At 72.0% G+C, this 44,323-nt stretch carries 43 protein-coding genes and 1 pseudogene; 29 read left to right on the plus strand and 15 right to left on the minus strand.

The genetic code is table 11. The features are described 5' to 3' along the window. Both AOK03_RS43450 and AOK03_RS43455 read right to left on the minus strand, forming a co-directional pair. A partial coding sequence (locus AOK03_RS43450) for an MFS transporter (protein ID WP_055566086.1) occupies window positions 1-1,459 on the minus strand: 1,459 nt, incomplete at its 3' end. After that, window positions 1,456-2,067 (minus strand): TetR/AcrR family transcriptional regulator, encoded by a 612-nt coding sequence (locus AOK03_RS43455; RefSeq protein WP_055566049.1) that lies wholly within the window; start codon window positions 2,065-2,067, stop codon window positions 1,456-1,458. The genes AOK03_RS43450 and AOK03_RS43455, both read right to left, overlap by 4 nt. 127 nt (window positions 2,068-2,194) lie before the next feature. Between AOK03_RS43455 and AOK03_RS16640 the strand changes: the two genes are divergently transcribed. Further along, complete coding sequence (locus tag AOK03_RS16640) at window positions 2,195-4,414, plus strand: NADP-dependent isocitrate dehydrogenase (RefSeq protein WP_055566050.1); 2,220 nt, start codon at window positions 2,195-2,197, stop codon at window positions 4,412-4,414. Window positions 4,415-4,485: 71 nt separating this feature from the next. On the opposite strand, the gene AOK03_RS16645 is transcribed toward AOK03_RS16640, so the two are convergent. From AOK03_RS16645 to AOK03_RS16655, 3 genes are read right to left on the minus strand one after another with little or no spacing between them, the layout of a single operon-like run. Next, window positions 4,486-5,292 carry an ABC transporter permease gene (locus AOK03_RS16645; RefSeq protein WP_055566051.1) on the minus strand — a complete coding sequence of 269 codons (807 nt, stop codon included), beginning with the start codon at window positions 5,290-5,292 and terminating at the stop codon, window positions 4,486-4,488. After that, complete coding sequence (locus AOK03_RS16650) at window positions 5,289-6,872, minus strand: ABC-2 transporter permease (protein WP_055566052.1); 1,584 nt, start codon at window positions 6,870-6,872, stop codon at window positions 5,289-5,291. Before AOK03_RS16650 ends, AOK03_RS16645 begins: the two co-directional genes overlap by 4 nt. After that, window positions 6,869-7,849, minus strand: a complete 981-nt coding sequence (locus AOK03_RS16655; protein WP_079074768.1) for an ABC transporter ATP-binding protein — start codon at window positions 7,847-7,849, stop codon at window positions 6,869-6,871. The genes AOK03_RS16650 and AOK03_RS16655 overlap by 4 nt, the downstream gene beginning before the upstream one ends. Window positions 7,850-8,033: 184 nt before the next feature. Here AOK03_RS16655 and AOK03_RS16660 point away from each other — a divergent pair, with 184 nt between their 5' ends. After that, entirely contained in the window at window positions 8,034-9,218 is a 1,185-nt protein-coding gene (locus tag AOK03_RS16660) for a sensor histidine kinase (protein ID WP_055566053.1), read from the plus strand. Then, window positions 9,215-9,904: a response regulator gene (locus tag AOK03_RS16665; RefSeq protein WP_055566054.1), complete on the plus strand. Its 690-nt coding sequence runs from the start codon at window positions 9,215-9,217 to the stop codon at window positions 9,902-9,904. Before AOK03_RS16660 ends, AOK03_RS16665 begins: the two co-directional genes overlap by 4 nt. 28 nt (window positions 9,905-9,932) lie before the next feature. Here the strand turns inward: AOK03_RS16665 and AOK03_RS16670 are convergent, their stop codons facing one another. Next, a complete protein-coding gene (locus AOK03_RS16670; protein WP_079074769.1) occupies window positions 9,933-10,751 on the minus strand; it encodes a LysR family substrate-binding domain-containing protein in 819 nt (272 codons plus the stop codon). A gap of 57 nt (window positions 10,752-10,808) precedes the next feature. Here AOK03_RS16670 and AOK03_RS16675 point away from each other — a divergent pair, with 57 nt between their 5' ends. From AOK03_RS16675 to AOK03_RS16685, 3 genes are all read left to right on the plus strand, one after another. Further along, complete coding sequence (locus tag AOK03_RS16675; protein WP_055566056.1) at window positions 10,809-11,225, plus strand: DUF5997 family protein; 417 nt, start codon at window positions 10,809-10,811, stop codon at window positions 11,223-11,225. A 54-nt stretch (window positions 11,226-11,279) separates the two neighbouring features. Next, a complete protein-coding gene (locus tag AOK03_RS16680; protein ID WP_079074770.1) occupies window positions 11,280-12,080 on the plus strand; it encodes an alpha/beta fold hydrolase in 801 nt (266 codons plus the stop codon). A gap of 69 nt (window positions 12,081-12,149) precedes the next feature. Next, a complete protein-coding gene (locus AOK03_RS16685; RefSeq protein WP_055566088.1) occupies window positions 12,150-13,427 on the plus strand; it encodes a low temperature requirement protein A in 1,278 nt (425 codons plus the stop codon). Between the two features lie 18 nt (window positions 13,428-13,445). Here AOK03_RS16685 and AOK03_RS16690 read toward each other — a convergent pair whose 3' ends face one another. Beyond that, entirely contained in the window at window positions 13,446-14,369 is a 924-nt protein-coding gene (locus AOK03_RS16690) for an RNA polymerase sigma-70 factor (RefSeq protein ID WP_055566057.1), read from the minus strand. 31 nt (window positions 14,370-14,400) lie between these two features. Next, window positions 14,401-14,874, minus strand: a complete 474-nt coding sequence (locus tag AOK03_RS16695) for a carboxymuconolactone decarboxylase family protein (RefSeq protein ID WP_055566058.1) — start codon at window positions 14,872-14,874, stop codon at window positions 14,401-14,403. 227 nt (window positions 14,875-15,101) lie between these two features. Between AOK03_RS16695 and AOK03_RS16700 the strand changes: the two genes are divergently transcribed. Continuing rightward, entirely contained in the window at window positions 15,102-16,151 is a 1,050-nt protein-coding gene (locus AOK03_RS16700) for an aldo/keto reductase (protein WP_055566059.1), read from the plus strand. Window positions 16,152-16,181: 30 nt separating this feature from the next. On the opposite strand, the gene AOK03_RS16705 is transcribed toward AOK03_RS16700, so the two are convergent. Then, window positions 16,182-17,171, minus strand: a complete 990-nt coding sequence (locus tag AOK03_RS16705) for a hypothetical protein (RefSeq protein WP_244177638.1) — start codon at window positions 17,169-17,171, stop codon at window positions 16,182-16,184. 112 nt (window positions 17,172-17,283) lie between these two features. Then, window positions 17,284-17,889, minus strand: coding sequence for a dihydrofolate reductase family protein (locus AOK03_RS16710; protein ID WP_055566060.1), 606 nt, complete (start codon window positions 17,887-17,889; stop codon window positions 17,284-17,286). 165 nt (window positions 17,890-18,054) lie between these two features. On the opposite strand from AOK03_RS16710, the gene argC reads away from it, so the two are divergent. The 6 genes from argC to AOK03_RS42625 are packed head-to-tail and all read left to right on the plus strand — an operon-like array spanning window position 18,055 to window position 23,595. Next, window positions 18,055-19,095: an N-acetyl-gamma-glutamyl-phosphate reductase gene (argC, locus tag AOK03_RS16715; protein WP_055566061.1), complete on the plus strand. Its 1,041-nt coding sequence runs from the start codon at window positions 18,055-18,057 to the stop codon at window positions 19,093-19,095. After that, on the plus strand, window positions 19,092-20,246 hold the full coding sequence (argJ, locus tag AOK03_RS16720; protein WP_055566062.1) for a bifunctional glutamate N-acetyltransferase/amino-acid acetyltransferase ArgJ: 1,155 nt from the start codon (window positions 19,092-19,094) through the stop codon (window positions 20,244-20,246). The genes argC and argJ overlap by 4 nt, the downstream gene beginning before the upstream one ends. Further along, window positions 20,243-21,196 (plus strand): acetylglutamate kinase, encoded by a 954-nt coding sequence (gene argB / locus AOK03_RS16725; RefSeq protein ID WP_055566063.1) that lies wholly within the window; start codon window positions 20,243-20,245, stop codon window positions 21,194-21,196. Before argJ ends, argB begins: the two co-directional genes overlap by 4 nt. After that, on the plus strand, window positions 21,193-22,398 hold the full coding sequence (locus AOK03_RS16730; RefSeq protein ID WP_055566064.1) for an acetylornithine transaminase: 1,206 nt from the start codon (window positions 21,193-21,195) through the stop codon (window positions 22,396-22,398). The genes argB and AOK03_RS16730 overlap by 4 nt, the downstream gene beginning before the upstream one ends. A 7-nt stretch (window positions 22,399-22,405) precedes the next feature. Continuing rightward, entirely contained in the window at window positions 22,406-22,951 is a 546-nt protein-coding gene (locus AOK03_RS16735) for an arginine repressor (protein WP_055566065.1), read from the plus strand. Window positions 22,952-22,998: 47 nt separating this feature from the next. Further along, window positions 22,999-23,595, plus strand: a complete 597-nt coding sequence (locus AOK03_RS42625; RefSeq protein WP_157868976.1) for a hypothetical protein — start codon at window positions 22,999-23,001, stop codon at window positions 23,593-23,595. Between the two features lie 18 nt (window positions 23,596-23,613). On the opposite strand, the gene AOK03_RS16745 is transcribed toward AOK03_RS42625, so the two are convergent. Beyond that, entirely contained in the window at window positions 23,614-24,624 is a 1,011-nt protein-coding gene (locus tag AOK03_RS16745) for a bile acid:sodium symporter family protein (RefSeq protein WP_055566090.1), read from the minus strand. A gap of 57 nt (window positions 24,625-24,681) precedes the next feature. Further along, on the minus strand, window positions 24,682-25,281 hold the full coding sequence (locus AOK03_RS16750) for a pyridoxamine 5'-phosphate oxidase family protein (protein ID WP_055566067.1): 600 nt from the start codon (window positions 25,279-25,281) through the stop codon (window positions 24,682-24,684). A 166-nt stretch (window positions 25,282-25,447) separates the two neighbouring features. Between AOK03_RS16750 and AOK03_RS16755 the strand changes: the two genes are divergently transcribed. The 5 genes from AOK03_RS16755 to AOK03_RS16775 all read left to right on the plus strand — a co-directional run bounded on the left by AOK03_RS16755 (window position 25,448) and on the right by AOK03_RS16775 (window position 31,369). After that, window positions 25,448-26,644 (plus strand): argininosuccinate synthase, encoded by a 1,197-nt coding sequence (locus AOK03_RS16755; protein ID WP_055566068.1) that lies wholly within the window; start codon window positions 25,448-25,450, stop codon window positions 26,642-26,644. A gap of 57 nt (window positions 26,645-26,701) precedes the next feature. Next, entirely contained in the window at window positions 26,702-28,132 is a 1,431-nt protein-coding gene (gene argH / locus AOK03_RS16760; RefSeq protein ID WP_055566069.1) for an argininosuccinate lyase, read from the plus strand. A gap of 103 nt (window positions 28,133-28,235) precedes the next feature. After that, a complete protein-coding gene (locus AOK03_RS16765; RefSeq protein ID WP_055566070.1) occupies window positions 28,236-29,210 on the plus strand; it encodes an aldo/keto reductase in 975 nt (324 codons plus the stop codon). A gap of 69 nt (window positions 29,211-29,279) precedes the next feature. Continuing rightward, on the plus strand, window positions 29,280-29,831 hold the full coding sequence (locus AOK03_RS16770; RefSeq protein WP_244177639.1) for a TetR/AcrR family transcriptional regulator: 552 nt from the start codon (window positions 29,280-29,282) through the stop codon (window positions 29,829-29,831). Beyond that, window positions 29,828-31,369 carry an MFS transporter gene (locus AOK03_RS16775; protein WP_055566072.1) on the plus strand — a complete coding sequence of 514 codons (1,542 nt, stop codon included), beginning with the start codon at window positions 29,828-29,830 and terminating at the stop codon, window positions 31,367-31,369. Before AOK03_RS16770 ends, AOK03_RS16775 begins: the two co-directional genes overlap by 4 nt. Window positions 31,370-31,627: 258 nt before the next feature. Here AOK03_RS16775 and AOK03_RS16780 read toward each other — a convergent pair whose 3' ends face one another. Then, complete coding sequence (locus AOK03_RS16780; protein ID WP_223828252.1) at window positions 31,628-32,248, minus strand: lysophospholipid acyltransferase family protein; 621 nt, start codon at window positions 32,246-32,248, stop codon at window positions 31,628-31,630. A gap of 435 nt (window positions 32,249-32,683) precedes the next feature. On the opposite strand from AOK03_RS16780, the gene AOK03_RS16785 reads away from it, so the two are divergent. From AOK03_RS16785 to AOK03_RS16795, 3 genes are all read left to right on the plus strand, one after another. Then, window positions 32,684-33,865 carry a glycerophosphodiester phosphodiesterase gene (locus tag AOK03_RS16785; RefSeq protein ID WP_055566074.1) on the plus strand — a complete coding sequence of 394 codons (1,182 nt, stop codon included), beginning with the start codon at window positions 32,684-32,686 and terminating at the stop codon, window positions 33,863-33,865. A 74-nt stretch (window positions 33,866-33,939) separates the two neighbouring features. Then, window positions 33,940-34,467, plus strand: coding sequence for a sigma-70 family RNA polymerase sigma factor (locus AOK03_RS16790; RefSeq protein ID WP_055566075.1), 528 nt, complete (start codon window positions 33,940-33,942; stop codon window positions 34,465-34,467). A gap of 37 nt (window positions 34,468-34,504) precedes the next feature. After that, on the plus strand, window positions 34,505-35,017 hold the full coding sequence (locus tag AOK03_RS16795) for a GNAT family N-acetyltransferase (protein WP_055566076.1): 513 nt from the start codon (window positions 34,505-34,507) through the stop codon (window positions 35,015-35,017). Between the two features lie 27 nt (window positions 35,018-35,044). Here the strand turns inward: AOK03_RS16795 and AOK03_RS16800 are convergent, their stop codons facing one another. Together AOK03_RS16800 and AOK03_RS16805 are read right to left on the minus strand one after the other, a co-directional pair. Beyond that, window positions 35,045-35,479 carry a hypothetical protein gene (locus tag AOK03_RS16800; RefSeq protein WP_055566077.1) on the minus strand — a complete coding sequence of 145 codons (435 nt, stop codon included), beginning with the start codon at window positions 35,477-35,479 and terminating at the stop codon, window positions 35,045-35,047. Between the two features lies 1 nt (window position 35,480). Beyond that, complete coding sequence (locus AOK03_RS16805; RefSeq protein WP_055566078.1) at window positions 35,481-35,840, minus strand: hypothetical protein; 360 nt, start codon at window positions 35,838-35,840, stop codon at window positions 35,481-35,483. Window positions 35,841-35,932: 92 nt separating this feature from the next. Between AOK03_RS16805 and AOK03_RS16810 the strand changes: the two genes are divergently transcribed. The 8 genes and pseudogenes from AOK03_RS16810 to AOK03_RS16845 all read left to right on the plus strand — a co-directional run. Further along, window positions 35,933-36,580, plus strand: coding sequence for an HAD family hydrolase (locus AOK03_RS16810; protein ID WP_055566079.1), 648 nt, complete (start codon window positions 35,933-35,935; stop codon window positions 36,578-36,580). Window positions 36,581-37,000: 420 nt separating this feature from the next. Continuing rightward, on the plus strand, window positions 37,001-38,059 hold the full coding sequence (locus AOK03_RS16815) for a methionine ABC transporter ATP-binding protein (protein WP_055566080.1): 1,059 nt from the start codon (window positions 37,001-37,003) through the stop codon (window positions 38,057-38,059). Next, entirely contained in the window at window positions 38,056-38,802 is a 747-nt protein-coding gene (locus tag AOK03_RS16820) for a methionine ABC transporter permease (RefSeq protein WP_055566081.1), read from the plus strand. The genes AOK03_RS16815 and AOK03_RS16820 overlap by 4 nt, the downstream gene beginning before the upstream one ends. 69 nt (window positions 38,803-38,871) lie before the next feature. Further along, window positions 38,872-39,711 (plus strand): MetQ/NlpA family ABC transporter substrate-binding protein, encoded by an 840-nt coding sequence (locus tag AOK03_RS16825; RefSeq protein ID WP_055566082.1) that lies wholly within the window; start codon window positions 38,872-38,874, stop codon window positions 39,709-39,711. Between the two features lie 2 nt (window positions 39,712-39,713). After that, window positions 39,714-40,529: a MetQ/NlpA family ABC transporter substrate-binding protein gene (locus AOK03_RS16830; RefSeq protein ID WP_055566083.1), complete on the plus strand. Its 816-nt coding sequence runs from the start codon at window positions 39,714-39,716 to the stop codon at window positions 40,527-40,529. 141 nt (window positions 40,530-40,670) lie between these two features. Next, on the plus strand, window positions 40,671-41,354 hold the full coding sequence (locus AOK03_RS16835; protein ID WP_055566084.1) for a GNAT family N-acetyltransferase: 684 nt from the start codon (window positions 40,671-40,673) through the stop codon (window positions 41,352-41,354). Between the two features lie 110 nt (window positions 41,355-41,464). Continuing rightward, window positions 41,465-42,679, plus strand: a complete 1,215-nt coding sequence (gene cbiE / locus AOK03_RS16840; protein WP_055566085.1) for a precorrin-6y C5,15-methyltransferase (decarboxylating) subunit CbiE — start codon at window positions 41,465-41,467, stop codon at window positions 42,677-42,679. Window positions 42,680-43,035: 356 nt separating this feature from the next. Beyond that, a pseudogene (locus AOK03_RS16845) lies at window positions 43,036-44,323 on the plus strand (nicotinate-nucleotide--dimethylbenzimidazole phosphoribosyltransferase); the annotation flags it as partial.

Raw genomic sequence — 44,323 nt, forward strand, 5'->3', positions numbered from 1 at the left:
GCGTGTCGGCGCGGGGCCGCGAGTGGCCGGGGGACGGTGCGGTCCGGCGCGGGAGTCGCGTCGCGGCCAGCGCGCCGAGTGCCGCCACCGCCGCCAGCGCCGTCAGCGTCGGGGGCATCGCCGCGAGGAACTCCGCCGCGGGCCACTGGGACCGGCCGTCCCGCGGGCCCGTCGCGGGTGAGGCGAACGTGGTCATCAAGGTGGTCGCCACGGCGATGCCCACCGTGGGGCCCACGTTCATCGCCGTCTGCTGGAGGCCGCCGGCGACCCCGGCGTCGGCCATCGGAGCCTGGCGCACGACGACGGCCGTCGCGGCGACCATCACCGTCCCGAACCCCGCCCCGACGAGCAGGAACGCGCCGCCGGTCGCCACCGGGCCCGACGCCGCGTCCAGGCGGGACAGGGCCAGTACGCCGAGGGCGAGCACCGTCATCGCCGCCGTGATCGTCCGCCGCGGCCCGTGCCGCCGCAGCACCACGGCCGAGAGCGGCGCGCTCACGACCATCAGCACGGCGAGCGGCAGTGCCCTCAGGGCACTGTCCAGCGGATCGAGGTCCAGCACGTCCTGGAGGTAGTACGTGCCGACGAAGAGCGCCCCGAACATCGCCGCGGACGCCGCCGTCAGGATGGCGAGCGCCGTCCCGACCCCGGCCGAGCGGAGCAGGCGGGGCGGCACCAGGGGGCTCGCGGCGCGCCGTTCGTGGCGTACGAACGCGGCGCACGCGACGGCCGCCGCCGAGAGGCCCGCCACGGCGGCCGGTGTCCAGCCGTGCTCCGGCACGGTGACGAGGGTGTGCACGAGGCAGGCCAGCGTCGCCGCGAGCAGGCCGGCGCCGGGCAGATCGAGCCCCGGTGCGGGCGCCTTCGGGCGCGCCGCCGGAACGCGCACCACCAGCGCCAGTACGCCGATCAGGAGCGCGGGCACCACGCTGAGGAAGAACACCGAGCGCCAGCCCAGCCGGGCGGCGAGCGCGCCGCCGACGAGCGGACCGGTGGCCGCCGCGAGGCCGATCGCGCCCATCCGCAGGGCGATCGGCATCCCGAGCCGGTCCGGCGGGAACGCGGCCCGCAGCATCCCGAGCGTCGCGGGCTGCAGCAACGCCCCGAAGACGCCCTGGGCCACGCGCAGCGCGATCACCCAGCCGATGCCGGACGCGAGGCCGACGCCCGCGGAGGCGGCCGCGAAGCCGAGCGTCCCGACGGCGAAGAGCCGCCTGTGCCCGTACCGGTCGCCGAGCCGCCCCGCGAAGACGAGCAGGCTCGCCACGGCGATCAGATAGCCGGTGCTCGTCCACTGCACCTGGGCGAACGAGGCGTCCAGATCGCGCTGCAGGGCGGGCTGGACGACGGTCAGCGCGGTGCCGTCGAGGGCGACGACCATGGCGCCGACGACACTGCAGGCGAGGGTGAGGTTCCGCGGCAAGCCCTGCGGGGGGTTCCGTCGGATCGCCGGAGTCATGACGCCTCCGGTCCGAGGTGCGCCGCCAGCGCCGCGTCGAGCAGCGCCCCCACGTCGTCCGCGCCCGTCGCCAGGCGCAGGCTGCCCCACCCCCACAGCTGCGCGATGCCGTGCAGGTTCGCCCACAGGGCGCCCGCGACGACCCGGGCCCCCGCGCCGGAGCCCGGACGGGCCTCGGCGACGAGGCCGACCAGCACGTCGAAGAGGGGCAGGCTGGTCTCCCGCAGGCCGAGCTGATTGCTCTCCAGGAGGTCGTGGCGGAACATCAGCTCGAACATCCCGCGGTGCGCCACGGCGAAGTCGAGGTAGGCCCGGCTCAGCGCCCTGAGCTGCGCACGAGCGTCCGGGACCGCGTCGGCACCGGCTCCCTCCTCGCGGCCCCCGACCACCGCCTTCTCCGCCTCGGCCGCCAGCTCCGCGAAGCCCCGCCGCGCGATGGCGGAGAGCAGCGACACATGTGTGGGGAAGTGGCGCCGGGGTGCCCCGTGGGAGACGCCCGCCCTGCGCGCGATCTCCCGCAGGGTCAGCGCCTGCACCCCCCGCGTCGCCACCAGCTCGACGCCCACGTCCACCAGCCGGGCCCGCAGCCCGGCGTCCTGTTCGGTCATAGACACTGTCTACTACATCGCGTAGACACTGTCTACGAAGAACGGACCGGAAGGCACTGTCCGTAAGGGGGTGGGTAGGAGATATCTTGATGTCGAGCAATGTTGCAGACGCGGAGCGGAGCACCCGGTGACTGACTCGACCATCATCTACACCCACACTGACGAGGCCCCGGCCCTGGCGACCCATTCGTTCTTGCCGGTGGTCCAGGCCTACGCCTCGACGGCCGGTGTCGGCGTGGAGACCCGCGACATCTCGCTCGCGGGGCGCATCATCGCGAGCTTCCCCGAGCGTCTGGAGGAGAGCCAGCGCATCTCCGACGCCCTCGCCGAGCTCGGCGAGCTGGCCAAGACGCCCGGGGCCAACATCATCAAGCTGCCGAACATCTCGGCCTCGATCCCGCAGCTCAAGGCCGCGATCGCCGAGCTGCAGGGCCAGGGCTACGCGCTCCCCGACTACCCGGACGACCCGAAGACCGACGAGGAGCGCGACGTCCGCGCCCGCTACGACAAGGTCAAGGGCAGCGCCGTCAACCCGGTCCTGCGCGAGGGCAACTCCGACCGCCGCGCCCCCGCGTCGGTCAAGAACTACGCCAAGGCGCACCCGCACCGCATGGGCGCCTGGACGGCCGACTCGAAGACGAACGTCGCCACCATGGGCGAGAACGACTTCCGGTCCACCGAGAAGTCCGCGGTGATCGCCGAGGCCGGTTCGCTGCGCATCGAGCTCACCGGTGACGACGGCTCCACCACCGTCCTGCGCGAGTCGGTACCGGTCCTCGCGGGCGAGGTCGTCGACGCCTCCGTCATGCGCGTCGCCGCGCTGCGCGAGTTCCTCAAGGAGCAGGTCGCCCGCGCCAAGGCCGAGGGCATCCTCTTCTCCGTGCACCTCAAGGCCACGATGATGAAGGTCTCCGACCCGATCGTCTTCGGCCACGTGGTCCGCGCCTTCTTCCCGAAGACCTTCGCGGCGCACGGCGAGACCCTCGCCGCCGCGGGCCTGACCCCGAACGACGGCCTCGGCGGCATCTTCAAGGGTCTGGAGTCGCTGCCCGAGGGTGCGGAGATCAAGGCGTCCTTCGAGGCCGAGCTGGCCGAGGGCCCGGAGCTGGCCATGGTCGACTCCGACAAGGGCATCTCCAACCTGCACGTCCCGAGCGACGTCATCGTCGACGCCTCCATGCCGGCCATGATCCGCACCTCCGGCCACATGTGGGGCCCGGACGGCGAGGAGCACGACACCCTGGCCGTCCTGCCGGACAGCAGCTACTCCGGCGTCTACCAGGTGGTCCTGGACGACTGCCGCGCCAACGGCGCCTTCGACCCGTCGACGATGGGCTCCGTCCCGAACGTCGGCCTGATGGCGCAGAAGGCCGAGGAGTACGGCAGCCACGACAAGACCTTCGAGGTCCAGACCACGGGCAACGTGCGGGTCCTCGACGGCGCTGGCAACGTCGTCCTGGAGCAGACCGTCGCCGCCGGTGACATCTTCCGCATGTGCCAGACCAAGGACCTGCCGATCCAGGACTGGGTGAAGCTCGCCGTCACCCGTGCCCGCGCCACCGGCAACCCGGCCGTCTTCTGGCTGGACGACACCCGCGCCCACGACGCCGTGCTCATCGGCAAGGTCGAGCAGTACCTCGCCGACCACGACACCGAGGGCCTGGACATCCGGATCATGGCTCCGGTCGAGGCGACCGCGTTCTCCCTGGAGCGCATCCGCCGCGGCGAGGACACGATCTCCGTCACGGGCAACGTCCTGCGCGACTACCTGACCGACCTCTTCCCGATCCTGGAGCTGGGCACCAGCGCCAAGATGCTGTCGGTCGTCCCGCTGATGAACGGCGGCGGCCTCTTCGAGACGGGCGCCGGCGGCTCCGCCCCGAAGCACGTCCAGCAGTTGGTCAAGGAGAACTACCTGCGCTGGGACAGCCTGGGCGAGTTCCTCGCCCTCGCGGTCAGCTTCGAGCACCTCGCCACGAAGACGGGCAACGCGCGCGCCCAGGTGCTCGCCGACACCCTCGACCGCGCCACCGGCTCGTTCCTGAACGAGAACAAGTCGCCGTCGCGTCGCCTCGGCGGCATCGACAACCGCGGCAGCCACTTCTACCTCGCCCTGTACTGGGCGCAGGAGCTGGCCAAGCAGACCGACGACGCGCAGCTCGCCGAGGCCTTCGCGGCCCTGGCCAAGACGCTGGGCGAGCAGGAGCAGACCATCGTCGACGAGCTCATCGCGGTGCAGGGCTCGCCGGCCGACATCGGCGGCTACTACCAGCCGGACGCGGCCAAGGCCGCCAAGGTCATGCGCCCGTCCGCGACGCTCAACCAGGCGCTCTCCATCCTGGGCTGACGCCTTCGCAGAGCATCACGAGGGGCCTCCCGCCTTGGCGGGAGGCCCCTCCCCGTTTCCGCACCGGACGCTCAGGCGTCGCGCGCACGCAGCACCAGCGCGCCCACCAGCAACGCCCCCGCCGCATAGCCGCCGAGCACCCCGATCCCCGCCCACGGCCCGATCGGCAGCCGATCGAGGCCGACGGTCGCACGGATCGCCAGCCCGGCCGTCGACGGGGTCAGCTCCTCGGCCCGCTCCCGCCAGTCGGGGTCGGCCAGCAGCCCGGCCAGCACCGGAAGGCCGTAGAAGAGGGCGAGGGCCGTGGTCGCCGCGGCCGCCGTGTCGCGCAGGGCGGTGGCCGTGCCGAGCCCGACCAGCGCGGCGAGCGACAGATAGAGGACCGATCCCAGGGCCGCCCGCAGAGTCGGCCCCGCCATGAGCCCCGGCACCGCGAACCCGTCGGCGGCCAGGAGCGCACGCCCCGCGAGCAGCGAACCGTACGCCCCGAGGGCGCCCGCCCCCGCGGTCAGCGCGCCCACCACCACAGCCTTGGCGGCCAGTACCCGCACCCGTCGCGGCTGGGCGGCCAGCGTCGTGCGGATGGTCCCGGTGCCGTACTCGCCGCTCATCGCGAGGACCGCGAGGACGACGACGGCGCCCTGCCCCACCCACACGCCCGTCAGGCTGAGCCGGACGGTGTCCTCGTGGCACTCGGCGGGCACCGGACAGTCCCCGGTGGACAGCGAGGCGGTGGTGAGGACGCCCGCCGCGACGGTCAGCACCACCGTGGCGAGCAGCAGCCACCAGGTGCTGGGCAGCGTACGGAGCTTCGTCCACTCCGCGTGCAGGGTGCCCAGGCCCCGGCCGCGGTTCCCTCGTCCCGTCCAGGGTGTCATGCGTCCCGCCTCCGCAGCCGCCACACCGCGGCGCCGAGCACCACGACGGCGTAGGCGGCGAGGGTCGCGAGGCCGGTCCAGGGGCCCTGCGGGTAACAGCCCTCCTCCGGCAGGCAGACGGTCGCCACCTGTCCGTAGCGCGGGAGGGTGTTCTGGATCGCGAACCCGGCGACGGGCGTGAGGCGTTGCACCGCGTGGGCGAGATCGAGCGGCAGTGTGCTGAGCAGGATCAGCGGCAGGACGAACACCACCACGACGACGGTGATCGCGGCCGCCGTGCTGCGCAGCAGCGCGCCGAGGCCCAGGGCGAGCACGGCGATCAGGGCGAGCACGGCGGCGGTGCCGATGACGGCACGCAGCATGGGGCCGTCGCCGAGGGCGATGTCGCCGAAAATCGGCGGCTTGTTGTCGCCGCGCAGCCGGGGTGCGCTGACCAGGTACGCGGTGAACGCCGCGACGAGCCCAGCGGCGAACGACACCGCGCCGATCACCACGGCCTTGGCGACGAGCACCCGGCCGCGTCGCGGGCTGAGCGCGAAGGTGGTGCGGATCATGCCCCGGCGGTACTCGGCGGTGACGAAGAGCACGCCGAGCGCGGCGATCAGGACCAGGCCCAACTGGGCGCCGTCCAGGACCATCACGGCCAGGTCGTTGGGCGGCGGCGCCGGGCCGATGTCGCCGGAGCCGCTGAGCGTGAAGGCGCTGCCGGTGCTCTCCCTGCCCTTCTCGTTCCCTCTGCCGTCCGTGCTCCGCAGCTCGCCCGAGGCGCGGGCCGGGTCCCCGCCGACGTCCGTGTGCTGCCAGGCCGCGGGGGCCGCGCGCCCGTCGAGCCGCACCTGTGCGAAGCGTGCCGTGGACGCCGAGGGGCGCTGGTCGACGGACGCGCTGCCGAACTCCCGCTCGCGCGACTGGATGTCGGGGGAGGCCACGAAGAAACCGGCCGCCACGGCGTCCGGGGCGCGCCCGGTGCTGTCCGGGCCGTCCAGGTCGACCGTGCCGACCTGCTGCCATGCGCGGCCGTCGGTGGACTCGTATCCGGTGACCTTCGCGCCGTCGCGGGTCAGGCGCAGCAGCCGGGAGTCGCCGGGCGAGGCGGCCGAGCCCGCCACGTCGCGGGTGAACCCGCTCTGCAGACGCACTCCGTGACGTGCGGTGAGCATGAGGGCGGCGTAGTCCGCCCCCGGCCGGGTGCTCTCCTTGACCAGCACTCCGGCCTTGGCCCACTCGGGCGTCGCGCCGGACCCCGTGGCGGCGGGCACGGACACCCGGGCCGTGATGCTGCCGTCGCCGGTGAGCGTGCGGTGGGCGAAGGAGAAGGCGTCCCGCACGGGTCGGCCGTCGGCGTCGGTGGGGCCCGGCGGGCCGCCGCCGCGGGCGGTCTCGGCCGTCGAACTGAGCGCCGAGAACAGGGAGACCAGGACGGTCACCAGAACCGCGCCGAGGAGGGTGACGCCCCAGCGGCGCACCGTGCGCCACTTGGTCCACTCGGCGTGCAGCAGCTGAGGGAACCCGTCGCGCACGGGGCGCCCGGCGCGGCCCACGGGCGCGGCCCCGGGGCGGCGTGACGTGGTGGTGGTCATCGCGCACCTTCCTCTTCCTCGAATTCCTCGAAGGAGGGGACGGCCGCGGCGGAGGGCCGCTGTTCCGCGTCCGCCGCGAACTGCACGGCGTCCCGGGTGAGTTCCATGTACGCCTCCTCCAGCGTCGCCCGGTGCGCGGCGATACCCGAGAACGCCACGCCCGCCCCGCCGAGCAGCGCCACGACGCGCTCCGCGTCGAGCCCCGACACGGCGAGGACGTCCCGGCCGGTGGCCGCGACGCCCGCGCCCGCCGCCGCGAGGACCGTCATCGCCCGGGTCCGTTCGTCGGTGCGCACCTCCACCCGGTCGTCCGACGCGGCGTCGAGCAGCTCGCGTACGCTCGTGTCGGCGATCACCCGGCCCCGGCCGATCACGATCAAGTGGTCCGCGGTGTCCTCCAGTTCGCTCATGAGGTGACTGGAGACGAGCACCGCCCGCCGCTCGGCGGCCAGCACCTTCAGGAACGTGCGGATCCACCGGATGCCCTCCGGATCCAGGCCGTTGACGGGCTCGTCGAAGAGCAGCACCGGCGGGTCGCCGAGCAGCGCCGCCGCGATGCCCAGCCGCTGCCGCATGCCCAGCGAGTAGCCGCCGACCCGCCGCCGCGCGACCCCGCCGAGCCCCGCCAGCTCCAGCACCTCGTCCACCCGCCGCACCGGGATCCGGTGCGAGTGCGCCATCCACAGCAGATGGTCCCGCCCCCGCCTGCTGGGGTGCACGGCGCCCGCGTCGAGCAGTGCGCCGACTTCGAGGAGCGGGGTGCGCAGCGCCGCGTAGGGACGCCCCCCGATCAGCGCGACGCCCCCGTCGGCGGTGTCCAGGCCGAGGAGGATCCGCAGCGTCGTCGACTTACCCGCGCCGTTGGGCCCCACGAACCCGGTCACCTGTCCCGGCTCCACGCGGAACGAGAGCCCGTCCACCGCCGTCACCGCCCCGAACCGCTTGCGCAGCTCCCGTACTTCGATGGTCGCCTCCATGCGCCCCTGCTCCTTCCCCCGGTGTCATCCGTACGAAGCGAGGCTAGGGACGCCGAGGGCGCGGGTCGTCACGCGCCGGAGCGTCTTCGTATCCCTCACACGAGGGACTCCACCGTGCCCGCCGCCGGTGACAATGACTCCCGTGAAGTCGCCGACTGCCGTAACTGCCGTACGGGGCAAGCGGATGTGGCCGCCCGGAGGGTCGCCCGAGGCGCCGGTGGTGGCCGCCGCGGTCCTCGCGCTCGCCGCCGCGGGCGAGGTGCTGCTGCGCGCGGACGGCCGCGTCCCGCTGCCGCTGGCACTGTCCCTCGCGCTGGCGGCCACGGCGCCGGTGGCGGTCCTCGCCGCGCCGCGGCGCCCGTCGGCAGGCAGCAGGGGCGTGGCGGCGGCGGCGTCGGCCGCGGCCGCGGCAGGACTGCTCGCGCTCACCCCGTTCCACGTCCTGACGGCGGCCGGACTGGCCGTGGTCCTCTTCGCCCTCCACCGGGCGGGCCTGCACGGCCCGAAGGTCCTCGCCGTGCTGCTGCCGCTGCCCTTCGTCGGTTACGCGATCACGGGGGCAGGGTTCCTCGCCGCGCTGATCGCCGCGGGCGCCGCCGCGGCGTCCGGGACCGGGCTCGCCCGCCGGGCCAGGGACACGGCGCTCGCCCACGACGCCACCGAACGCGCCATCGCCGACACCCTGCTCGCCCACGCGGCCCGCGGCGAACGCGCCAGGATCGCCAGGGAGCTGCACGACGTGGTCGCCCACCACATCTCGATGATCGCCGTCCAGGCCGAGACCGCCCGGCTCACCACCCCGGGCCTGCCCGCCGCCGGAGCCGAGCGCTTCCTGGCCATCGGTGACACCGCACGCACCGCCCTCACCGAGATGCGCCGGCTGCTCGGCGTGCTGCGCGAGGACGCGGGCCCGGCCGCCGCCGCACCGGAACGCCGACCGCAGCCCGGCATCGAACAGCTCGGGGAGCTCGTCGACGAGGCGAGGGACGCGTCGGGCGGCGCGCTGCGCCTGATCGTCGAGGGCCCGATGCGGCCCCTGGACGCGGGCGTCGAGCTCACCGCGTACCGCATCGTCCAGGAAGCTCTCACCAACGCCCGCAGGCATGCGCCCGGGGCCGCGATCGACGTCGAACTCCGTTACGGGCCCGGTAAGTTGCGCCTGCGCGTGCGCGACAACGGACCGAGCCCGCACTCGTCGACGGACCACGACGACGGCCACGGCCTGCTCGGCATGCGTGAACGCGCCGCGATGGTGGGCGGCACGCTGCGGGCGGGCCCGGCGTCCGGGGGCGGCTTCCTGATCGAGGCGACGTTCCCCGTGCCGCCCGGGGAGCCCCGCGCCCGAGAGTCCCGGGAGCAGGCCGCGTGAGCAGCCGCCCGCACGGGCCCGCGCCCTTGCGCATCGTCATCGCCGACGACCACGAGGTCGTGCGCGTCGGCTACGCCGGACTGCTCGCCACACAGCCCGACTTCGCCGTCGTCGGCACGGCGGCGGACGGCGCGGCGGCGGTCCGCCTCTGCCGGGAGCTGCGGCCCGACCTGGTCCTGATGGACGTACGGATGCCGGTGATGGACGGCATCGAGGCGACCGGCCGGCTGGCGGGGACGGACACCCGCGTCCTCATCCTCACCACCTTCGACCTCGACGAGCACGTGTACGACGCGCTGGGTGCCGGGGCCGCGGGCTTCCTGCTCAAGGACGTCACCGCGGAGCACCTCTTCGACGCGGTCCGCGTGGTCGCCGCGGGCGAGGGGCTGCTCGCGCCGACGGTCACCCGCCGTCTCATCGCCGAGTTCGCCCGCATCCGCCCCACCCGCACGGGCAGGCCCACGCCGCGCCTGGACTCCCTGACACCCCGCGAGACCGAGGTGCTCGGACTCGTCGCGGAAGGCCTCTCCAACCCGGAGATCGCCGCACGCCTGCACGTCGGCGAGGAGACCGTGAAGACCCACGTGAGCCGCGTCCTCGCCAAGCTGGGACTGCGGGACCGGACGCAGGCGGTGGTGGCGGCGTACGAGTCGGGGTTGGTGGTGCCGGGGATGTCGGACGGGTGAGTCGCGCCGCCCCGAGGCGTCCCGGGCCCTAGGAGCGGCGGCGGGGCTTGCCGCGCTTGGCGGCCGCGGAGCCGCGCCCGCCCTTGCCCGTCGACCTGCCCGCGCCCGTCGGCTTCCCGGCGGACTTGGCACCGCCCTTGCCGGTTCCGGCCGGCTTCCGCTTCGCCTGGAGCGCCGCCTTGGCCCTGGCCACGTCCTTGTCCGTGCCGTTGCCCTTGCCCTTCGGCGGGGTCTGGGCCCGGCCCCGGGAACTGTTGACCGTCCGGCCACGGACGATCCCGATGAAGTCCTCGACCAGATCCGTGGTCTCGGCCTCCGGCCACGACAGGGCGACGCGCGACTCCGGAGCGCCCGTTACCGGGCGGTAGGTGAGGTCCTTGCGGTGGTACAGGCGGGCGAGGGACTGCGGCACGACGAGGAGCCCCACTCCCGCCGCGACCAGCTCGACCGCGTCCTCGGTCGTCGCGGGACGCTCGTACGCGGGCAGTCCGGGCCGCCGCTCCCACTCCAGCGTCTCGTCCAGCGGGTGGAACACGACCTCGTCGGCGAGATCGTCGAGGGACACCTCGTCGACCGCGGCCACGACGTGGTCCTTCGGGATCACGACGACCGTCGTCTCGGTGTAGAGAGGGATCGCGCTGAGGTCCGTACGGTCGATCGGCAACCGCACGAAACCGGCGTCGGCGCCGCCCGCGCGCAGTACGCCGGGCACCTCGGCCGCGGACACGGTGAGGAGGGTCAGCGGGACGTCGGGCAGCCGCTCGTTCCAGATACGCACCCATTTGGCGGGCGTCACCCCTGGGACGTAGGCGAGCTGGAACGAAGGGGATACTTCCGAGCCTGTCACCTCGCCAGGCTACCCGGCGTGGTCGGGAGTAGCGCACACGCTCGATACCCTGGACCCATGACGTCGCACCAGACCACCCAGACCATGAAGCCCGCGACCGCGGCGAAGAAGCTGGGTGTGTACCTCCAGGCCACGCCCGCCGAATTCCAGGAGGGCGTCGTCTCGCGCAGCGAGCTCAACGCGCTGCAGGCCGACCCGCCCGAGTGGCTCCAGGAGCTGCGCCGCAACGGCCCGCACCCCCGTCCCGTCGTCGCGGCCAAGCTCGGCGTCTCCATCGCGGGCCTCGCGCGCGGCGGAGTGACCGAGCCGCTCACCACGGAGCAGATCGACGCGCTGAAGGCGGAGCAGCCCGGCTGGCTGCGCCAGGAGCGCGCCACGCAGGCCGACGTGCGCAAGGACGCGGTGCGCATCAAGGAGAAGCACGCGGAGCAGGCCGAGAAGCGGGCGGCACGCGGCGAGGACCCGCGCGGATGAGCCGGTCTCGGGGCTGATCGCGGGTTGACCGCGGCTGATCAGGGGGGATCCGGCATGGCCACGGACACGGCAGACACAACCAGCGCGACAGACGCGGTGCGCGCAACGGACGCGACGCGCGCGGCCGAAGCGCCACCCATCGTCTTCGTGCACGGAACCCGCTTCAGCGCGGGGCAGTGGAGCCCCCAACTGACCGCGCTGCGGGACGACTTCCCCGTCGCCGCGGTCGACCTGCCCGGCCACGGGGCCCGCTCCGCGCAGCCCTGGAGCCTCGCCGCGGCGACGGAGATCATCGCGTCCGCCGTGGACTCGCTCGACCGCGGACCGGCCCTGGTCGTCGGCCACTCCCTCGGCGGGTACGCCGCGCTGGAGTTCGCCCGCCGCCACCCGGACCGGCTGCGCGGGCTCGTCCTCGCGGGGGCCAGCGCGTCGACGCGCGGCGCGTGGGCCACGCCGTACCGGGTGGTCGCCCGGCTCGTCACCCGGCTGCCCGCCGACCGGCTGGCCCGGTGGAACGACCGCGCGCTCCGGCGGCTGTACCCGCCGCGGACGGTGGCGGAGACCATCCGCTCCGGCTACGCGTTCCACACGCTGCCGGACGCCTGGGGCGAGGTCATCGGCCGCTTCGACGCGAGCGCGATGCGGCACGTGGCGGCGCCCGTCCTCATCCTCAACGGCGAGAAGGACACCGTCTTCCGGTCCGGCGCGGCGGAATTCGCCCGCGCCCATCCTCAGGCCCGCATCGAGCTGATCCCCGGGGCACGCCACCTCGCCAACTTCGACGAGCCGGACGCCTTCACCTGCGCGGTGCGCCGCTTCGCGGGCCGACTGCCGGGCTCACCCGAGGCCGCCTGAGTTCTCCCGCAGGTAGTCACGCGGCATCCCGCACTGCGGGCGCACCCGTCCTGCGTCATCATGCTGTTCATGAGCGACTCCGAACGCGCGGCTGCCCAAAGGAGCGGTCTGGCGCACCGGCTGCTGCCGATGAGCGGCCGCGACCCGGAGGAGCACGGCCGGGTGTCCACGCCGCTGGAGCTGCTGTACGACCTGACCTTCGTGGTCGCGGTCGGCACCGCGGCCTCCCGGTTCGCCGAGATGGTCGCCGAGGGCCACGCCGTGCAGGCGATCACCGCGTTCGCCCTGGCGATGTTCGCGATCAGCGTCGCCTGGATCAGCTTCAGCTGGTTCGCCTCCGCGTTCGGCACCGACGACTGGCTGTACCGGGCGCTGACGATGGTGCAGATGGTCGGCGTCGTCGTGTTCTCGCTCGGCCTGCCCGCGATGTTCCACTCCCTCGACGAGGGCGGCCACCTCGAACTGCGCGCGATGGTCATCGGATACGTGGTGATGCGGATCGCGATGGTGCTGCAGTGGTGGCGGGCCGCCCGGGGTTCCCCCGCGTTCCGCGATGTGGGGATGGCGAACATCAGGTGGACCGTGATCGCCCAGGTCGGCTGGGTCGTGGTCGGGTTCGTGCACCTGCCGCTCGCCGTCCTGTTCGCCGCCTTCGTCGTGCTCGCGGTCCTGGAGCTGGTGCTGCCCGTCCTCACCCAGGGCGGCGCGGGCGGCACGCCCTGGCACCCGCACCACGTCGCGGAGCGGTACGGCCTGTTCGCCATCATCACGCTCGGCGAGGGCGTCGTCGGCACCGTCGCCTCCTCGGGCGACCTCCTCGGCGGCGCGGACGGGACGTCCTGGACCGGGAACGCGGTCGCCGTCGTCGTCGCCGGTGTCGGGCTGACCTTCGGCATGTGGTGGGTGTACTTCGCCACGCCGTTCGGCGACATCCTGGTCCACCGCCGTCGCCGCGGATACCTCTTCGGCTACGGACACATCCCGCTCTTCATCGGCATCGCGGGCGCGGGGGCCGGGCTGCACGTGGCGGGCCTGCAGCTGGAGCACCACGCGAAGATCGGCGAGACCGCCGTCGTGCTCGCCCTGGCCCTGCCCGTCGGCCTCTACCTGCTGATGGTCTACCTGCTGCACACGCTGCTGCTGTCCGCGGCGGACCGCTTCCACCTGCTGCTGATCTCCCTCACCCTCGTGGTCCTTGCCGCGGCGGTCCTCTTGTCCCTCGCAGGCGTCGCGGTCGCGGTGTGCCTGCTCGTGGTGATGCTCGCCCCGTTCGTCACCGTGATCGGCTACGAGACGGTCGGCCACCGCCACCAGGGGCAGATGCTGGCGGACCTCCGCGCGGGCTGACGCCCTCCCGGACAGGGCCTAGTCCGGGAGGCGGTGCGCCTGTCGCGTCGCGCGGTCGATGGCCCAGATGTCCGCAGGCTCGCCCAGGTGCCGCAGCTTGTCGGGGTTGACCACCAGGCGGATCATCCGGATCCGGCCGTCGGCCACGTCCAGCCCCAGCGTGTGGATGACCTTGCCGTCGCGGTCGCGGAAGACCGCACCGGGCCGGCTGTTGATCTCGTGCGTCTCGTACGTCACGCCGATCCCGGCCATCCGCGGGTAGGCCATCGCCAGCACCCGGGTCACCCGGTCCACGCCCGTGAGGGGTTTGGTCAGCTGCGGGCCGTTGCCGCCGCTGTCGCCGATCATCGACACCTCGGCGGAGAGCAGCGCCTGCAGCCCGGCCACATTGCCCTCGCTGAGCGCGTCGAAGAACCGCGACGCCAGCTCGTCCCGCTCCTTGCGGGCCGCCTCGAACCGGGGCTGCCCCGCCCGCATGTGCCGCCGCGCCCGCACGAGGAGCTGCCGGCAGGCCGCCGCCGACCGCTCCACCGCCGCGGCGACCTCGTCGAACTCGAAGCCGAACACGTCCCGCAGCACGAACACGGCCCGCTCCAGCGGACTGAGTCGCTCCAGCAGGACGAGGGCCGCCATCGACACCGACTCGGCCAGCTCCACCGAGCGCGCCGGATCCTGGTACGGATCGTTGAGCAGCGGCTCGGGGAACCACGGCCCCACGTACTGCTCCCGACGCACCCGCGCCGAACGCAGCACGTCGATCGAGATCCGGGTGACCGTGGCGGACAGAAAGGCCTTGGTCGAGGCGGGCGAGGTCGTCGAGCCGTCGTAGCGCAGCCATGTCTCCTGCACCGCGTCCTCCGCCTCGCCCACGCCGCCCAGGATCCGATAGGCGATGGAGAACAGCAGCGGCCGCAGCTCCTCGAACTCCTCGACCTTGCTCACATGGCCCCCCGGTCCTCGATGTCCCGCTCGATCAGTGGATCTGCCCCGGCTCGTAGTCGCCCGCGGGCTGCCGAGTGATGACGTTCAGCCGGTTCACCATATTCATGAAAGCGATGTGGACCACCAGCGCGGTGAGCTGCTCCTCGTCGTAGTGCTTGGCGGCACGCTCCCACACCGCGTCGTCGACCCCGCCCGCCGCGTCCCCGACCCGGGTGCCCTCCTCGGCCAGTTCGAGCGCGGCACGCTCGGCCTCGGTGAAGACCGTGGCCTCCCGCCACGCGGCCACCAGGTGCAGCCGCAACGGGGTCTCGCCCGCGTGGGCGGCCTCCTTGGTGTGCATGTCGATGCAGCCGGCGCAGCCGTTGATCTGACTGACCCTGAGCGCCACCAGCTCCTGTGTCGCCGACGGCAGGGTCGAGTCCTGCAGCGTCCTGGCCCCCGAGATGAAGTGCTTGATCGCCTTGGCGGCGCCGGGCTGGGCCATGTAGTTCAGTCGCGCGTCCATCGGGTGCTCCTTGGGGTTCGTCCGTCGCTACACCCCCGAGACGAGACAGCCCTGCGCCCTGTGACATGACGGAATGTGACCTGCGTCTCGGCCCGGTGGGCCGACGGCTGTCCGCGCGCCGTCCTTCGCCCCTCCCGCCCCTCTTGCTCCGCGCCGCCCTTGCCTTGGAGCGCACTCCACCTCGTATGGTCACGGCGTCCAAGTGGGCGAATTCCAAGGAGAGTCGCATGCGCTACCGCGTTCTGGGCGGAACCGGCATAGAGGTGAGCCCCTACTGCCTCGGCACCATGATGTTCGGCCATGTCGGCAACGGCGACCACGACGACTGCGCCCGGATCATCCACGCCGCGCTGGACGAGGGGATCAACTTCGTCGACACCGCCGACATGTACTCGGCGGGGGAGTCGGAGACGATCGTCGGGAAGGCGCTGAAGGGCCGCCGCGACGACGTGGTGCTCGCGACCAAGGTCCACTTCCCGATGGGGGAAGGCCCCAACCGCGGCGGCAACTCGCGGCGTTGGATCGTCAAGGAGGTCGAGGAGAGCCTGCGGCGCCTGGACACCGACTGGATCGACCTGTACCAGGTGCACCGGCCGGACCACACGACCGACATCGAGGAGACGCTCTCCGCCCTCACCGACCTGGTGCGCCAGGGCAAGATCCGGGCGTTCGGCTGCTCCACGTTCCCCGCCGACGAGATCGTCGAGGCGCACCACGTGGCCGACCGGCGTGGCCTCCAGCGTTTCCGCACCGAGCAGCCGCCGTACTCCCTCCTCGCCCGCGGCATCGAGAAGCGCGTGCTGCCGGTCGCCGAGCGCCTCGGCATGGGCGTGCTGACGTGGTCCCCGCTGGCCTCGGGCTTCCTGACCGGGCGCTACCGCAAGGGCCAGGACCTCGACCTGACCAGCGGACGCCCCACCCTGCACCCGGGCCGCTTCGACCCGTCGGCGCCGCTCACCGCCGCGAAGCTGGAGGCCGTGGAGCAGTTCGTCGCCGTGGCGGAGGAACTGGGCTGCACGCTGCCGGAGTTGGCGATCGCCTTCCCGCTCGCACATCCCGCCGTCACCTCGGTGATCATCGGTCCGCGCACGATGGAGCAGCTGCACGCCACCCTCAAGGGCGCGTCCGTGGCCCTGGACGACGCGACCCTCGACCGCCTCGACGAGATCGTCCCGCCCGGCACCGACATCTATCCCCCGGACGGCGTCTGGACCCCGCCCGCGCTCGCCACTCCGTCGCTCCGACGCCGCCCCGCGGAGGCCAGGCCCGCCGTCTGAGGACGTCGCCCGCGGCCAGGACGCGGTCCGTCAGTCCCTCGGTCGTACCGCGTCGGCACGCGGCCGCAGGCGGGCGTGGAGGGCCGCGAAGGCCGTGTACGCGAAGGGGAGGACCACGGCCGCGGCGACCAGGACGCCGACGACGACCGGCGCGAGGATGCCCGCGTAGTACGCCGCGAAGAAGTTGCCCGTGGCGTCTTCGAGGAGGGTTCTCACGGCGGGGCGCAGCGGCAGGGCGAGCTGCGTCACGAGCCGGATCAGCCCGGCGGTGAGCGCGGCCAGCGGCAGCGCGAAGGCCAGGACCCGGACCAGGCCCGCGCGTGACCACGTCAGCGACCAGGAGCGGCGCAGGGCCGCGAGGGGGCCGAGCCCGTCGGCGGCCGCGGCCGGAGCGAGGGTGAGCGAGAGGCGCAGCAGCGCGGCGACGAGCAGAGCGGCCGCGGGGGAGGCGTCGACGAGCTCGTAGGCCAACGTTCCGCGCTCCAGGGGCAGCGGGGTGTCGAGCTGGCTGCCGGTGAGCTGGTGCGCCACGATCATGGCGGTCAACGGCAGGAGCCACACGACCAGCCCGCGCAGCGCGTACACGGAGAGCACCGCGCGCAGCCGTGAGCGGACCACGGCACGTGACGGGTCCTCCGGTGAAGCCCCTCCGGTCTCCGCCGCGACGGCCCGGGAGCACACGGTCTGCAGGGCCGCGCTGCCGATGCCGAGGAGGAGCAGGAAGAGCGGGAGCGTCCACAGGGCGACCAGCGTCAGATCGCTCCCATCGTGCAGGTAGGGGTCCTCCAGGTAGCGGTAATAGAGACGTTGGTTCCGCATCTGCGTGAAGACGGGCCAGGCGAGCGCGAATATCGCGGCGGTCAGCAGCAGCCAGGCGAGTCCGGACAGGCCGACGACACGTGCCGTCGCGCCCGCCAGAGTGCCCCGGTGGCCTCGTAGGACGGCGAACGTGGTGGCGGTGCCGCCGCGTTCCTCGCCGCCGTCCGCCAAGGGCACCGTGCGGTCGTGCTGTGTGGGCATGAAGCGAGCCTTCTGTGCGTTCCGGTTCCGTTCCCGGCAAGGACGCCCGACGGACCGTGAACGGTTCTCTGCCCGTCCGGCGGCAGCCCGGGCCGGCGGACGCGGCGCGAGGTCACGCAGGGGCGCCGAGCGGCGGGTGCTCCAGCACGCGGGGCTTGTACTCGACCAGCTGGATACGGCCGTCGAAGGTGCGGTGCTCGGTCATCTCCAGGGCGACGTCCGGATAGCCGTCGTAGATGCGCTCCTCACCCGTGGCCCCGGTGATCACCGGGAACATCACGACCCGGAAGCGGTCGACGAGTCCGGCGCGCAGCAGGGAGCGGCACAGGCTGAGGCTGCCGATCGTGCTGAGGAGCCCCGAGCCGCTCGACTTCATGGCGCGGACCGCCTCGACGGCGTCGTCGCGGACGAGCGTGGCGTTGGCCCACGTCAGTGGCGACTCGAGCGAGGAGGAGAACACCACCTTGGACGCTCGCGTGAGCTCGTCGACGGACGCTTCTTCCTCGGGCCTGAACTCGTCTTGGCCGCTCGGGACCTCGCCCGCGGCGAAGCCCGACATCAGGCGGTAGGTGTTCGCTCCCATCAGGTAGGTGGCCTCGGGCTGCTTGCCGAGCCACGCGAGGTACTCCGGGCCCTCCAGGCCCCAGAACCCGGGCCAGCCCTCTCCCGACGCATGGCCGTCGAGGGAGGTGATGAAGTCGACGAGAAGCTCCGACATGGTGGTCCCCTTCCTGAGGTGTCACGAGCTTGGACCGGCCGCGAGAGGCAAACTCATCGGCCGCGCCGCGCAGTGGGAACGATCGGCCGGGTCGCGGCGGAACCGATGCCGATTGCATAAAACTGCAGCGTTACGTATAGTCATGCCATCCAAGAGGAGGGTTCCATGAGGGTACGCGCAGCAGTGGCAGGGGCGAGTGGGTACGCGGGCGGCGAGCTGCTGCGTCTGCTGCTCGGGCACCCCGAGGTCGAGATCGGCGCCCTCACCGGCAACGCGAACGCGGGCCAGCGCCTGGGCGCGCTGCAGCCGCATCTGCTGCCGCTCGCCGACCGGATCCTGGAGCCGACCACGCCGGAGGTCCTCGCGGGGCGGGACCGCCCGCACGACGTCGTCTTCCTCGCCCTGCCCCACGGCCAGTCCGCCGCCGTCGCCGAGCGGCTCGGCCCGGACGTCCTCGTCGTCGACATGGGCGCGGACTTCCGGCTGAAGGACGCGGGGGACTGGGAGAAGTTCTACGGGAGCCCGCACGCCGGGACCTGGCCCTACGGCCTGCCCGAGCTGCCGGGTGCACGCGCCGCACTGGCGGGGTCCAAGCGCATCGCGGTGCCCGGGTGCTACCCCACCGCGGTTTCCCTCGCCCTCTTCCCGGCGTACGCGGCGGACCTCGTCGAGCCCGAGGCGGTGATCGTCGCCGCGTCCGGCACCTCCGGCGCGGGCAAGGCGGCCAAGCCGCACCTCCTCGGCTCCGAGGTCATGGGGAGCATGTCCCCGTACGGAGTCGGCGGAGCCCACCGCCACACGCCCGAAATGATCCAGAACCTCAGCGCCGCCGCCGACGCCCCCGTCACCGTCTCCTTCACGCCGACCCTGGCCCCGATGCCCCGCGGCATCCTCGCCACCTGCAGCGCGAAGGCCAAGGCGGGCGTCACGGCCGAGTCCGTGCGGGACGCGTACGCGAAGGCGTTCGCCGACGAGCCGTTCGTGCGGCTGCTCCCCGAGGGGCAGTGGCCCGCCACCGCCTCCGTGTACGGCTCGAACGCCGTGCAGATCCAGGTCGCGTACGACGAGACGGCCGGGCGCGTGATCGTCATCAGCGCCATCGACAACCTGACCAAAGGCACCGCGGGCGGCGCCCTGCAGAGCATGAACATCGCCCTCGGCCTCGACGAGGCCACCGGGCTCACTACGATCGGAGTCGCGCCGTGAGTGTGACGGCAGCCAAGGGATTCACGGCGGCGGGCATCGCCGCCGGCATCAAGGAGAACGGCAACCCGGACCTGGCCCTCGTGGTCAACACCGGGCCCCGCCTGGCCGCCGCGGGCGTCTTCACCTCCAACCGCGTCAAGGCCGCCCCCGTCCTGTGGTCGGAGCAGGTCCTCAAGGGCGGCCTCGTCTCCGCCGTCGTCCTCAACTCCGGTGGCGCCAACGCCTGTACGGGACCCCGGGGCTTCCAGGACACGCACGCCACCGCCGAGAAGGTCGCCGACGTGCTGTCCCTGAACGCGGGCGAGGTCGCCGTCGCGTCCACGGGGCTCATCGGCGTCACGCTCCCCATGGACAAGCTCCTGCCGGGCGTCGACAAGGCCGCCGGTGAACTCTCCGCGCACGGCGGCGAGAAGGCCGCCATCGCCATCAAGACCACCGACAGCGTGCACAAGACGTCCGTGGTCACCAAGGACGGCGGCTGGACCGTCGGCGGCATGGCCAAGGGCGCGGGCATGCTCGCCCCCGGCCTCGCCACGATGCTCGTCGTGCTGACCACGGACGCCGACCTGGAGGCCGACGTCCTGGACCGGGCGCTGCGGGACGCCACCCGGCTCACCTTCGACCGCGTCGACTCCGACGGCTGCATGTCGACCAACGACACCGTGCTGCTGCTGGCCTCCGGAGCGGCCGAAGTCACCCCTGAGTACGCCGAGTTTGCCGACGCCGTCCGCGAGGTCTGCGCCGACCTCGGCCGCCAGCTCATCGGCGACGCCGAGGGCGCGAGCAAGGACATCAAGGTCGACGTGGTCAACGCCGCGAGCGAGGCCGACGCCGTCGAGGTGGGCCGCTCCATCGCCCGCAACAACCTCCTCAAGTGCGCCCTGCACGGCGAGGACCCCAACTGGGGCCGGGTGCTCTCCGCCATCGGCACCACCTCCGCGGCCTTCGACCCGAACCAGCTGAACGTCGCCATCAACGGCGTATGGGTCTGCAAGAACGGCTCCGTCGGCGAGGACCGCGAGCTCGTCGACATGCGCTACCGGGAAGTCGTCATCACCGCCGACCTGGCGGCAGGCACGGAGTCCGCGACGATCTGGACCAACGACCTCACCGCGGACTACGTCCACGAGAACAGCGCGTACAGCTCATGAGCACTCCCACCGCGCGCAAGCACACCGCGCTCCCCAAGGCCCAGACCCTCATCGAGGCGCTGCCCTGGCTGACCCGGCACCGTGGCAAGACCGTCGTCATCAAGTTCGGCGGCAACGCCATGGTCGACGAGGCCCTGAAGGCCGCCTTCGCCCAGGACGTCGTCTTCCTGCACCACGCGGGCCTCAGGCCCGTCGTCGTGCACGGCGGCGGACCGCAGATCAGCAAGGCCCTCGACCGGCACGGCATCGTCAGCGAGTTCAAGGCGGGCCTGCGCGTCACCACCGAGGAGGCGATGGACGTCGTACGGATGGTGCTCGCCGGACAGGTCCAGCGCGAGCTCGTCGGCCTGCTGAACCAGCACGGCCCGCTCGCCGTCGGCCTCACCGGCGAGGACGCGCACACGATCACCGCCACCAAGCACCAGCCCCGCATCGAGGGTGAGCTGGTCGACATCGGCCGGGTCGGCGAGATCACCGAGATCGACACCGGCGCCATCGAGGCGCTCCTTGCCGACGGCCGCATCCCGGTCGTCTCCTCGATCGCCCGCTCCCAGGACCCTGAAGAAGGGGGCCATGTCTACAACGTCAATGCTGATACGGCGGCTGCGGCACTCGCTGCGGCGCTTGATGCCGAGACCCTGATGGTCCTCACGGACGTCGAGGGCCTCTACGAGGACTGGCCGAACAGCGACGAGGTCATCAGCCGCCTCACCGCCACGGAGCTGGAGAAGCTCCTGCCCGAGCTGGCCAGCGGCATGGTCCCGAAGATGGAGGGCTGTCTGCACGCCGTGCGCAACGGCGTCGAGACGGCCCGTGTGATCGACGGACGCGTCCAGCACTCGATCCTGCTGGAGATCTTCACCGACGAGGGCATCGGCACGATGGTCGTGCCCGACCACGACGAGAACACCGGTACTGACGAGAGCACCGGTGCTGAGGGGGAGTCATGAGCAACCAGGAGCTGACCGCGCGCTGGCGGGACGCACTCATGGACAACTACGGCACTCCGAGGCTGCCCCTCGTGCGCGGCGCCGGCACCAAGCTGTGGGACGCCGACGGCAAGGAGTACCTCGACTTCGTCGGCGGCATCGCGGTCAACGCGCTCGGCCACGCCCACCCGGCGATCGTGGAGGCGGTGAGCGCTCAGATCGGCGCCCTCGGCCACGTGTCGAACCTCTTCGTCGCCGAGCCGCCCGTCGCGCTCGCGGAGAAGCTGCTGCAGCTCTTCGGCCGTGAGGGCCGGGTGTACTTCTGCAACTCCGGCGCAGAGGCCAACGAAGGCGCGTTCAAGCTCGGCAGGCTGACCGGTCGCCCCCACATGGTCGCCACTCGGGGCGGCTTCCACGGCCGCACGATGGGCGCGCTCGCCCTCACCGGACAGCCCGGCAAGCAGGAGCCGTTCGTACCGCTGCCCGGAGAGGTCACGCACGTCCCCTACGGCGACGTGGACGCCCTCCGCGCAGCCGTGACCACCGACACCGCCTTCGTCATCATCGAGCCGATCCAGGGCGAGAACGGCGTCGTCGTGCCGCCCGCGGGTTACCTCAGGGCGGCCCGGGAGATCACCGAGGCCACCGGGACCCTCCTCGTCCTCGACGAGGTGCAGACCGGAATCGGTCGCACCGGGCACTGGTTCGAGTACCTGGCACACGACGGCGTACAGCCCGATGTCGTCACGCTCGCGAAGGGCCTGGGCGGCGGGCTGCCGCTCGGCGCGACCGTCGCGTTCGGCGCCGCCGCCGACCTCTTCAAGCCCGGTCACCACGGCACGACGTTCGGCGGGAACCCCGTCGCGTGCGCCGCGGGCCGCGCCGTGATCGACACCATCGAGGCCGAGGGGCTCCTCGACAACACCAAGCGGGCGGGCGAGAAGCTGCGCGACGGAATCGAGTCACTGGGACACCCGCTCGTACGGCATGTAAGGGGCTCGGGGCTCCTGCTGGGTATCGTGCTCACCGAGCCGCTCGCGCCGCGGGCGCAGCAGGTGGCCCAGGACGCCGGCTTCCTCGTGAACGCGCCCGCCCCCGATGTCGTACGGCTGATGCCGCCGCTGAACGTGCGCGACGACGAGGTGGACGCATTCCTCGGGGCCCTGCCCGGCATCCTGAGCAAGGCTCTTGAAGCCGACGGGGACGAACGATCCGGAGAATGAGACGACGATGAGCCAGGCGCAAGGCAACGAGCACGCCGACCACGCGGGTCCCGCCGTGCCGCAGACCCGCACCGCACGCCACCGCCGGATCGTGGACATCCTCAACCGGCAGCCGGTGCGCTCCCAGAGCCAGCTGGCGAAGCTGCTCGCCGACGACGGTCTGACGGTCACTCAGGCGACGCTCTCCCGGGACCTGGACGAGCTGAACGCGGTGAAGATCCGCAACGCCGAGGGCGACCTGATCTACGCGGTGCCGAGCGAGGGCGGTTTCCGCACCCCGCGCGCGCCGCTGGGCGAGTCGGCCAAGGAGGAACGGATGCGGCGCCTCTCCGCGGAGCTCCTGATCTCCGCGGAGGCCTCGGCGAACCTCGTGGTCCTGCGCACCCCACCGGGCGCGGCCCAGTTCCTGGCCTCCGCGATCGACCAGGCCGAACTGCACGACATCCTCGGCACGATCGCGGGCGACGACACCCTGATGCTGATCAGCAGGGAGCCGACGGGCGGCCAGGCACTGGCGGACCACCTGCTGCGCCTGGCCTCGAACGAGCACTAGGGTCACGGTCTTCCGCCCCGTACGTCCCGCGCCCTACGGTTCACCGCATGAGTGGACGACGTACGCGTTGCCTACCGCTCCTCACCGCCGCCTGCGGTGCCGCGCTGCTGCTGGTCACGTCGTGCGGGACCGACGGCGGCGCGCCCACCGCGCGCGCCGGTGAGGCGGAGCCCGCCGCGTCCGGCGGCAACGGGGGCCGCTTCGAGGTGAAGTGCCACGAGTCCTTCACCTTCGTCGAGGGCACCCCGCCCGCCGGTCACCCGACGAGCTGCCCCGAGCAGCCCACGTCGCGCCCGACGCCCACCGTCACCATGACGCCCCGCTTCGAACGGTCGAGGGGCTGGGGAGGGCCGACCTGTACGCCCAGGGACAGCCAGGGCGTGACCCGGCACGGGTCCCTGGTGCGGTGCTTGCCGGACGGTGACGAGCGCGAGTGGGTCTGGCCGCCGGGGCCGACCGAGGACGAGCCCTGTGCCGACGAGAGCGAGTGGGTCATCCGTACCCCTCTGCGCAGCATGGTCTGCCGCGACGGGGTCTGGGTGCGCGAGCCGTTGAAGAACCCCGAGCCCGAGTCCTCGGACACGTCGAAGCCCCGGTTGCACCCGCCCGCCGGGAGGTGGCACACAGGCGTTCCCGGTTCGTGACGGGCCGCCCCACTCGGCTCAGGGCCGCTCGCCCCGCCGCGCCCGATACGACAGCCAAGCGGCCACCAATGCCCCCGAGACGTTGTGCCACACGGAGAACACGGCCGCGGGCAGGGCGGCCAGCGGGCTGAAGTGGGCCGTGGCCAGGGAAGCGGCGAGGCCCGAGTTCTGCATGCCGACCTCGAAGGCCATCGCGCGGGAGGCCGGCGGGCCGAGCCGGGCCAGTTTGCCCGCGCCGTAACCGAGCGCGAGGCCGAGCCCGTTGTGCAGGAACACCGCGAGGAACACCAGCGCCGCGGCCGACTTGATCGCCTCGGCGCTGCCCGCGACGACGATCGCCACGATGGCGGCGATGGTCAGTGCCGACAGCCACGGCAGCGCGCCGAGCACCCGGTCGACGTACCGTCCGAAGAGCAGGCGCACGAGCAGGCCCGCGATGACCGGGAGCAGCACGGTCTTGAAGATGTCCGTGACCATCGAGCCCGCGTCGACCGGCAGGTACTCGCCCGCGAGCAGCAGCGTCAGCGGCGGTGTGATCAGCGGTGCGAGGACCGTCGAGACGGTGGCGACCGACACGGACAGGGCCACGTCGCCGCGTGCCAGGTAGGTCACGACGTTGGACGCCGTGCCGCTCGGCGCGCAGCCCACCAGGATGACGCCCGCCGCCAACTGCGGTGACAGGCCGAGCGCGTGGGCGATCAGCCAGCCGAGGCCCGGCATGATCACATAGTGGGCGACCAGGCCGAGCGCGACGGCCCAGGGCCGCTTGACCACGCCCTGGAAGTCGAGCGGGGTCATGGTCAGGCCCATGCAGAACATCACGACGCCCAGCAGGTACGGGACGTTCGTTCCCCAGCCCTCGAAGGCGTCCGGCAGGGCGAGCCCGAGCGCGCCCGCGGCCAGTACGAGGACGGGGAAGACGGTGACGGCGCGGCGGGCCGCCTTGTCGGCGGCCCCCGTCCCGCCGGTGGGGGGCCGGGGGCCTGCGGTCGTCGTCCGGGAGTCGGCGCTCGTCTGTTCGGGTTGCACGGCGCGATGCAACGCCCCGGCCGTGTGCGCGTGCAACCCCGTCTCGGTATGTGGTCGCTACACGGAGGGCTGAGCGGGGGTCGGCGGCAGGGGCAGCGGGAGTCCGGGGAGTCCGTCGATGCTCTGCGCGATGTGGTCCTTCTTGGTGAAGTACGCGCTCAGCGACTCGTCGTCCTCGCGCGCGAAGCGCTTGCCGTGCAGGTCGCGGTCCTCGTCGTACGTCATGAAGGGCACCGCGTATCCGCAGGTGTCGCGGATGAGGTCGGCCGTCACGACGATGACGGCGCGCAGGCCGTGCGGGCTCGGGTCGATGCCGGGGAAGTGGCCGAGCAGCTCGGTGAAGCGCGGGTCGTCGCGGAAGACGGGCTCGCCGCGGCCGTGTACCCGCACGATGTTGGGCGGCCCCTGGAAGGCGCACCACATGAGGGTGATGCGGCCGTTCTCCCGCAGGTGGGCGACGGTCTCGGCGTTGCTGCCCGCGAAGTCCAGATAGGCGACGCGCTGGTCGTCGATGACCGCGAAGGAGCCCTTGAGGCCCTTGGGGGAGAGGTTGATCGTGCCGTCGTCGGCGAGGGGCGCGGTCGCCGTGAAGAACATCGGCTGCGCCTCGATGAAGGTGCGGAGCCTGCCGTCTATGCGTTCATGCGTCTTTCCCATGGCCGGGGATTATCGACCAGGGGTCCTTTGGCTGTCTAACTACTTTGGGTGCCCTCCGTCACGGCGCCGCGCGGCGCCCGCCGAGGCAGCGCATTGACGAAACATACGGAGCACTGCATACTCATGCATAGCACCGAATGAACGCACCGCATGCAGGGAGGGCCCCGTGACCGAGCGCGTCGTACTCGCCTACTCGGGCGGTCTGGACACCTCCGTCGCCATCGGCTGGATCGCCGAGGAGACGGGCGCCGAAGTCATCGCCGTCGCCGTCGACGTCGGCCAGGGCGGCGAGGACCTCGATGTCATCCGCAAGCGCGCGCTCGCCTGCGGTGCCGTGGAGGCCGAGGTCGCCGACGCCAAGGACGAGTTCGCCGAGGAGTACTGCCTCCCGGCGATCAAGGCCAACGCCCTCTACATGGACCGCTATCCGCTGGTCTCCGCCCTCTCGCGCCCCGCGATCGTGAAGCACCTGGTGGCCGCCGCCGAGAAGCACGGCGCCTCCACGGTCGCCCACGGCTGCACCGGCAAGGGCAACGACCAGGTGCGGTTCGAGGCCGGCATCGTCGCCCTCGCCCCCGACCTCACGTGCATCGCCCCCGTCCGTGACTATGCGATGACCCGGGACAAGGCGATCGCCTTCTGCGAGGAGAAGCAGCTCCCGATCGCGACGTCCAAGAAGTCGCCGTACTCCATCGACCAGAACGTCTTCGGACGCGCCGTCGAGACGGGCTTCCTGGAGGACATCTGGAACGCGCCGGTCGAGGACATCTACGAGTACACCTCGAACCCCGCCGAGCCGCGCGGGGCCGACGAGGTCGTCATCTCCTTCGAGCAGGGCGTCCCGGTCGCGCTCGACGGCAGGCCCGTCACCGTCCTCCAGGCGATCCAGCAGCTCAACGAGCGTGCGGGCGCCCAGGGCATCGGCCGGATCGACATGGTCGAGGACCGCCTCGTCGGCATCAAGTCCCGTGAGGTGTACGAGGCTCCGGGCGCCCTCGCCCTCATCACCGCCCACCAGGAGCTGGAGAACGTCACCGTCGAGCGCGAACTGGCGCGCTACAAGCGCCAGGTCGAGCAGCGCTGGGGCGAGCTGGTCTACGACGGCCTGTGGTTCTCCCCGCTCAAGCGCGCCCTGGACGGCTTCGTCGACGAGGCGAACCAGTACGTCACCGGCGACATCCGGATGAACCTGCACGGCGGCCGCGCCGTCGTCACGGGCCGCAGGTCCAGCGAATCCCTCTACGATTTCAACCTCGCCACCTACGACTCGGGCGACACGTTCGACCAGTCCAAGGCGCAGGGCTTCATCGAGATCTTCGGTCTTTCCGCGAAGATCGCCGCACGGCGCCGCACGCGGGCCTGACCCGACGCGACCTCGCGCCACCCGCATTTCCAGCAACAGCCTTGAGGAGCACGTGCAGTGAGCAGCAACAACGGCGGTGACGTCCGGCTCTGGGGCGGACGGTTCGCCGACGGGCCCGCAGAGGCCCTGGCGAAGCTGTCGGCATCGGTCCACTTCGACTGGCGCCTCGCGCCGTACGACATCGCCGGCTCCCGAGCCCACGCACGCGTGCTCCACACGGCGGGCCTGCTCACCGCGGACGAGCTGACCGGCATGCTGGACGGGCTCGACCGGCTGGAGGCCGACGTGGCCGACGGCTCGTTCGTCGGCACCGTCGCCGACGAGGACGTCCACACGGCCCTGGAGCGGGGCCTGCTGGAGCGGGTCGGCCCGGACCTGGGCGGCAAGCTGCGGGCCGGCCGGTCCCGCAACGACCAGGTGGCGACGCTCTTCCGGATGTACCTGCGCGACCACGCCAGGATCATCGGCGGCCTGCTCGCCGAGTTCCAGGACGCGCTCGTGGGCCTCGCCGAGGCGCACCCCGACGTCGCCATGCCGGGCCGCACCCACCTGCAGCACGCCCAGCCCGTCCTCTTCGCGCACCACGTCCTCGCGCACGTCCAGTCGCTGTCCCGGGACGCGGAGCGGCTGCGGCAGTGGGACACCCGGACGGCCGTGTCACCGTACGGCTCCGGCGCGCTGGCCGGTTCCTCGCTCGGTCTCGACCCGCAGGCGGTCGCCGCCGAGCTCGGCTTCGAGCACGGTTCGTCGGCCAACTCCATCGACGGGACGGCCTCCCGCGACTTCGTCGCGGAGTTCGCCTTCATCACCGCGATGATCGGCGTGAACCTCTCCCGGATCGCCGAGGAGATCATCATCTGGAACACGAAGGAGTTCTCCTTCGTCACCCTCCACGACGCCTTCTCCACCGGCTCGTCGATCATGCCGCAGAAGAAGAACCCGGACATCGCCGAACTGGCGCGGGGCAAGTCCGGCCGCCTCATCGGCAACCTGACGGGCCTCATGGCCACGCTCAAGGCCCTCCCGCTCGCGTACAACCGGGACCTCCAGGAGGACAAGGAGCCGGTGTTCGACTCCTGCGACCAGCTGGAGATCCTGCTCCCCGCCTTCACCGGCATGATGGCGACGCTCACCGTCCACCGCGAGCGCATGGCGGAGCTGGCGCCGGCCGGTTTCTCGCTCGCCACCGACATCGCCGAGTGGCTGGTCAAGCAGGGCGTGCCGTTCCGCGTCGCGCACGAGGTCGCGGGCGAGTGCGTGAAGGTCGCCGAGGCCGAGGGCAAGGAGCTCGACGACCTCACCGACGACCAGTTCGCCAAGATCTCCGAGCACCTCACCCCCGAGGTGCGCACGGTCCTGAACGTGCCGGGCGCGCTGGCCTCCCGCAACGGCCGCGGCGGCACCGCCCCCTCGGCCGTCGCCGACCAGCTCGCCGACGTCAAGGCGGACCTGTCGGTCCAGAAGGAGTGGGCGGGCGCCCGCAGGTGACACGCCCACAGGTGACACGCCCGCAGGTGCCCGGCCGCCTCGGGTGACAAAAGGGCGTCGCGGGTTACGTTGACGGGGAACCCCCTACAACGAGGAGCCCGCGATGCCCTTCGCCAGGCTGGCCGCAGCCACGACCCCGACCGCGCACATAGGGCTCGGTCTCGCCGCCGTCGGCAGGCCCGGTTACATCACGCTCGGCCGTGACACCGACCTGCCGCCGTCCCGCAGTGTCGAGGCCCTGCGCGAGCGCACCCTCGAACTCCTCGACGCCGCCTACGCGTCGGGGGTCCGCTACATCGACGTGGCCCGGTCCTACGGCCGCTCCGAGGAATTCCTCGCCGACTGGCTGAACGCCAGGCCCGACATCGGCGACGTCGTCATCGGCAGCAAGTGGGGCTACACCTACACGGCGGACTGGCGCACCGACGCCGAGGGCCCGCACGAGGTCAAGGACCACAGCCCGGCGGCGTACGCCCGCCAGCGCGCCGAGACCGCCGAACTGCTCGGCGACCGCCTCGACCTCTACCAGGTGCACTCCGTGACGCCCGAGAGCCCGGCGCTCACCGACAAGGAACTCCACGCCCGCCTCGCCGAGCTCGCGGCCGAGGGCGTCACCGTCGGTCTCTCGGTCAGCGGCCCCGAACAGGCGGCCGCGATCCGGGCCGCCCTCGCCGTGACCGTCGACGGGGAGCCGCTCTTCCGCACGGTCCAGGCGACGTACAACATCCTGGAGAGGTCCGCGGGGCCCGCCCTCGCCGAGGCGCACGACGCGGGGCTCACCGTGCTCGTCAAGGAAGGCCTGGCCAACGGCCGCCTGGCCGATCCGTACGCGCCCACCGTGCTGCGCGAGGTCGCCGAGGAGACGGGCCTGGGCTGCGACGCGGTGGCGCTCGCCGTCCTGCTGGCCGAACCGTGGGCGGGCGTGGTCCTGTCCGGCGCGGCGACCTCGGTCCAGCTGGTCTCCAACCTGCACGCCGCCGCCGTCGACCTGGACGCCGGGCAGGTGGAGCGGCTCGTCGGGCTCGTCCAGGACCCCGCCGCGTACTGGGAGGGCCGCGCGCGGCTGCCCTGGAGCTGACGACCGCGGAACAGCGGGCGACCATAAACGCATGAGACAAAGATGTCTCATGCGGCTTATGGTTGTCTCATGTCAGTCGATCGCGATCAGGTCCTGCGCAGCGCCGCGGCCCTGCTCACCCGCAAAGCCACCGCCACCATGGACGAGGTCGCCCGCGCCGCGGGCATCAGCAGGGCGACCCTCCACCGCCACTTCGCGGGCCGCGACGCGCTCGTGCGCGCCCTCGAAGAGCTCGGCCTCCAGGAGTGCGAGGCCGCCCTCGCCCGGGCCGGGCTCGACCAGGGCAGCGTGAGCGACGCGCTGCGGCGCCTGGTGAAGGAGATCGAGCCCGCCGCCGGCCTGCTGGCCTTCCTGTACACCGAGAACCAGCTCTTCGAGGGCGACGCGCAGAACGGCGGCTGGTCCCGCATCGACGACCGGCTCGCCGCCCTCTTCCGGCGCGGCCAGGAGAGCGGCGAGTTCCGCATCGACCTCACCCCCGCCTGGCTCACCGAGGCGTTCTACGGCCTGATCGGCTCCGGCGCCTGGGCCGTGCAGGACGGCCGGGTGGCCGCCAACGACTTCTCGTACATGATTGCCGAGCTGCTGATCGGCGGCGCGCAGCGGAGAGTGGAATCATGACCAGCACCCACAAGGAGGCCGCGGCGCCCGAGGTGGAGCGCAGCCCCGGCCGCTGGCTCGCGCTCGCCGTGCTCGCCCTGGCCGTGCTCCTGGTCGCCGTCGACGCGACCGTGCTCGGCCTGGCGACGCCGTACATCAGCGAGGACCTCAAGCCGTCCGGCACCCAACTGCTGTGGATCGGCGACGTCTACTCCTTCGTCATCGCGGGTCTGCTCGTCTCCATGGGCAGCCTCGGCGACCGCATCGGCCGCAAGAAGCTGCTGCTCACCGGAGCCGTCGCCTTCGGCGCGGTGTCGGTCCTCAACTCGTACGCCACCAGCCCCGAGCTGATGATCCTGGCGCGTGCCCTGCTCGGCGTCGCGGGCGCGACGCTGATGCCGTCGACGCTGGCCCTGATCCGCAACATCTTCCACGACCCGCGCGAGCGCAGCCTCGCGGTCGGCATCTGGGGCGCCATGGCGTCCGCGGGCGCCGCCGTCGGGCCCGTCGTCGGCGGCTTCCTGCTCGAACACTTCTGGTGGGGCTCGGTCTTCCTGATCAACCTCCCGGTGATGGCCGTGCTCGTGCTGGTCGGCATCAAGTTCCTGCCCGAGTCCAAGAACCCGGCGCCGGGTCCCTGGGACCTGATCAGCGTCGTGCTCTCCCTCATCGGCATGATCGCCGTCGTCTACGCCATCAAGGAGGCGGCCGCGCACGGACTGCGCTGGGACGTCGCCGCGGCCGCGGTCGTGGGCGTCACCGCCCTCGTCTGGTTCGTACGCCGCCAGCTCACCCTCCCCGCGCCCCTTCTGGACATGCGGCTCTTCCGCAACCGCGGGTTCTCCGGGGCGGTCCTCGCCGATCTGCTGACCGTCCTCGGCCTCTCCGGCCTGGTCTTCTTCCTCTCCCAGTTCCTGCAGCTCGTGCAGGGCAGACGGCCGTTCGAGGCGGGTCTCGCCGAACTGCCCGCCGCGGTGGGCGCGGTGGGCGCGGGGCTGATCGCGGGCATGGTGGCGCGGCGGTTCTCGGTACGGATCGTGGTGGCCGGCGGTCTCGCGGCGGTGGGGCTCTCGCTCGCCGTGCTCACGGCACTCGACCAGAGCACCGGCTATCCGCTCCTCGGCGCCTCGCTCCTGGTCGTCGGCATCGGCGCGGGCTTCTCGTTCACCGTGACCGCCGACGTCATCCTCTCCAGCGTCCCCAAGGAACAGGCGGGTGCGGCCTCCGCGGTCTCCGAGACGGCGTACGAACTGGGCGCGGCCCTCGGCATCGCGCTGCTCGGCTCCATCGTCACCGGCGTCTACCGCGACTTCACGGCCCCGCCCGGGACCCCCGCCGACGTGGCGTCGGCCGCGCACGAATCGCTCGGCGGCGCGGTGGAGTCCTCGGCGGCCCTCCCGTCCGCCCAGGCGGACGTGCTGCTCTCGGCCGCCCAGTCGGCGTTCGTCGACGGCCTGCGCCTGGCGGCGGGAGTGGGCGCGGCGGTCCTCCTGGCCACGGCAGCGGCGGCCTGGTTCCTCCTGAAGAACCAGAAACTGGAGGACGGCATCGAGCACTGACCTCCAGCCCTGGGGGAGGGCGAACCGCCGTCGTGCATCCGCGGCCCGTCGCCGGCCGCTCGCGCAGTTCCCCGCGCCCCTGACCCCACCCGCCCGACCGCCCGCTTCAAGGCGCCGGAAGCCTCATCAGGGGCGCGGGGAACTGCGCGATCGGCTGCCCGGGCGACGGGGCCGGAACGAGGAACGCCCGCACCGGTGCGGGAGGAAGGACCTCCGCACCGGTGCGGGCGCACCGAAAACCGCTCAAGCCCCGCCGGGCTACGCCGCCTTCGCCTTGGTGGCGTACATGTCCACGTACTCCTGCCCGGAGAGCAGCATGACCTCCGTCATCACGGAGTCCGTCACCGCGCGCAGCACATAGCGGTCGCGGTCCATGCCGTCGTACCGCGAGAACTCCATCGCCTCGCCGAAGCGGACCGTCACCTTGCCCGGCCGGGGAAGCCCCTTGCCGCCCGGCTGGAGCTTGTCCGTGCCGATCATCGCGAAGGGGACGACGGGCGCACCCGTCATGAGGGTGAGCCGTGCGATGCCCGTACGCCCCCGGTACAGCCGCCCGTCGGGAGACCTCGTGCCCTCGGGGTAGATGCCGAAGACCTTGCCGTCGTCGAGAATGCGCCGACCGGTCATCAGCGCCGCGACACCGCCGCGCCCGCCGTCACGGTCCACGGGGATCATGCCGACGCCCGTGAAGAACCACGCCATGAGGCGGCCCTTGAGGCCCTTGCCGGTGACGTACTCGTCCTTGCCGATGAAGAACACCGGACGGTTGGTGACCAGCGGCAGGATCATCGAGTCGATGAACGTCAGGTGGTTTCCGGCCAGAATGACGGGCCCGGTCCCCGGGATGTTCTCGGCGCCTTCTACCCGTGGGCGGAACATCAGGCGCAAGATCGGTCCGAGCACTGCCTTGATGAGCGCTAGACGGGACAACAGGCCCTCCGGTGTCAACGGGTCGACGACGAGTAAGTGCAGGTGAGGACGATACTCGCGGGCCGCTGCCGTTTGCACATCGGGTTCATGGACTCGATACGCAGTGTTGACCTGATTCTGTGCGGTGTTGCCCAAGGTTGTCGCCTGTGTGACGACCGTATCCCGGTGGGGTCGCTGTGGCCCGAAGTAGTGGTCCTTGTCACGCACGCACTTCGCTCTGCGTGGCGGCTGCCGAGCACGGCCCGCCACCTCCATGGTGCGCCCACTCGCCACGCCGCGTCATCCCGCCGTTCCTTCAGGGGTCTCCCACACGTCACTCCCGGCCACCTACGATCGGTCCCGCTTTGTCAGGTGCAAAGCAGCGGGACATCGGGAGGAGCGCCAATGGCGACGCAGGAATCGGGTCAGCAGCAGCCGGGGACGAGCCGGGGGCGTCGAGCGGTACTGGGGGCCGCGATCCTCGGTGCCGGCACCGTCGCGGTCGGACTGCCCGGCGTGGCGAGAGCCGACGAGCGGCACGGCGGCGGGCACGGCGGACATGGCGGATACAAGTCCCTGCCGGTGCCGACGGTCGTCGCGCACCGGGGCACCAGCGGCTATCGGCCGGAACACACCCTGGGCTCGTACCAGCTCGCCCTCGACATGGGCGCGCACGTCATCGAGCAGGACGTGGTGCCGACCAAGGACGGCCATCTCGTATGCCGTCACGAGAACGACATCACCGCGACGACGGACGTCTCGGCGCACCCCGAGTTCGCGTCCCGCAAGACCACCAAGTCCGTGGACGGCACCTCGCTCACCGGCTGGTTCACCGAGGACTTCACGCTCGCCGAGCTGAAGACGCTGCGCGCCAAGGAGCGCATCCCCGGCACCCGCCAGCGCAACACCCTCTACGACGGCCGCTGGGACGTCCCCACCCTCGACGAGGTCCTGAAGTGGGCGGAGAAGGAGGGCCGCAAGCGCGGCAGGCCGATCTGGCTGCACATCGAGACCAAGCACCCCACCTACTTCCGCAAGCTGGGCCTCGGCCTGGAGGAGCCCCTCGCGAAGCTCCTGCGCCGCTACGGCCGTCACAAGAAGAACTCGCCGACCTTCCTGCAGTCCTTCGAGCCCAGCAGCATCCAGCGCCTGGCCAAGCTGGTCTCCGGACCCCGCGTCGTGCTCCTGTCCACCGCGAACTCGCGCCCCTGGGACTTCGTCGAGGCGGGCGACCCGCGCACCGTCGCCGACCTCATCAAGCCCGAGGGCCTGCGGTGGATGGCGGGCTACGCGCAGGGCATCGGCCCGACCCTCGACCTGGTCATCCCGCGGAAGGCCGACGGCAGCCTCGGCACCCCGACCACGCTCGTCAAGGACGCACACGCGGCGGGCCTGATCCTGCACCCGTACACGATGCGCAACGAGAACACCTTCCTGCCCGCGAACTTCCGGAAGGGCACCGACCCGAACGCCTACGGCGACGCCTTCGGCGCCTTCAAGGCGTACTTCGAGACGGGCATCGACGGGATCTTCTCCGACAACTGCGACACCGCCCTGCTCGCGGCCGCGGACTTCGTCAACCGGTGAGGTCACGGCCCCGTTTGGGGTGAGAGGCGGCCGCTCCGGAAACCTCGTACCGGAGCGGCCGCGTCCCGCCGTGCATGACGAACGACCTCATCCCCGCGCTCATCCCCACCCTGCGCCCGCTGCTGGCCGCCGAGGCGTCCGCGGAGGCGCTCGGCTCCGGCACGGACCCCGGCGACCTCGAACAGGCCGTCTGGCTGCGCCTGCTGGAGCGCCTGCAGTCCGAGGGGCCACCGGCCGACCCGGCGCTGTGGCTGCGCGGCGCCGTGCAGTCCGAGGCGCGCCGTACCCGGCGTAGCAGCCGTCGGGAAGCGGCGTACGCGACCGAGCCCGCCGACGACACCGAGTGCGGGCCCGAGGAGCGCGCCCTGTCCGCCGACCGGGACCGCACCCTGCACGCCGCGGTGCGCAGGCTGCCCGGGCGCTGCCCCGGTCTCATGGCCGCACTGCTGTCTCCCAAGGACCTCACCTACCGCGAAATCGCAGGGGAGTTGGGAATGTCACAGGGGAGTCTGGGGCCGGAACGTTCCCGATGCCTGGGATGCCTGCGCAGAATGCTGGCGGCGGAGGTTGCGGCTCCTGCACCGTGGGGAATGGAGCGTTAGACAACCGGTGGAGCAGGTGAGCGGGAGGCATGCACACATGGGCATGAGCGTGACCATCTCGGTGGCGGCGGCGGACGACCAGGACGCCGCCGAACAGATCCTCAAACTGCAGTACCTCTGCTACCAGAGCGAGGCCGAGATCTACGGCGACTACTCGATCGAACCCCTGACCCAGTCCCTGGACTCCCTCAGGGGTGAGCTGGCCGCGGGCACCGTCCTGGTGGCCCGGCTCGGCGGGGAGGTGGTGGCCTCCGTGCGCGGCACGGTCGACGCCGACGGCACGGCCAGGATCGGCAAGCTCATCGTCCACCCGAGGATGCAGCGGCACGGCCTCGGCGGCAGGCTGCTCGACGCGATCGAGCAGCGGCTCGGCGCCGCGGGCACGGCCAAGTGCTTCCAGCTCTTCTCGGGACATCGCAGCGAGCAGAACCTTCAGCTCTACAGGAAGCACGGGTACGCCGCGGTGAGCAGCCGGCGCGTGGACGACCGCCTCACGGTGGTGACGCTCGCCAAGGAGGCGGTCGCGGGGACGTACGTGGCCAGCGCCTAGCGGACCGAAAGGGGCGCGGCGAACCGCTCAGTCCGCGGACGCCCGCCGCGCCTTGTTCAGCCAGAAGATCGCGGTGACCGGCAGGATCACCGGGATGAAGAGGTAGCCCATCCCGAAGTCGGACCACACCGTGGCGTCCGGGAAGGCGGACGGCTCCACGAGCGTCCAGGTCCCCACGCCGAGCACGCCCACCAGCTCGGCGGCGCAGCAGACCAGCGCCGCCGTGCGGGCCGTGCTACCGCCGCGCACCAGTGAGTACGTGATGAAGCCGTAGACGAGGCCCGCGAGCGCCGACAGCGAGTACGCGAGCGGCGCCTTGTCGAAGTCCGTGGAGATCTGCACGGCCGAGCGGGACACGGCGCCGACCACCATCACGCCGTACAGCCACACCAGCAGGATGCCCGGGCCGGTGATCAGCTTCTGGCGGGTGCCACGGGGCTCGCTCTCTTCGCTCACCGTCACCTCAGCCTCCCCAGATGTCGTAGAGCCGCACTTCGAGCACGGCGAGGACCACGCCGCCCGCGGCGACCGTCAGGGAGCCCCAGCGGCTGCGCTCGGCGAGGGACATGAAGCCCGCCGCGGGCACGCAGGCGAAAGCGCCGATCAGATACGCCACGAAGATCGTCGTGCCCTGGTCCGCGTGCTCGCCGCGCGCGAGCTGCACGATCCCGGCGATCAGCTGGACGGCGGCCAGGAGGGTCACGACGCCCATCCCGATGAAGTGCCAGTCCTTGGTCGGCTGGTCGCGGTACGCGGCGAAACCGCACCATGCGGCGAGGGCGAGCGCGGCCACGGAGGTCGCGATCGTCAGGGCAACAAGCATGTCCGTGACTTTATTACGGGGCCTTCGGCCCGCTGCGCGCGGGCCTCGGCCCATTGCGCGTCCCACGGGGACGCCCCGTACGCTCGACCACCATGAAGATCCATGCTGACGCGCTCCTGTTCGACAACGACGGCACCCTCATCTCCTCCATGGAGTCGGTGTACCGCTGCTGGTCGCGGTGGGCGCAGGAGTACGGGATCACCGCCGAGGAATTCGGCCGGGTCGAGCTGCACGGGCGGCCCGCCGCCGAGATCGCCGCCGATCTGCTGCCGCCGGAGAAGATCGCCGAGGCCGTCGCCCGCATCGAGGAGCTCGAGGTCTCCGACGTCGCCGGCGGCGTCGTCCTGCTGCCCGGCACCCGCGAGCTCCTGGAATCCCTGCCCGCCGACCGCTGGGCCGTGGTGACCTCCGCGACGCGCGCGCTGGGCGAGGCCCGGCTCGCCGAGGTCGGCCTGCGCCCCGGCCTCGTCATCGCCGCCGACGACATCACGCGCGGCAAGCCCGACCCCGAGCCCTTCCTCCTCGCCGCCGACAAGCTCGGCGTCGACCCCGCCCGCTGCGTCGTCTTCGAGGACGCCCCGGCGGGTCTGCAGGCCGGCCGGGCCGCCGGGATGAAGACCGTGGCGTTGACCACAACCCACCAGGCGTCCGAGCTCTCCGCCGACGTCGTCGTCAAGGACCTCTCCGCCGTGTCAGCGCAGGCCACGGCGGGCGGCGTGGAGATCGTGCTCGCCGACTGAACCGTCCGTTCCGGGCGTCCGGAGCCGTCCCACCGCTGTCCGTATACCGGACAGCGGTGGTGGACAGTGACCACACGCGTGTTTTACTTGGGCCCATGACCACGACGAGCAGCCGCACCCTTGCGACCGAGGCGATCACGACGCCCGGTGCTCGTTGTATGTGTCGAATGTGCGCCTTCTGAGGGCCCCCGCACCACTGAAGAGCCTCGCGCCCCGAAGCGAAGCCGCTGTGCCGCGCTCCTGACCGACGCAACCGTTGAACTCGATGGAGTCGACAAGTCGACGTAGGAAGCGAGCCTGCCCCGCGCACACGTCCTCCGGTTCCACCGCACCACCACCGCGAGAACCGTGCCGCGTTCCGAACGAATGCCCCGTGCCCGGCCACCCCGCGCCGCGCACTCGACAGTGACGGAAACCCCTGTGATCACCACTTCCGGCCTCACCAAGGTCTACCGCTCACGCGGTCGTGAAGTAACCGCCCTCGACGGAGTCGACCTGCACGTCCGCGAGGGCGAGGTGTACGGCGTCATCGGCCAGTCCGGCGCCGGCAAGTCCTCCCTGATCCGCTGCGTCAACCTCCTGGAGCGCCCGACCTCCGGCACCGTGACCGTCGCCGGCCAGGACCTCACCGCCCTGGCGGGACGCGGCCCCCGCGCGGGCAAGGAACTGCGCCGGGCCCGCAGCCGCATCGGCATGGTCTTCCAGCACTTCAACCTGCTGTCCTCGCGCACCGTGCAGGACAATGTCGAGCTGCCGCTCGAGATCCTCGGCCTCTCCGGCCAGGAGCGCTCCCGCAAGGCCCTCGAACTCCTCGACCTGGTCGGCCTCGCCGACAAGGCGAAGTCCTACCCGGCCCAGCTCTCCGGCGGCCAGAAGCAGCGCGTCGGCATCGCCCGCGCCCTGGCCGGCGACCCGAAGGTGCTGCTCTCCGACGAGGCGACCAGCGCCCTCGACCCCGAGACCACCCGCTCCATCCTCCAGCTCCTGCGCGACCTCAACCAGCAGCTCGGCCTGACCGTCCTGCTCATCACGCACGAGATGGACGTCGTCAAGAGCGTCTGCGACTCCGCGGCCCTCATGGAGCGCGGCCAGATCATCGAGTCCGGCACCGTCAACGAGCTGCTCGCCACCCCCGGCTCCGAGCTCGCCGCCGCGCTCTTCCCGGTCAGCGGCGACGCCACCGGCGCCGACCGCACCGTCGTCGACGTGACCTTCCACGGGGAGGCCGCGACCCAGCCGGTCATCTCCCAGCTGTCGCGCACGTACAACATCGACATCTCGATCCTCGGCGCCGCGATGGACACCGTCGCGGGCAAGCAGGTCGGCCGCATGCGCATCGAGCTGCCCGGCCGCTTCGAGGAGAACGTCGTCCCGATCGGCTTCCTGCGCGAGCAGGGCCTGCAGGTCGACATCGCGGGCGAAGAGCCCGCGCCCACGCCGAAGGACGCGACGCTGCTGGTCAAGGAAGGTGCCAAGTGACCTGGTCGGAGATGCAGCCCCTGCTGGAGCAGGCCTGTTGGGACACCCTCTACATGGTGGGCTGGTCGACGCTGATAGCCGTCGTCGCCGGACTGCCGCTCGGTGTCCTGCTCGTCCTCACCGAGCGCGGCGGGCTGCTGCAGAACGCCTTCCTCAACAAGGTGATCGGGCAGATCGTGAACATCGCGCGCTCGATGCCCTTCATCATCCTCATGGTCGCCCTGATGGGCTTCACGCGCTGGATCACCGGTACCACGATCGGCCGCGAGGCCGCCCTCGTGCCGCTGGCCGTCGGCGCCATCCCGTTCTTCGCGCGGCTGGTGGAGACCTCGATCCGTGAGGTCGACGGCGGGCTCGTCGAGGCCGTGCAGTCGATGGGCGGCTCCACCTGGACCGTGGTGCGCAAGGTCCTCGTCCCCGAGTCGCTGCCCTCGCTGATCTCGGGCGCCACCACCACGATCGTCGCGCTCATCGGCTACTCCGCCATGGCGGGCACCGTCGGCGGCGGCGGCCTGGGCGACCTCGCCCTGCGCTACGGCTACCAGCGCTTCGAGACCGAACTGATGTGGATCACCGTGGCGATCCTCGCCGTGGTCATCTCGATCATCCAGTTCGCGGGCGACTTCGCGGCCCGTCGGCTGCACAAGCGCGGCGGCGGCTCGGCCCCGCTGCTGCTGTTCCGGCCGCTGCGGGGCGTGCTGCCCGGCACCGCCGCCGCCGAATCGGTCACCAAGACCGGCTGACGCAACGGTCACCAGGACTTCCCCGCGCACCCCGCGGGGCTGCACCACCCATGGAGAAAGGCACTTTTCGTGCGTAACACCGCCAAGATCACCACAGCTGTCCTCGCCGTCGGAGCCCTCACCCTCGGGCTCTCCGCCTGTGGCTCCGACAAGGGCTCCGCCGCCGACAAGGACGGCAAGCTCATCGTCGCCGCGACGCCGATGCCGCAGGGCGAGATCCTGGACTACGTCCAGAAGAACCTCGCCAAGAAGGCAGGCCTCGACCTCGAGGTGAAGGAATTCACCGACTACGTCACGCCGAACACGGCCGTGGAGCAGGGCGAGGTCTTCGCCAACTACTTCCAGCACAAGCCGTACCTGGACGACTTCAACAAGAAGCGCGGCACCGACATCGTGCCCGTCCCGGGAGCGACGGTTCACCTGGAGCCGCTCGGCGTCTACTCCAAGAAGGTCAAGAAGCTCGGTGAGCTGAAGAACGGCGCCACCGTCGCCATTCCGAACGACACCACCAACGAGGCCCGTGCGCTCAAGCTCCTCGCGGACAACGGCATCATCGAGCTCAAGAAGGGCGTGGGCTACGAGGCCACCCCCAAGGACATCGCCAAGAACCCCAAGAACATCACGTTCAAGGAGCTCGAAGCCCCCACGGTGCCCCGCACCCTGAGCGATGTCGACGCCGCGGTGATCAACGGCAACTACGCCCTGGAGGCCAAGCCCGCGCTCAGCCCCGCCAAGGACGCCATCGTCGCCGAGCCCGCCAAGGGCAACCCCTACGGCAACTTCCTCGCCGTGAAGAAGGGCGACGAGAACGACCCGCGCGTGAAGAAGCTCGCCAAGCTCCTCACCTCGCCCGAGGTCAAGAAGTTCATCGACGAGAAGTACGACGGCGCCGTCGTCGCGGCGTTCTGACCGTGCGTACGTCCGCCATCGCCGCCGCGGCAGGGACCCTGGCCCTTGCGCTGGGTCTCACCGCGTGCGGCGGGGACGCCCGGAGCGACGACGAGCTCGTGGTCGGCGCCACTCCGACCCCGGCCGGCGAGGTCCTCACGTACATCCAGCAGAACCTCGCGAAGAAGGCCGGGCTCGACCTCCGGATCACGGAGTTCACGGACTACGTCACGCCGAACACCGCGCTCCAGGAGGGCTCGCTCGACGCCAACCTGTACCAGCACACCCCCTACCTCGAAGACTTCAACGAGTCGAAGAAGACGGACCTGGTGCCGGTCACCGAGGTGTACCTGCCTCCGATGGGCGTGTACGCGAAGGAGATCAAGGACGTCGCGAAGCTCCCCGAAGGGGCCACCGTCGGCGTTCCGAACGACACGACCAACGAGGGACGGGCACTCCAACTGCTCGCCTCCCAGGGCATCATCGGGCTCAAGAAGGGCGTCGGAGGAACCGCGACGCCCGAGGACATCACGTCCAACCCGAAGAAGCTCACCGTCAAGCCGCTCGAACCGGCGCAGCTGCCGCGCTCGCTCGACGACCTCGACGCGGCGGTCATCAACAACAACTACGCGCTCGACGCCCGGCTGAGCCCCAAGAAGGACGCCATCCTTCTGGAGTCCTCGAAGGGCAATCCCTACAACAACGTCCTCGCCGTCAAGAAGGGCGACCAGGACGACCCGCAGGTCCAGAAGCTGGCGAAACTGCTGCGGTCGCCCGAGGTGAAGAAGTTCATCGAGGACAAGTACAAGGGGTCCGTCCTGCCCGTCGAGGCGGGCTGAACGGCCTCCCGCGCGCGCGACACCAACGGGGTCCTCTCCGCCACCCGGAGAGGACCCCGTGGTGCGTCTGCGCCCGTGCATGCTGCATGCTGGGCACTTCAGAAGACCGAAAGGTGAAGGTCCTTCAGGTCTATGAAGGGTATGGAGCGGCGCATGACTACAGCCTCCTCGGGCAAAGCGGGCACATCGGGGTTCCCCGACATCTCCATCAGCACGGAGCGATTGGTGCTGCGCCCTCTCGAAGAGGCGGACGTCCCCGCGTACGCGGAGATGATGAACGACGAGCTCGTCACGGCCTGGACCTCCGTCCCCCAGCCCTACACCGAGGCCGACGCACACGACTGGATCGACCGCCTCGCCCCCGCCGAGCGCTCCGAGGGCCGCGGCATCGTCCTCGCCGTCACCGAGTTCCTCACCCAGCGACTTGTCGGCATCATCCAACTCCGGGGCACCGACTGGCGGGTGCGCTCCACCGAGCTGAACTACGTCGTCGCCCCCTGGGCCCGCGGCGAGGGGTACGCGTCCGAGGCGGCGCTCGCCACCGCCCAATGGCTCTTCCACGACCAGCAGTTCGAACGCATCGAGCTGCGTACCGCCGCCGACAACACCGCCGCCCAGCAGGTCGCGCAGAAGATCGGCTGCATCAGCGAGGGCGTCCTGCGCGGCGCCTGGATAGCGCGCACGAGGAACGGCGGCGACCCCTTCGGCGGCTGGCTGGAGCTGCGCACCGACCTCATCGTGTGGAGCCTGCTCCCCGAAGATCTCGAAGGCGTCTCCGAGAGCCTCGCCGACAGCGGATTCTCCGCCTACTCCGACTGGAACTGAGTAGCGGTTCCAGCAGGTACGCTCGCCCCGGGCCGCGTGCCCGACCGCGTCCGCGCGGCAGCCGCCCCGCAGTGACGACCCGCGAGAACGAACCCAGGAGACAGACGACGATGGCCGACCGGGTCACGGTGATCGGCTGGGACGGCACGCCGCTGACCGCCGCGGCACGCTCCGCGCTCAGCGCCGCCACGCTCGTGGCGGGCGCAGGCCACCACCTGGCGCTGGACGAGCTGCCCGCCCGCGCCGAAAGGATCCGCCTCGGCAGCGTGGGCCTCGCCGCCCGCCGCATCGCCGCCCACCGCGGCACCGCCGTCGTCCTCGCCGACGGCGACCCGGGCTTCTTCGGTGTCGTACGCACCCTGCGCGCCCCGGAATTCGGCCTGGAAGTCGAAGTGGTGCCCGCCGTATCCTCCGTCGCCCAGGCCTTCGCCCGCGCGGGCATGCCGTGGGACGACGCCGAGATCGTGGTCGCCCACCGCCGCACCCTGCGCCGCGCCGTGAACGTCTGCCGCGCCCACAACAAGGTCGCCGTCCTCACCTCGCCCGGCGCGGGCCCGGCGGAACTCGGGCTGCTGCTCCAGGGCGTCCACCGCACCTTCGTGATCTGCGAGGAGCTGGGCACCGAACGCGAGCAGGTCTCCGTCGTCACCTCCGACAAGGCCGCCGACCACACCTGGCGCGACCCGAACGTCGTCATCGTCGTCGGGGGCGCCGCCGCGGCCGCCGACACCGGCTGGATCATGGGCCGCGAACCGGGCGCGGGCCCGCGCGGCTGGGCGCTGCCCGCCGCGGAGTACGGCGGGGACATCTGGCTCGGCGAGGGGGAGAGCGACCGGCTGCGGGCCGCGCAACTGGCACGCCTCGGCCCGCGCGTGGGAGACCTCGTCTGGGACATCGGCTGCGGCAGCGGCGCCTTCACCGCGGAGGCGGCCCGCTTCGGCGCCGCGGTGATCGCCGTCGACAGCGACCCCGACGCCCTCGGCCGCACGACGGCCGCGGTGCGCCGCTTCGGCGTCCAGGCGCAGACCGTGCACGGCATCGCCCCGCACGTACTCGAAGACCTGCCCGAGCCCGATGTCGTACGCGTCGGGGGCGGGGGAGCCGCGGTGGTCTCCGCGGTCGCCGACCGCCGCCCGGAGCGCATCGTGACGCACGCCGCGACACGCGACGCCGCCGAACTCATCGGCAGGGATCTGAGCGAGCACGGATACGCCGTCGAATGCGCCCTCCTGCAATCCGTGGAGCTCGACACACGGGCTTGGCGGGAGGAGAAGCGGACCGTGGTGTTCCTGCTCTCGGGGCGGCTGCCCGACCGTTCCCCGTGACCCTGCCGGCGCGCGGTGCGGGGTAGGCTGGCCGATCGTTGTACTGCACCCGGGTGCCCAGCAGTTCGTTGGTCAATGTCCGGAAAGCTCGCCCGTTTTTGGGGGGTGTGTGGTACGGCATGACCGGAGGATGCGCAACGTGGCGCAGTCCACAGCGGGCCGTGGCCGATCAAGCTGCCACGGTGGCGGACCGACAGGGACAATGCCTGTTGTCCGGTGCGCGGTTCGTGCCGCGCGGCGCACACGCTCGTTGAGGATGACGGGCGGTTGGTGCGCCGCTCCGGGCGATGGGACCTCCCCGGCCGAAGGCCGAGGGGCGGTCGAAGAAGCACTAACCGATGGGCGAGGGGTTACGCATGACCGACACCGGCCAGGTCCCGGGTGAGGGGCTGCCGGAGGGCGCAGGCAGTGGTGTGCCTTCCGGGCCCGTGCAGGGCATGGGGGCGCAGCAGCCGGGCGGTCCCGCTCCGGGTGCGTATACCTTCGTAGACGCTGCCGACCCCTCCGACCCCATCTCCTTGCCCCCCGCCGATGAGGACGACCTGCTGCTGATGCCGGGCGCCCAGGGCGCGTGGGGCGATGGGCTGGTGGCGCCGGTCCAGGGCCAGCAGTCGGCGGGTCAGCAGCCGGTCGGGCAGGCCGGGTACGCCGGTCAGGCAGCCCATGCCGCGCACGCCGCCCATCAGCCGGGGCCGCACGAGACGTCCGGCAGGGACAGCGGTTCCGTCGACCTGAACGGCGTCCGGCTGCCCGGCGGCACGCCCGCTCCTTCCCATCCGGGCCCCGCCCGTCGTCCGCTGCACCGGGGTCCTTCGGGTCCTGCCGTGCCGGACGGCTCGGGGAGCCCGGTGCGTTCGCTCGCCGACCGGGGGCCCGCGGGTGTGGCGCCCGCACCGCAGCACGCCGTGCCGGCCCGGCATGCGGGGCCGCCGACGACCGGGCCCGAGTACCTGGACATCCCGCGGGACGACGCGGGGCTGCCCGGTCCGCAGCTCGGTGAGATCCCGCCGCAGGGCGGGTCGCCGTGGGCGCCGCTGAGGCAGGGGCAGGGCCAGGGGCCGGGCCAGGGTCAGGAACAGACCGGGCAGGATGCGTATCCCGCACCAGCAGAAACGGTCGTCCCGCAGGCCGCAGTGGCCACGGGTGCCCCGGACGTCACCGGTGCCCCGGATGGCACAGAGGTCCCGGACGCCGAGGCCGTCGCGGGCGCCGCATCCGTCGCACCCGCACCACAGACCACAGAAGCACCGCAGTCCGAGGACCCCGCTCCCTTCGCGCTGCCCGCTGAGGCACCCGTTGCGGCCGAGGCGCCCGCTCCTGCCGAGGCGGCCGAGGCACCCGTCGCCGCAGAGGAGCAGTACGCCACGGCGGAGACCGCCGATCCTGGCGCCCCCGCGTTCCCGCACGCCGCGGACTCCGGTGTCGGCCAGGCCGTCCCGGTGGCGCAGCAGGGCGCCGAGCTGGGCCAGGTCCCGGCGGAGGAGCAGCAGTTCCCGGTGGCGGAGCAGTTCGCCGTGGCGGAACAGCAGTTCCCCGCGGCCGAGCAGCCCGCGTTCGCCCAGGCCGTGCCCGCCGCCGTCGGGCAGCCCGCGTTCGCCGTCGCCTCCGCCCAGCCGTGGGACGGCGCGCCCGTCCCGCAGGCCG

It is taken from the genome of Streptomyces atriruber, assembly GCF_001418325.1.
Taxonomy (GTDB): Bacteria; Actinomycetota; Actinomycetes; order Streptomycetales; family Streptomycetaceae; genus Streptomyces; species Streptomyces atriruber.

Excerpts from the sequence above, each read along its gene's own strand:
- AOK03_RS43455 (WP_055566049.1), bottom strand. The coding sequence starts at position 2,067 with ATGACCGAACAGGACGCCGGGCTGCGGGCCCGGCTGGTGGACGTGGGC.
- AOK03_RS16645 (WP_055566051.1), bottom strand. The coding sequence starts at position 5,292 with ATGACACCCTGGACGGGACGAGGGAACCGCGGCCGGGGCCTGGGCACC.
- AOK03_RS16650 (WP_055566052.1), bottom strand. The coding sequence starts at position 6,872 with ATGACCACCACCACGTCACGCCGCCCCGGGGCCGCGCCCGTGGGCCGC.
- AOK03_RS16655 (WP_079074768.1), bottom strand. The coding sequence starts at position 7,849 with ATGGAGGCGACCATCGAAGTACGGGAGCTGCGCAAGCGGTTCGGGGCG.
- AOK03_RS16660 (WP_055566053.1), top strand. The coding sequence starts at position 8,034 with ATGTGGCCGCCCGGAGGGTCGCCCGAGGCGCCGGTGGTGGCCGCCGCG.
- AOK03_RS16675 (WP_055566056.1), top strand. The coding sequence starts at position 10,809 with ATGACGTCGCACCAGACCACCCAGACCATGAAGCCCGCGACCGCGGCG.
- AOK03_RS16680 (WP_079074770.1), top strand. The coding sequence starts at position 11,280 with ATGGCCACGGACACGGCAGACACAACCAGCGCGACAGACGCGGTGCGC.
- AOK03_RS16685 (WP_055566088.1), top strand. The coding sequence starts at position 12,150 with ATGAGCGACTCCGAACGCGCGGCTGCCCAAAGGAGCGGTCTGGCGCAC.
- AOK03_RS16695 (WP_055566058.1), bottom strand. The coding sequence starts at position 14,874 with ATGGACGCGCGACTGAACTACATGGCCCAGCCCGGCGCCGCCAAGGCG.
- AOK03_RS16700 (WP_055566059.1), top strand. The coding sequence starts at position 15,102 with ATGCGCTACCGCGTTCTGGGCGGAACCGGCATAGAGGTGAGCCCCTAC.
- AOK03_RS16705 (WP_244177638.1), bottom strand. The coding sequence starts at position 17,171 with ATGCCCACACAGCACGACCGCACGGTGCCCTTGGCGGACGGCGGCGAG.
- AOK03_RS16710 (WP_055566060.1), bottom strand. The coding sequence starts at position 17,889 with ATGTCGGAGCTTCTCGTCGACTTCATCACCTCCCTCGACGGCCATGCG.
- argC (WP_055566061.1), top strand. The coding sequence starts at position 18,055 with ATGAGGGTACGCGCAGCAGTGGCAGGGGCGAGTGGGTACGCGGGCGGC.
- argB (WP_055566063.1), top strand. The coding sequence starts at position 20,243 with ATGAGCACTCCCACCGCGCGCAAGCACACCGCGCTCCCCAAGGCCCAG.
- AOK03_RS16730 (WP_055566064.1), top strand. The coding sequence starts at position 21,193 with ATGAGCAACCAGGAGCTGACCGCGCGCTGGCGGGACGCACTCATGGAC.
- AOK03_RS16735 (WP_055566065.1), top strand. The coding sequence starts at position 22,406 with ATGAGCCAGGCGCAAGGCAACGAGCACGCCGACCACGCGGGTCCCGCC.
- AOK03_RS42625 (WP_157868976.1), top strand. The coding sequence starts at position 22,999 with ATGAGTGGACGACGTACGCGTTGCCTACCGCTCCTCACCGCCGCCTGC.
- AOK03_RS16750 (WP_055566067.1), bottom strand. The coding sequence starts at position 25,281 with ATGGGAAAGACGCATGAACGCATAGACGGCAGGCTCCGCACCTTCATC.
- AOK03_RS16765 (WP_055566070.1), top strand. The coding sequence starts at position 28,236 with ATGCCCTTCGCCAGGCTGGCCGCAGCCACGACCCCGACCGCGCACATA.
- AOK03_RS16770 (WP_244177639.1), top strand. The coding sequence starts at position 29,280 with ATGTCAGTCGATCGCGATCAGGTCCTGCGCAGCGCCGCGGCCCTGCTC.
- AOK03_RS16775 (WP_055566072.1), top strand. The coding sequence starts at position 29,828 with ATGACCAGCACCCACAAGGAGGCCGCGGCGCCCGAGGTGGAGCGCAGC.
- AOK03_RS16780 (WP_223828252.1), bottom strand. The coding sequence starts at position 32,248 with ATGTTCCGCCCACGGGTAGAAGGCGCCGAGAACATCCCGGGGACCGGG.
- AOK03_RS16785 (WP_055566074.1), top strand. The coding sequence starts at position 32,684 with ATGGCGACGCAGGAATCGGGTCAGCAGCAGCCGGGGACGAGCCGGGGG.
- AOK03_RS16790 (WP_055566075.1), top strand. The coding sequence starts at position 33,940 with ATGACGAACGACCTCATCCCCGCGCTCATCCCCACCCTGCGCCCGCTG.
- AOK03_RS16795 (WP_055566076.1), top strand. The coding sequence starts at position 34,505 with ATGGGCATGAGCGTGACCATCTCGGTGGCGGCGGCGGACGACCAGGAC.
- AOK03_RS16805 (WP_055566078.1), bottom strand. The coding sequence starts at position 35,840 with ATGCTTGTTGCCCTGACGATCGCGACCTCCGTGGCCGCGCTCGCCCTC.
- AOK03_RS16810 (WP_055566079.1), top strand. The coding sequence starts at position 35,933 with ATGAAGATCCATGCTGACGCGCTCCTGTTCGACAACGACGGCACCCTC.
- AOK03_RS16835 (WP_055566084.1), top strand. The coding sequence starts at position 40,671 with ATGGAGCGGCGCATGACTACAGCCTCCTCGGGCAAAGCGGGCACATCG.
- cbiE (WP_055566085.1), top strand. The coding sequence starts at position 41,465 with ATGGCCGACCGGGTCACGGTGATCGGCTGGGACGGCACGCCGCTGACC.